This window comes from Klebsiella ornithinolytica NBRC 105727 = ATCC 31898, assembly GCF_001598295.1.
Taxonomy (GTDB): domain Bacteria; phylum Pseudomonadota; class Gammaproteobacteria; order Enterobacterales; family Enterobacteriaceae; genus Klebsiella; species Klebsiella ornithinolytica.
This window is the reverse complement of sequence record NZ_BCYR01000012.1, coordinates 57,672-114,735: the sequence shown is the minus strand read 5'-3', so window position 1 is coordinate 114,735 and position 57,064 is coordinate 57,672. Positions and strand designations below refer to the sequence as shown.

55 protein-coding genes, 1 pseudogene and 1 other annotated feature (2 of these 57 only partly in view) are annotated in these 57,064 nt (G+C 54.9%); of the genes and pseudogenes, 23 read left to right on the top strand and 33 right to left on the bottom strand.

Translation table 11 applies throughout. The features are described from left to right. A protein-coding gene (locus tag ROR01S_RS21020) for an EamA family transporter (protein ID WP_015585496.1) crosses the window boundary here: on the top strand, positions 1-284 show its 3' portion. Its footprint begins 619 nt before the window's first position; the window shows 284 of its 903 coding nt (coding positions 620-903); the start codon falls outside the window, past its left edge; its stop codon occupies positions 282-284. A 93-nt stretch (positions 285-377) separates the two neighbouring features. Continuing rightward, positions 378-668 carry a YicS family protein gene (locus tag ROR01S_RS21015; protein ID WP_032718427.1) on the top strand — a complete coding sequence of 97 codons (291 nt, stop codon included), beginning with the start codon at positions 378-380 and terminating at the stop codon, positions 666-668. Positions 669-762: 94 nt separating this feature from the next. On the opposite strand, the gene ROR01S_RS21010 is transcribed toward ROR01S_RS21015, so the two are convergent. Next, entirely contained in the window at positions 763-1,704 is a 942-nt protein-coding gene (locus ROR01S_RS21010) for a LacI family DNA-binding transcriptional regulator (protein ID WP_015585487.1), read from the bottom strand. Between the two features lie 294 nt (positions 1,705-1,998). Between ROR01S_RS21010 and ROR01S_RS21005 the strand changes: the two genes are divergently transcribed. The 4 genes from ROR01S_RS21005 (at position 1,999) to ROR01S_RS20990 (ending at position 5,700) form a co-directional block, all read left to right on the top strand. Continuing rightward, positions 1,999-2,313, top strand: a complete 315-nt coding sequence (locus ROR01S_RS21005) for a PTS sugar transporter subunit IIB (protein WP_004869063.1) — start codon at positions 1,999-2,001, stop codon at positions 2,311-2,313. An 11-nt stretch (positions 2,314-2,324) separates the two neighbouring features. After that, positions 2,325-3,650, top strand: coding sequence for a PTS cellobiose transporter subunit IIC (locus tag ROR01S_RS21000; protein WP_004869064.1), 1,326 nt, complete (start codon positions 2,325-2,327; stop codon positions 3,648-3,650). A 134-nt stretch (positions 3,651-3,784) separates the two neighbouring features. Continuing rightward, the gene (locus tag ROR01S_RS20995) at positions 3,785-4,087 is read left to right on the top strand and encodes a PTS lactose/cellobiose transporter subunit IIA (protein WP_004869065.1); all 303 of its coding nucleotides are present in this window, start codon (positions 3,785-3,787) and stop codon (positions 4,085-4,087) included. Between the two features lie 227 nt (positions 4,088-4,314). After that, a complete protein-coding gene (locus tag ROR01S_RS20990; protein WP_004869066.1) occupies positions 4,315-5,700 on the top strand; it encodes a carbohydrate porin in 1,386 nt (461 codons plus the stop codon). A gap of 89 nt (positions 5,701-5,789) precedes the next feature. Here the strand turns inward: ROR01S_RS20990 and phnV are convergent, their stop codons facing one another. The 5 genes from phnV to phnR form a co-directional block, all read right to left on the bottom strand. Next, positions 5,790-6,587: a 2-aminoethylphosphonate ABC transport system, membrane component PhnV gene (phnV, locus tag ROR01S_RS20985; protein WP_032718430.1), complete on the bottom strand. Its 798-nt coding sequence runs from the start codon at positions 6,585-6,587 to the stop codon at positions 5,790-5,792. Positions 6,588-6,589: 2 nt separating this feature from the next. Next, positions 6,590-7,450, bottom strand: coding sequence for a 2-aminoethylphosphonate ABC transporter permease subunit (gene phnU / locus ROR01S_RS20980; protein ID WP_015585483.1), 861 nt, complete (start codon positions 7,448-7,450; stop codon positions 6,590-6,592). Positions 7,451-7,452: 2 nt separating this feature from the next. Further along, positions 7,453-8,562, bottom strand: coding sequence for a 2-aminoethylphosphonate ABC transport system ATP-binding subunit PhnT (gene phnT / locus ROR01S_RS20975; RefSeq protein ID WP_004869069.1), 1,110 nt, complete (start codon positions 8,560-8,562; stop codon positions 7,453-7,455). 5 nt (positions 8,563-8,567) lie between these two features. Beyond that, positions 8,568-9,581, bottom strand: coding sequence for a 2-aminoethylphosphonate ABC transporter substrate-binding protein (gene phnS / locus ROR01S_RS20970; RefSeq protein ID WP_015585482.1), 1,014 nt, complete (start codon positions 9,579-9,581; stop codon positions 8,568-8,570). A gap of 258 nt (positions 9,582-9,839) precedes the next feature. Continuing rightward, positions 9,840-10,559 carry a phosphonate utilization transcriptional regulator PhnR gene (gene phnR, locus ROR01S_RS20965; protein ID WP_015585481.1) on the bottom strand — a complete coding sequence of 240 codons (720 nt, stop codon included), beginning with the start codon at positions 10,557-10,559 and terminating at the stop codon, positions 9,840-9,842. Between the two features lie 139 nt (positions 10,560-10,698). On the opposite strand from phnR, the gene phnW reads away from it, so the two are divergent. Both phnW and phnX read left to right on the top strand, forming a co-directional pair. Continuing rightward, positions 10,699-11,802, top strand: a complete 1,104-nt coding sequence (phnW, locus tag ROR01S_RS20960) for a 2-aminoethylphosphonate--pyruvate transaminase (protein ID WP_032718431.1) — start codon at positions 10,699-10,701, stop codon at positions 11,800-11,802. A 9-nt stretch (positions 11,803-11,811) separates the two neighbouring features. Beyond that, positions 11,812-12,621: a phosphonoacetaldehyde hydrolase gene (gene phnX / locus ROR01S_RS20955; RefSeq protein ID WP_015585479.1), complete on the top strand. Its 810-nt coding sequence runs from the start codon at positions 11,812-11,814 to the stop codon at positions 12,619-12,621. A 74-nt stretch (positions 12,622-12,695) separates the two neighbouring features. Here phnX and nepI read toward each other — a convergent pair whose 3' ends face one another. The 3 genes from nepI to ROR01S_RS20940 all read right to left on the bottom strand — a co-directional run bounded on the left by nepI (position 12,696) and on the right by ROR01S_RS20940 (position 15,119). Continuing rightward, on the bottom strand, positions 12,696-13,877 hold the full coding sequence (nepI, locus tag ROR01S_RS20950) for a purine ribonucleoside efflux pump NepI (protein ID WP_015585478.1): 1,182 nt from the start codon (positions 13,875-13,877) through the stop codon (positions 12,696-12,698). Positions 13,878-14,030: 153 nt separating this feature from the next. Next, positions 14,031-14,552, bottom strand: coding sequence for an SRPBCC family protein (locus tag ROR01S_RS20945; RefSeq protein ID WP_064359849.1), 522 nt, complete (start codon positions 14,550-14,552; stop codon positions 14,031-14,033). A 114-nt stretch (positions 14,553-14,666) separates the two neighbouring features. Next, positions 14,667-15,119, bottom strand: a complete 453-nt coding sequence (locus tag ROR01S_RS20940; protein ID WP_004869077.1) for a DUF1198 family protein — start codon at positions 15,117-15,119, stop codon at positions 14,667-14,669. Between the two features lie 105 nt (positions 15,120-15,224). On the opposite strand from ROR01S_RS20940, the gene ROR01S_RS20935 reads away from it, so the two are divergent. From ROR01S_RS20935 to ROR01S_RS20910, 6 genes are all read left to right on the top strand, one after another. Then, a complete protein-coding gene (locus ROR01S_RS20935) occupies positions 15,225-16,127 on the top strand; it encodes a LysR family transcriptional regulator (RefSeq protein WP_004869080.1) in 903 nt (300 codons plus the stop codon). Between the two features lie 334 nt (positions 16,128-16,461). Beyond that, the gene (hdcC, locus tag ROR01S_RS20930; protein ID WP_004869082.1) at positions 16,462-17,808 is read left to right on the top strand and encodes a histidine-histamine antiporter; all 1,347 of its coding nucleotides are present in this window, start codon (positions 16,462-16,464) and stop codon (positions 17,806-17,808) included. 37 nt (positions 17,809-17,845) lie between these two features. Beyond that, positions 17,846-18,982 (top strand): histidine decarboxylase, encoded by a 1,137-nt coding sequence (locus tag ROR01S_RS20925; RefSeq protein WP_004869084.1) that lies wholly within the window; start codon positions 17,846-17,848, stop codon positions 18,980-18,982. Positions 18,983-19,236: 254 nt separating this feature from the next. Further along, positions 19,237-20,589, top strand: a complete 1,353-nt coding sequence (locus tag ROR01S_RS20920; RefSeq protein WP_015585474.1) for an amino acid permease — start codon at positions 19,237-19,239, stop codon at positions 20,587-20,589. Further along, positions 20,586-21,854: a histidine--tRNA ligase gene (gene hisS / locus ROR01S_RS20915; RefSeq protein ID WP_064359848.1), complete on the top strand. Its 1,269-nt coding sequence runs from the start codon at positions 20,586-20,588 to the stop codon at positions 21,852-21,854. The genes ROR01S_RS20920 and hisS overlap by 4 nt, the downstream gene beginning before the upstream one ends. A 157-nt stretch (positions 21,855-22,011) precedes the next feature. Next, positions 22,012-23,850, top strand: coding sequence for an ATP phosphoribosyltransferase regulatory subunit (locus ROR01S_RS20910; protein WP_004869092.1), 1,839 nt, complete (start codon positions 22,012-22,014; stop codon positions 23,848-23,850). Positions 23,851-23,898: 48 nt separating this feature from the next. Here ROR01S_RS20910 and uhpT read toward each other — a convergent pair whose 3' ends face one another. The 7 genes from uhpT to rbsK all read right to left on the bottom strand — a co-directional run bounded on the left by uhpT (position 23,899) and on the right by rbsK (position 32,234). Next, the gene (gene uhpT / locus ROR01S_RS20905) at positions 23,899-25,290 is read right to left on the bottom strand and encodes a hexose-6-phosphate:phosphate antiporter UhpT (protein ID WP_004869094.1); all 1,392 of its coding nucleotides are present in this window, start codon (positions 25,288-25,290) and stop codon (positions 23,899-23,901) included. A gap of 141 nt (positions 25,291-25,431) precedes the next feature. Beyond that, on the bottom strand, positions 25,432-26,760 hold the full coding sequence (locus ROR01S_RS20900) for an MFS transporter (RefSeq protein ID WP_004869097.1): 1,329 nt from the start codon (positions 26,758-26,760) through the stop codon (positions 25,432-25,434). A gap of 9 nt (positions 26,761-26,769) precedes the next feature. After that, positions 26,770-28,251 carry a signal transduction histidine-protein kinase/phosphatase UhpB gene (gene uhpB / locus ROR01S_RS20895; protein WP_162098188.1) on the bottom strand — a complete coding sequence of 494 codons (1,482 nt, stop codon included), beginning with the start codon at positions 28,249-28,251 and terminating at the stop codon, positions 26,770-26,772. 17 nt (positions 28,252-28,268) lie between these two features. Next, positions 28,269-28,862: a response regulator transcription factor UhpA gene (gene uhpA, locus ROR01S_RS20890; RefSeq protein ID WP_004869100.1), complete on the bottom strand. Its 594-nt coding sequence runs from the start codon at positions 28,860-28,862 to the stop codon at positions 28,269-28,271. An 82-nt stretch (positions 28,863-28,944) separates the two neighbouring features. Continuing rightward, positions 28,945-29,958, bottom strand: coding sequence for an aldose 1-epimerase family protein (locus ROR01S_RS20885; RefSeq protein WP_004869102.1), 1,014 nt, complete (start codon positions 29,956-29,958; stop codon positions 28,945-28,947). Positions 29,959-29,969: 11 nt separating this feature from the next. After that, a complete protein-coding gene (gene fucP / locus ROR01S_RS20880; RefSeq protein WP_064359847.1) occupies positions 29,970-31,286 on the bottom strand; it encodes an L-fucose:H+ symporter permease in 1,317 nt (438 codons plus the stop codon). A 27-nt stretch (positions 31,287-31,313) separates the two neighbouring features. Further along, positions 31,314-32,234, bottom strand: a complete 921-nt coding sequence (gene rbsK / locus ROR01S_RS20875) for a ribokinase (protein WP_004869105.1) — start codon at positions 32,232-32,234, stop codon at positions 31,314-31,316. Between the two features lie 336 nt (positions 32,235-32,570). Here rbsK and ROR01S_RS20870 point away from each other — a divergent pair, with 336 nt between their 5' ends. Further along, entirely contained in the window at positions 32,571-33,362 is a 792-nt protein-coding gene (locus ROR01S_RS20870) for a DeoR family transcriptional regulator (protein ID WP_004869108.1), read from the top strand. Positions 33,363-33,510: 148 nt separating this feature from the next. On the opposite strand, the gene ilvN is transcribed toward ROR01S_RS20870, so the two are convergent. The 3 genes from ilvN to ivbL form a co-directional block, all read right to left on the bottom strand. Next, positions 33,511-33,801, bottom strand: coding sequence for an acetolactate synthase small subunit (gene ilvN, locus ROR01S_RS20865; protein ID WP_004869110.1), 291 nt, complete (start codon positions 33,799-33,801; stop codon positions 33,511-33,513). 3 nt (positions 33,802-33,804) lie between these two features. Then, positions 33,805-35,493 (bottom strand): acetolactate synthase large subunit, encoded by a 1,689-nt coding sequence (ilvB, locus tag ROR01S_RS20860; RefSeq protein ID WP_044023576.1) that lies wholly within the window; start codon positions 35,491-35,493, stop codon positions 33,805-33,807. 101 nt (positions 35,494-35,594) lie between these two features. After that, positions 35,595-35,690 carry an ilvB operon leader peptide IvbL gene (gene ivbL, locus ROR01S_RS26490; RefSeq protein WP_004869113.1) on the bottom strand — a complete coding sequence of 32 codons (96 nt, stop codon included), beginning with the start codon at positions 35,688-35,690 and terminating at the stop codon, positions 35,595-35,597. A 549-nt stretch (positions 35,691-36,239) separates the two neighbouring features. On the opposite strand from ivbL, the pseudogene tisB reads away from it, so the two are divergent. The 4 genes and pseudogenes from tisB to emrD all read left to right on the top strand — a co-directional run. Continuing rightward, positions 36,240-36,354: pseudogene (tisB, locus tag ROR01S_RS20855) on the top strand (type I toxin-antitoxin system toxin TisB); the annotation flags it as partial. Between the two features lie 90 nt (positions 36,355-36,444). Next, positions 36,445-36,891 carry a GNAT family N-acetyltransferase gene (locus tag ROR01S_RS20850; protein WP_004869119.1) on the top strand — a complete coding sequence of 149 codons (447 nt, stop codon included), beginning with the start codon at positions 36,445-36,447 and terminating at the stop codon, positions 36,889-36,891. A 69-nt stretch (positions 36,892-36,960) separates the two neighbouring features. After that, positions 36,961-37,794 carry an EamA family transporter gene (locus ROR01S_RS20845; RefSeq protein ID WP_004869121.1) on the top strand — a complete coding sequence of 278 codons (834 nt, stop codon included), beginning with the start codon at positions 36,961-36,963 and terminating at the stop codon, positions 37,792-37,794. A 175-nt stretch (positions 37,795-37,969) separates the two neighbouring features. Then, complete coding sequence (gene emrD, locus ROR01S_RS20840) at positions 37,970-39,154, top strand: multidrug efflux MFS transporter EmrD (RefSeq protein ID WP_004869124.1); 1,185 nt, start codon at positions 37,970-37,972, stop codon at positions 39,152-39,154. Between the two features lie 66 nt (positions 39,155-39,220). Here the strand turns inward: emrD and dsdC are convergent, their stop codons facing one another. Beyond that, positions 39,221-40,147, bottom strand: a complete 927-nt coding sequence (dsdC, locus tag ROR01S_RS20835; protein WP_015585471.1) for a DNA-binding transcriptional regulator DsdC — start codon at positions 40,145-40,147, stop codon at positions 39,221-39,223. A gap of 225 nt (positions 40,148-40,372) precedes the next feature. Between dsdC and dsdX the strand changes: the two genes are divergently transcribed. Together dsdX and dsdA are read left to right on the top strand one after the other, a co-directional pair. Beyond that, complete coding sequence (dsdX, locus tag ROR01S_RS20830; RefSeq protein WP_015585470.1) at positions 40,373-41,710, top strand: D-serine transporter DsdX; 1,338 nt, start codon at positions 40,373-40,375, stop codon at positions 41,708-41,710. Between the two features lie 17 nt (positions 41,711-41,727). Continuing rightward, positions 41,728-43,056 (top strand): D-serine ammonia-lyase, encoded by a 1,329-nt coding sequence (gene dsdA, locus ROR01S_RS20825; RefSeq protein ID WP_015585469.1) that lies wholly within the window; start codon positions 41,728-41,730, stop codon positions 43,054-43,056. A gap of 47 nt (positions 43,057-43,103) precedes the next feature. Here dsdA and ROR01S_RS20820 read toward each other — a convergent pair whose 3' ends face one another. The 4 genes from ROR01S_RS20820 to ROR01S_RS20805 all read right to left on the bottom strand — a co-directional run bounded on the left by ROR01S_RS20820 (position 43,104) and on the right by ROR01S_RS20805 (position 46,853). Then, positions 43,104-43,466 carry a DUF202 domain-containing protein gene (locus tag ROR01S_RS20820; RefSeq protein WP_004869136.1) on the bottom strand — a complete coding sequence of 121 codons (363 nt, stop codon included), beginning with the start codon at positions 43,464-43,466 and terminating at the stop codon, positions 43,104-43,106. Next, positions 43,456-43,803, bottom strand: coding sequence for a YidH family protein (locus tag ROR01S_RS20815; protein WP_004869139.1), 348 nt, complete (start codon positions 43,801-43,803; stop codon positions 43,456-43,458). Before ROR01S_RS20815 ends, ROR01S_RS20820 begins: the two co-directional genes overlap by 11 nt. A 108-nt stretch (positions 43,804-43,911) precedes the next feature. Further along, entirely contained in the window at positions 43,912-45,234 is a 1,323-nt protein-coding gene (locus ROR01S_RS20810; protein ID WP_004869142.1) for a 6-phospho-alpha-glucosidase, read from the bottom strand. After that, positions 45,231-46,853, bottom strand: coding sequence for an alpha-glucoside-specific PTS transporter subunit IIBC (locus ROR01S_RS20805; protein WP_004869143.1), 1,623 nt, complete (start codon positions 46,851-46,853; stop codon positions 45,231-45,233). The genes ROR01S_RS20810 and ROR01S_RS20805 overlap by 4 nt, the downstream gene beginning before the upstream one ends. Positions 46,854-47,151: 298 nt before the next feature. Between ROR01S_RS20805 and ROR01S_RS20800 the strand changes: the two genes are divergently transcribed. Continuing rightward, on the top strand, positions 47,152-47,898 hold the full coding sequence (locus tag ROR01S_RS20800; protein ID WP_004869145.1) for a GntR family transcriptional regulator: 747 nt from the start codon (positions 47,152-47,154) through the stop codon (positions 47,896-47,898). On the opposite strand, the gene ROR01S_RS20795 is transcribed toward ROR01S_RS20800, so the two are convergent. The 3 genes from ROR01S_RS20795 to ibpA form a co-directional block, all read right to left on the bottom strand. Next, positions 47,866-49,527 (bottom strand): putative transporter, encoded by a 1,662-nt coding sequence (locus ROR01S_RS20795; protein ID WP_004869146.1) that lies wholly within the window; start codon positions 49,525-49,527, stop codon positions 47,866-47,868. The two genes, ROR01S_RS20800 and ROR01S_RS20795, sit on opposite strands and share 33 nt — an antisense overlap. Before the next feature lie 177 nt (positions 49,528-49,704). Then, positions 49,705-50,133, bottom strand: a complete 429-nt coding sequence (gene ibpB / locus ROR01S_RS20790; protein ID WP_015585468.1) for a small heat shock chaperone IbpB — start codon at positions 50,131-50,133, stop codon at positions 49,705-49,707. Positions 50,134-50,248: 115 nt separating this feature from the next. After that, positions 50,249-50,662 (bottom strand): small heat shock chaperone IbpA, encoded by a 414-nt coding sequence (ibpA, locus tag ROR01S_RS20785; RefSeq protein WP_004869150.1) that lies wholly within the window; start codon positions 50,660-50,662, stop codon positions 50,249-50,251. Continuing rightward, positions 50,656-50,729: a sequence feature (ROSE (Repression Of Heat Shock gene Expression) occurs in the 5'-region of heat shock genes and acts as an RNA thermometer to modulate expression.), on the bottom strand. Its footprint overlaps the gene before it by 7 nt. Before the next feature lie 242 nt (positions 50,730-50,971). Between ibpA and ROR01S_RS20780 the strand changes: the two genes are divergently transcribed. Next, positions 50,972-51,304, top strand: a complete 333-nt coding sequence (locus ROR01S_RS20780) for a YceK/YidQ family lipoprotein (protein ID WP_015585467.1) — start codon at positions 50,972-50,974, stop codon at positions 51,302-51,304. Position 51,305: 1 nt separating this feature from the next. Here ROR01S_RS20780 and ROR01S_RS20775 read toward each other — a convergent pair whose 3' ends face one another. From ROR01S_RS20775 to dgoR, 6 genes are all read right to left on the bottom strand, one after another. Further along, a complete protein-coding gene (locus tag ROR01S_RS20775; protein WP_004869154.1) occupies positions 51,306-52,532 on the bottom strand; it encodes a YidR family protein in 1,227 nt (408 codons plus the stop codon). Between the two features lie 51 nt (positions 52,533-52,583). Further along, positions 52,584-53,921, bottom strand: coding sequence for an MFS transporter (locus tag ROR01S_RS20770; protein WP_071934242.1), 1,338 nt, complete (start codon positions 53,919-53,921; stop codon positions 52,584-52,586). Between the two features lie 175 nt (positions 53,922-54,096). Further along, positions 54,097-55,245: a galactonate dehydratase gene (gene dgoD, locus ROR01S_RS20765; RefSeq protein ID WP_004869158.1), complete on the bottom strand. Its 1,149-nt coding sequence runs from the start codon at positions 55,243-55,245 to the stop codon at positions 54,097-54,099. Then, a complete protein-coding gene (locus ROR01S_RS20760) occupies positions 55,242-55,859 on the bottom strand; it encodes a 2-dehydro-3-deoxy-6-phosphogalactonate aldolase (RefSeq protein WP_004869159.1) in 618 nt (205 codons plus the stop codon). The genes dgoD and ROR01S_RS20760 overlap by 4 nt, the downstream gene beginning before the upstream one ends. A gap of 141 nt (positions 55,860-56,000) precedes the next feature. Next, positions 56,001-56,915 (bottom strand): 2-dehydro-3-deoxygalactonokinase, encoded by a 915-nt coding sequence (locus tag ROR01S_RS20755; RefSeq protein WP_032718447.1) that lies wholly within the window; start codon positions 56,913-56,915, stop codon positions 56,001-56,003. Next, positions 56,912-57,064, bottom strand: partial view of a D-galactonate utilization transcriptional regulator DgoR gene (gene dgoR / locus ROR01S_RS20750; protein ID WP_004869163.1) — the 3' end only. It continues 537 nt past the right edge of the window; only the last 153 of its 690 coding nucleotides appear in the window; the start codon falls outside the window, past its right edge — the gene reads right to left on this strand; it ends in the stop codon at positions 56,912-56,914. The genes ROR01S_RS20755 and dgoR overlap by 4 nt, the downstream gene beginning before the upstream one ends.

The following is a 57,064-nucleotide window of genomic DNA, read 5'->3' as shown; positions in this document are numbered from 1 at the left end:
AGGGTACCCACTTTGTCGTCAATGGCCGTCTGCTGCTGGCTTTCTTCTATCTGGTGGTGATCGGCACTTCGCTGACCTTCAGCCTCTATTTAAACGGGGCACAGAAAATTGGCGGCGCAAAAGCGGGGATTCTCAGCTGCGCCGAACCGCTGAGCAGCGCGCTGCTGTCGCTCATGCTACTGGGCATCACCTTTACGCTACCGGACTGGCTCGGTACTCTGCTGATTCTTTCCTCCGTGGTGCTAATCGCCGTGGATTCCCGACGCCGGGTTCGGGTAGCATAGATCTGATTTTAAACAACTTAACTTCCTGATAATTTGCGTGTTTCGCATCCTGCGCATATAGTTGACTGAAGCTACTATTTGAGGAGAAGCACCATGAAAGCGTGTTGGATATTGTGCCTGGTTACTACCCTCAGCGCGACGGCGGCCTGGGCCGAATCACCGCTGAAGAGCCTGCAGTTCGAGCAACAAAAGCAGCTGGTGTTGAAAGCGGTGAAAGAGAAATGCGCACCAAAAACGGCCCTGAGCGATACCGATTTTGCCAATAAAATCCTCGCCTCTCAGGCAAATCAGGAATATGTCCGGGAAGCCACGCTGGCGAAAGAGCGAAATAACCAGAAGGGTTATCAGGCAGCCATCGATAAAATCAGCTGCCCGGAAACATAATCGCCTCAGCTTTGCCGCCAACGCTTTGCCGTCGAACGGTGCCAGCGCGGCGGCCCCCCTGAAAAGCGCACGCGGCAGGATTCAGGAAGGGCGCTCAGCGCTTCGGAATAATTAAATCACCGCGCAACATGCTGCCGCCGAGCATCTGGGTTTTTTCCGTCAGCCAGCTGACGATGCGCGCCGCCATGGCGTCCATCGAATACTCAATCGCCGGAATGGTCGGAATACCGGGCAGCTGTAACGATCCGGCCAGGCTGAATACCATGACTTTTTCCGGCACCGCCCGGTTGAACGCCAGCAGCTGCGGCACAATGTGCTGAGCCTGTTGCTCATCGGCAACCAGTAACGCATTGAAATTCAAGGTTGTCGCATTGTTCACCAGCTCCTGCACCGCCACCGACGGCGAGGTGCTGTCGAGGAATACCAGGTTGCGATTAAACGGCAGGAAATTTTTTTCCAGCGCATGTTTGTAGCCGAGCAAAACCTGGTCGGCAAAGCCGCTCCCTTCAGGATGAATTAACGCAATCTGTCGGCGCCCCTGGCTAATCAGGTAGTTACAGGCCGTTTCCGCCGCAAATGCGTGGTCAAACTGAATATTGTTCACCCCTTCGCTTTCCAGGCAGTCAATCAGCGCCACATCCGGCCGGTCAATATTTAATGGAAATCGCGCGCCGATAATCAACACATCATCACACAGGCCGCAGCTGAGCTCTTCGAGGGCGCTCATCACGCCGGCACGCGTGTTGGCAAAGCGGAGCAGCAGATGCTTCTGATGCAGGCTCAGCTGTTTTTCCAGGGCATACAGATAGCTGGTCGTTTGATTAATATTATCCTGAGCACAAATCACGCCGATACAGCCGGTGCTCTGGCTAAGCAGCGACTGGGCTATCATATTGGGCCGGTAATTGAGTTCTTCTGCCGCCTGCAGTACCGCCTGACGGCTGGCCTCTTTGACTCCGCGCGAACCGCTCAATACCCGAGAGACAGTGGCTTTGGACACCCCTGCTAAACGTGATACATCATTGATTGTAGACATCATTATCCCCTGACAGGGCCCGTCCGATCCCTGTACATCCCCGGCCCTGAATCGCTTCAATTATAACCATCGCCAGTATATCCGTTTCCATTTTCATTTGGAAACCGATTTTCCGTTTCATGGAAAAACAGCGCCAAACCGGCCGAAATCTGTGAGCAAAATCCAATTAATTAGCGCTATAAGGAGAAGATCTTGACAGTCATCACAGTTCTGTTTTTTATGAATGGAAACCGGTTTCCGTCTGATATCAAATCATCCACGCAATAACTTTTTACATTTTGAGGATGAGTGTCGATGTTCAAGATTATGCTGTGCTGCTCTGCCGGGATGTCCACAAGTTTACTGGTCAGGAAGATGGTCGACGTGGCGAAAGAACGTAACCTGCCGGTGCAGATTGACGCCTACGGCGTTTCCGAATTTGACATGCAGTTTCCGCAGTACCAGGTGGTGCTTCTCGGCCCGCAGGTGAAATACATGTTGAAAACGTTGTCAGAAAAAGCCGCCTCCCTGAATATTCCGGTCCAGCCCATTAATGCCATGGACTACGGGATGCAACGGGGAGATAACGTCCTGGATTATGCGCTGTCGCTGATTAATCCGGCGCAATAAGAGGTGTGCAAATGAGCTCTCTGTATCAGTCCATGATTGCCGTGATCGAGCAATCTATTACTCCGCTGGCAGGACGCCTTGGGCAGCAGAAGTACGTTATTGCTATTCGCGATGGCTTCACTGCCGCATTGCCGTTTATGATCATCGGCTCTTTCATGCTGGTATTTATCTTTCCCCCCTTTTCACCGGACACCGCCAACGGTTTTGCCCGCGGCTGGCTGGATTTCTCGCAGCAGTACCGCGAACAGCTGATGCTGCCGTTCAACCTGAGCATGGGGGTGATGACCTTCTTTATCTCCGTCGGTATTGGCGCCAGCCTGGGACGCCAGTTTCAACTCGACCCGGTGATGTCCGGCCTGCTGGCATTTATGGCCTTTTTACTGGTGGCGGCCCCTTATGCTGACGGTAAAATCTCGACGCAGTACCTGTCAGGTCAGGGAATTTTCACCGCGCTGATTACCGCCATTTACTCCACCCGCGTCTACGCGTGGCTGAAACAGAACAACATCACCATTCGCCTGCCGAAAGAGGTGCCAACCGGCGTCGCCCGTTCGTTTGAAATTCTCATCCCGGTACTGGTGGTGATTGGTACCCTGCATCCGCTGAATCTGTTTATTGAAGCCCAGACCGGAATGATTCTGCCGCAGGCGATTATGCACCTGCTGGCACCGCTGGTCTCCGCTTCCGACTCCCTGCCCGCGATTCTGCTTTCCGTGCTGATGTGCCAGATTTTCTGGTTTGCCGGGATCCACGGCTCGCTGATTGTCACCGGCATTATGAACCCGTTCTGGATGGCAAACCTGTCGGCAAACCAGGCGGCTCTGGCAGCCGGTGCCGCCCTGCCGCACGTTTATCTGCAAGGTTTCTGGGACCACTATCTCCTGATTGGCGGCGTCGGGTCGACCTTACCGCTGGCGTTTCTGCTGCTGCGTAGCCGCGTGGCGCACCTGCGGACCATCGGCAAAATGGGCATCGTGCCGAGCTTCTTCAATATTAATGAGCCGATCCTGTTTGGCGCGCCGATCATTATGAACCCGATGATGTTTATCCCGTTCGTTTTCGTCCCGATGATCAACGCTATCCTGGCCTATGGCGCCACCCGTCTCGGCTGGCTGACACAGGTTGTCTCGCTGACGCCATGGACCACGCCAGCTCCTGTCGGCGCCTCATGGGCGGCTAACTGGACATTAAGTCCGGTCATCATGTGCCTCATTTGCATGGTGATGTCAGCGGTTATCTACCTGCCGTTCCTGCGCGCCTATGAACGCTCTTTAATGAAAACTGAAGTAGAAAAAGCAAAAAATACCGTACCGGTTGCCGAAACCGTTAGCCAGTAATCAGGGGAAATACCGCTGGCGGCCTGTTTTCCGTAAAATTTAAATAATAAAACATCACCATTCCCGGAATAATGCGAAAAAGGAATTTTCGCTATATTCTTTTAATAATAAAGTTAATCACCTCAGGTAATATTATGATTGATCTAGAAGAAGCGGTAATGGAAATTATCGTGAATGCGGGACAGTCACGCTCATTATGTTTTGAAGCGTTACATGCCGCCCGTAGCGGAAATATTAATGAAGCCAAATTACTCCTGAATGAAGCCGACGGCTATGCTCGCCGCGCACACCTGATGCAGACCCGGCTCATCGAGCAGGACGCCGGTGAGGCGCACCAGCCAATGACGTTAATTATGGTGCACGCTCAGGATCATTTAATGAATTCACTGCTGGCGCGTGAATTTTCAGAAGAATTAATTCATTTATACCAGCGTTAATTTATATAAATACTTAACAACTGCGCCCGAAATAAATACACCAGCTAATCCTGGCGGGATGGCTATTATCTGAATATATCCGTCATATTTCAAGCTGCATGTGCGTTGGCTGCGCTCGCTTACCCGAATCACTGACCAAAGTAAGCTCATCGGGATTCACTCCCTTGCCGCCTTCCTGCAACTCGAACTATTTAGGATATATATGAATTATTAAAAGCGAGATAATTATGAAAACTGTAAAAATGCTGCCATTAGCAATGGCGGTCGTGGCCGCGCTGTGTCCAATTTCTGTACTTGCACAAGATTTTACTCAGGAACAAATTGACGCCATTGTGGCGAAAGCCGTCGATAAGGCGCTGGCGGATCGTCAGACTAAAATTGATGCCGCCGCCAATAAGAAAGTGGACGTCATGACCAACCCGCAAACCACCGCCGCTTCGCCGGATATGGCGATTCCGTTCGGTCTGAAGTTTAGCGGCTACGCCCGCTACGGCGCCCAGTTCCAGAGCGGCGATCAGAAGTTCGTTGGCGTCGATGGCTCCTATAACGGCGCCTCGGCGATTGGTCGTCTGGGTAACGAAGGCAACGGCGGCGAGTTCCAGATTACCAAAGCCTTTAAGAGCAGCCAGGGCGCCATCTGGGATATCAACGTGATGTTCGACCACTGGAGCGACGAAGTTAACCTCAAGAAGGCCTATGTTGGCGTCACCAACGTGTTGGCATCCAATCCCGGCGCCTATATCTGGGCCGGTCGTGACTTCCACCAGCGTCCACAGCAGGGGATCAACGACTACTTCTGGATGAACCACGACGGCCAGGGCGCCGGGGTGAAAAACTTCGATATCGGCGGCGTTCAGTTCGATGTCGCCGCGGTTTCGCAGGTCGAGTCCTGTAGTCCGGAAGTCATGGCCGATGAGTCTAACCCGTCGCGCATCACCTGTACCGGCGGCTCCGGTACCGGCGACGACGGTCACTATGCGCTGACCACCAAAACCCACAACATTAAGGCCGGCCCCATCGATGTCGAGGTCTACGCCAACTACGGCTTTGACTCCAAAGCGGTGGACAACGATGCGCAGATTGATGCCTGGCAGGGCGGACTGCTGTTGAGCCACGCCAACAGCGACGACAGCGGCGTGAACAAAGTTATCCTGCGCTATTCCGATAACGCCGATAACAGCGTTTACAACAAAACGGACGGGTTGACCACCGTCTACGCCAGCTTCGAAGGTAACTATAAGTTCACCCGGCAGGCGCAGGTCGAATACTTGTTGGCCTTCCATGACTATGACAACAGCAAGGACAACACCGACAACCGCAAGAACTACGGCGCCATCGTCCGTCCGATGTACTTCTGGAACGATGTGCACTCCACCTGGCTGGAGGCGGGCTACCAGCGCGTTGACTACGATCAGGGCGGGGATAACCACGGCTGGAAGCTGACGCTGTCGCAGAACATCGCCATCGGGATGGGGCCGGAGTTCCGTCCGATGCTGCGCTTCTACGTCACCGGCGGTCAGGTCGATAATAACCATACCGCGAAGGTGAACGGCACCCGCGACGAGCAGCTGGACTCCCTGAACGTCGGCGGCATGTTTGAAGCGTGGTTCTGATGCCATAGCTTGCCCCGGAGGCGGCGTGTGACGCCAGTCCGCTTGACAAGGTACCTCCCCCCGGTAAGCGTCACGCTACCGGGGAAATCTTATCTCAGGCTCAATCGGCGAGCGATGCGCTCAAGCTTAATCATCAGCAGCAGCGTCACCCCCGCCAGCACGATGGTCAGCGCCGAGCCATCGGCAATATTCCCGCGATCGGTCAGACTGAAAATGGTGACCGGCAGCGTCGTCCAACCCGGCGGATAAATCATTACCGTTGCCCCCAGCTCCCCCATCGACAGCGACAGACTGAGCGCCAGCGCGGAGATCATCCACGGCGTCATCAGCGGTAACGTCACGTAGCGCAGGCGATACCACGGCGAGGCGCCCAGGCAAGAGGCGACATTTTCGATATCCGGCGAAATACGCGCCAGCCCGGTGGAGACGTTGCTAAAGGTAAATGCCGAAATCAGGACAAAGTGGGCCGCCAGTACAATCCAGAAAGTGCCATTCATCCTTAGCGGTCCCTGACTGAAAGCCACCAGAATCCCTAACCCCACCGACACGGAAGGAATCGCGCTGGGAAGATAAAACGCCAGACCAAGATATTTTTGCAGCCGGGCGCTGAACTGGCGCAGAGACAGCGCCGCCCACATGCCACACAGCAACGCGAACAAGCTGGCGCAAAACCCCACCACCAGGCTTGAGAACAGCGAATCCCAGGCCGCTCCGCGAAACGCATTCACAAAATGCCCGAAGGTAAATCCGGACGGCAGCAGGCCGTTCCACTGCTGACTCAGACTGGACATCAGGATCACCGACAGCGGCAGGAAGAAGAACCCGGCAAACAACACCACCGCCAGCGTTCCCGCCGCCGCGCGGCCTTTATGCGACCAAATTAACATCGTTAGCTCCTCACGCCGGTACGCGCAGCCGCCAGCCGGTAGAGCATAAACAGCCCCAGCGACAGCAGAATATTAATCAACGCAATCATGCAGGCCACGCTGTAATCAGACTCAAGAATCGCCTTGCTGTAGACCATCATCGGCAGGGTGTTCACCCCTTTTGCACCGATAAACAGTACGATGCCGAACTCGTTCGTCGTTAACAGCAGACACAGACTGCCCCCCGCCATCAGCGCCGGCAGCGCCGCCGGGAAAATCACCTCAGCAATGACCCGCCACGGGTGGGCGCCGAGAATACTCGCCGCCTCCAGCTGACTTTTATCAATTTGCCGCAGTCCGGCCATCAGCGGACGCATGACCAGCGGCGTAAATACGGTGATTTCCGCCAGAATCACGCCCTGAATCGAATAGAGAAAATCCACCGGCGGCAGCGCAAAATCGAACAGCGACATCAGCGTGCCGTTCAGCAGGCCAGCCGAGCCATAAATAAAGGTGAAGGCGAGGGTGATAAGAAAGGTCGGCAGGGCGATAAAAGTATCAATCACCCGGCTAATCAGCTGGCTACCCGGGAACGGGATAAACACCAGAATCACCGCCATCAGGCTGCCCAGCACCAGACAGCCAAGCGTGGCAAAAACCGCAATTTGCAAAGTATTTAGCAAGGCGCCGATAAAGCGGCGGGACTCCATTACCTGCCAGAACGTCCCGAGGCTCAAATGGCCGCGGGTATCGCGCAACGCCTGTTCGGCGATCAGCAGCAGCGGGTAGAAAAACAGCGTCGCCAGCACCAGCAGCGGCAACAGGAGCCACAGGAAGGGACGCAGGTTCGGCAGCGGGCGCGACAGCGTTAACGTCTGCGACATCATTACACCTCAATCAGGACCGCATCGTTGGGTTCAAAGTAGAGCGCCAGCTTATCGCCCGCGCGCGGCAGCGGATTAACATGCGTCATTACGATACGCACCGATTCGCCGGCCACGTCGCACAGCAGATGGGTCAAATCCCCCTGCCAGTGTACTGACGTCAGCGTGGCATAAAGCCGGTTGCTGGCCGCCGAGCGCGGCGCCAGGCTCATATGTTGCGGGCGAATGCACAGCAGCTTGTTATTACCATGCTGTCCGCCCTGGCTGAAAGCCTGAACCAACCCGCCGCCGCAGCTGGCGCTGACCAGCCCTGGGCCGGAGGTATCCGTCAGCGCCGTGGCCTGCAGAATATTGGCGCGGCCGAGGAATTCGGCACTGAAGCGGTTAGGCGGATAATGGTAAAGCCGATGCGTTTCTCCATGCGCAATCATTGACCCGTCTTTCATAATGCCAATCTTATCCGCCAGGGTCAGCGCTTCGGTCTGATCGTGGGTGACATAAAGAATGGTTAGCTCCGGTAGCTCGCGATGCAGACGGGCTATTTCTTCCACCATGTTGTGGCGAATTTGCGCATCCAGCGCCGAGAGCGGCTCATCGAGCAGCAGCACCCGCGGGCGAACGGCAATGGCTCGCGCAATGGCGACGCGCTGCTGCTGGCCGCCGGAGAGCTGGTGCGGGTAGCGCGTGGCGTACTCGGCCATGCCCACAATTTTCAACGCTTCGGTCACCCGTTCACCGATCGACGCTTTCGGCTGCTTTTGTGCCCGCAGACCGAAGGCGACGTTATCCTCGACCTTCATATGCGGAAACAGAGCGTAGTTTTGTACCACCATGGCAAGACCGCGCTTGTAAGGCGGCAGCCCGGTCACATCCGTATCACCAATCAAAATGCGTCCACCCGCCGGCTGTACAAACCCGGCAATGGCCCGCAGTACCGTGGTTTTTCCGGATCCAGAGGGGCCAATCAGCGCCAGCACTTCGCCCGGCTCAATGGTCAGCGACAGCGGTTTTAGTACCACGTTCCCGTGGTACGCAACGCGCAGAGAATCGAGGGTTATCCCCGAAGTCCCCGTCATTGACGGGGAGTGGGAGGCAGTCGTTTTCATCAACATCAGGCTTACTCGCTGTCGGTCACTTTATGCCAGCGGGCAATATCCGCCGATAGCGATACGGCAACATCGTCCCAGTTCGGTTCCCAGCTTGTCACGCCGTCGAGCGCCGCTTTTGCCGCCCGATAGTTACTGTCGGTTGGCGTCACATCGCTACGCACCGGCAGGCCCCAGGAGAGCGCGCTGACGCTGCTTTGCGCCTGCTTATCAAGCAGGAAGTTAATCAGCTTTTTACCGTTTTCACTCTGCGGCCCGTTCTGGACCAGACCAATGGTATACGGCAGGGCCAGCGCGCTGCGCTCGCCCTTATCGTCCGCCGGCCAGAAGATTTTCACATTCGGGTTTCGCGCAATTTGCGACAGGTTCATCTGCAGGTCGCCGTTCGCCACAAACAGTTCACCTTTATTCACTAACGCGGTCAGCTTGCCGGTAGAGGCGGACGGGCCGACGTTATTGGCCTGCAGTTTCCCGAGATAGGCAAACCCGGCCTCTTTGCCGCCGAGGCTGTGAAAGGCCTGCAGCATTACCGCAGTACCGTCACCGGCCTGGCCCGGCGTCGAGTACTGCAATTTGTTTTTGTAGCGACTGTCCAGCAGTTCCTGCCAGCTGGCCGGGGCGGTTTTCAGCAGTTGGCTGTTGTAGATAAAAGTCAGGTAGTTATTCACCAGCGGCGAGTAACGGGCATTGGCGCCGGGAATGTGTTCGCTGCCCTGCGGCGTAAACTCAGCCAACAGATTTTCTTTGCTGGCACGCTGGATAAACGGCGGAACGGTTACCAGCACGTCGGCCTGCGGGTTGGTACGCTCCTTCGCCAGCCGCTCAACGATTGCGCCAGAGCCGCCTTCCACATACTGCACTTTGATGCCCGTCGCTTTGGTAAAGGCGTCGAACTGGTTCTGATACCAGCTGTTATCGCCGTCATGCAGGCCATCAGCGGAATAAACGGTGACCACCCCATCGGCCCAAACCGGGGAACTGGTCAGCGCGAAAACGGACAGCAGAGCAAGTCGGGAAAGTTTCATCGTGTAAGCCTCATCGGATGGTGATTTTAAATGGTCTATACCAGATTGATTGTCACGCTACCGGGGATTTATGACAAAACGATGAATGCGCGGTGTCAAAAAGATGAAAGGCGGAAGGAGAGCGACGGGGTAAAACCGATGCAGGCATTTCCCCTGGAGGCGGCTCCAGCCGCGCCTTGTCAGGCCGGCCTGACGGTGGTGAACCGGAGCCCCGGTCAGCGTAATGCCGCCGGGGAGCGCCTCACAGGAACAACAAAATTAGTGGGTATCGACTTCGATGCGCAGGCTATCGTGACGCCAGTACTCGATATCGTAATCCAGGATACGCCCGTGCTGATCGTAATTCAGACGGCGCAGCAGCAGTGCCGGACGCCCTTCCATCACCCCCAGCGCCTCCGCCGCCTGCGGTGGCATGGAGGTTGGATAGAATGACAAATGCATACTGGTATATATCAGGTCGTAATGAGCCTGATAAATCTCGGTCAGGCTGCCGTTCAGATCGTGACGCAGCAGCTCCGGCACTCGCGCCGGCAGGCAGTGGTTTTCGCTGTAGCAAATCGCCCGTCCGTCGGCATACCGCAGGCGCGTCAGCAGATAAACCTGATCGAACGGCTGCAGCGCCAGCGGCGCCATCACATCAAGCGGCACCGCGGCCAACCGACCGTTTAGCAAAACCGTTTTCGGCTCTCGCCCCTGCTCCAGGCATAGCTTATGGAAGTTGGTGTTTTGCGTCGGATCCAGCCACAGGCGCTCGGGGGTCACAAACCAACCGCGGCGATCTGCACGATAAATCACGCCGCTGGCTTCCAGCTGCGCCAGGCTCTCGCGCACCGTAATCCGCGTGGTATTGAAAATAGCGCACAGCTCGCGTTCTGAGGGCAGTTTATCGCCGCTTTTTAACGCCCCGTTTTCGATACGAGCCTGTAATTGCGCCTTAATCAGCAGGTATTGCGGCGTTTCGCCAGAGGGTGATTTCATGTTGACTCGCAAACAGATTTGATAGCGCCATTATACCCATGGAGATGAATTTTTTGTTGCAGCACGATCTTTTCTTTGACCTTTGGCATCTCTTATCAGCATCATAATATCAATCTGGTATAGACCAATGGTGAGATAAATGACTTCACGCAATTACCTGCTACTGACCCCCGGCCCGCTGACCACCTCCCGTACGGTAAAAGAGGCCATGCTGTTCGATAGCTGTACCTGGGATGATGATTACAATCTCGGCGTAGTACAAACCATTCGCCAGCAGTTGGTACGGCTGGCTACCCCGGCCGAAGGCTACACCTCGGTTCTGCTGCAGGGCAGCGGCAGTTACGCGGTCGAAGCGGTACTCGGGAGCGCAATCGGCCCGCAGGGCAAAGTGCTGATCATCAGCAACGGGGCCTACGGAGCGCGGATGATTGAAATGGCGGAAATGATGGGCGTTGCCTGTCACCCGTATGACTGCGGCGAAGTCGCCCGTCCAGACGTCGCAGCGATCGAACGGATCCTCCAGACGGACCCGGCGATCACCCATATTGCTATGGTTCATAGCGAAACCACGACCGGGATGCTTAACCCCATCGAAGAGGTGGCGGTTCTGGCGCAGCGCTATGGTAAACGCTACATCGTGGATGCCATGAGTAGCTTCGGCGGTATTCCGCTGGATATCGCCGCGCTGAACATCGATTACCTGATTAGCTCTGCCAACAAATGCATTCAGGGTGTGCCGGGATTCGCTTTCGTCATTGCCCGCGTGAGCGAACTGGAGACCTGTAAAGGCCGCTCGCGCTCGCTGTCTCTGGATCTGTATGCCCAGTGGCGATGCATGGAAGATAACCATGGAAAATGGCGCTTTACCTCCCCCACCCACACCGTGCTGGCTTTTGCCCAGGCGCTGAAAGAGCTGGCCGAAGAGGGCGGCGTGGTCGCACGCCACCAGCGCTATAGCGCCAACCAGCGCCGTCTGGTCGCCGGGATGCGTGCGCTGGGCTTCCAGCCTCTGCTGGACGACAGCCTGCATTCACCGATCATTACCGCGTTTTACTCTCCGGACGCGCCGCAGTACCGCTTCAACGCGTTCTATCAGAAGCTGAAAGAGCAGGGCTTCGTTATCTATCCGGGTAAAGTCTCGCAGAGCGACTGTTTCCGTATTGGCAATATTGGCGAGGTGTATGCCGCCGACATTACCGCCCTGCTGACCGCTATCGACAACGCCATGTACTGGACTCACTAAGGAACCGCCATGAACCGTATTACCGCACTGATCCTTGACTGGGCTGGCACCACCGTGGATTTCGGCTCATTTGCGCCGACGCAAATTTTCGTCGAGGCCTTTCATCAGGCATTTGATGTTGATATCACCCTGGCAGAAGCCCGCGTACCGATGGGGCTCGGCAAGTGGCAACATATTGAAGCGCTGGGTAAATTACCTTCCGTGGATGCCCGCTGGCAGGCGAAATTTGGCCGGGCGATGACCGCGGCTGATATTGATGCGATTTACGCCGCGTTTATGCCGCTGCAAATCGCCAAAGTTGTCGACTTTTCTGCACCGATTGCCGGGGTTGTTGAGACGATTTCCGCACTGCGTGCTGAAGGGCTGAAAGTGGGTTCCTGTTCAGGCTACCCGCGCCCGGTGATGGAGAAGCTGGTGCCCGCCGCCGCCGCCCAGGGCTATGCGCCGGACTACTGGGTCGCCACCGACGACCTCGCGGCCGGCGGCCGTCCAGGCCCGTGGATGGCGTTGCAAAACGTCATTGCTCTGGGTATTGATGCCGTCGCTCACTGTGTGAAGGTGGACGATGCTGCTCCAGGGATTACCGAAGGGCTGAACGCCGGCATGTGGAGCGTCGGCCTGGCGGTGTCCGGCAACGAGTTTGGCGCCACCTGGGAAGAATATCAGGCAATGACGACGGCAGAGATCGCCACCCGCCGCGAGAGTGCAGCAAGCAAGCTGTATGCCGCGGGGGCGCATTATGTGGTTGATACGCTGGCCGACCTGCCGGAAGTGATTGCCGATATTAACGCCCGTCTGGCAAAAGGCGAACGCCCATAGATTTCACTGCCTGTTCCCGGGCGGCGTCATACGCATCCTGCCCGGGTTGCCTCGTCCGTGAAACGCAGTCCCGACTACACCCGGACTTTGACAGCCACCAGCAGGCCGGTCAACAGCATCAACGCGCCGGAAATCACCAGCGGCGATAGCAGGCCAAGATGATCCAGCGCCACGCCACCTATCGCCGCACCGCAGGTATTGGCCAGCTGAATGACCGCCACCTGGATCGATCCGGCCTTCTCCGCCTGGTCGGAGAGCGAGCGGGTGATCCACGTTGACCACCCAACCGGAATCAATGCAAAAGCAAAGCCCCAGATTATCGCCACCGCCGATGCCACCACCTGACTTTCCCCCCACAGCACCAGCACCGTCGCACTTGTCGCCAGTACCAGCGGAGCAGCCGTTAAGGCCGCCTTCACCGAGCGCCTGAGGATGACCGACGACAGCGAGGTACCGATAAAGCTGGCAATACCGAAGCTCAGCAAGACTAACGTCAGGCCATCAACATCAAAACCGGCGAGGGTCATATAGACCGGACGAATATAGGTAAAGAAGGCAAACTGCCCGGCAAAGGCCATAAAGATGGCGCACATCCCGGCCATCACGCCGGGGCGTTTCAGCAGGCCGAACATATTTTGCTGTTGATGCGGCGCTTCGCCGGGTAAAGAGGGCAGCACCTTCAGTACCCAAAGCGTACAGAGTACGCCCATCACCGCCGCCGCATTAAAGACGTTACGCCAGCCGATAACGCCGCCCAGAAAGCTACCCAGCGGCGCGGCAATCACCAGCGCAATCGACACCGCGCCAAAGATAACCGATAGCGCTTTTGGCACCACTCGCATCGGGACAAGGCGCATCGTCAGCGAGGCGGACATCGCCCAGAAGCCGCCCAGCGCCAGCCCGAGACAGGCTCGGCCCACCAGCAGCAGCGCAAAGCTATTGGCGAAAGAGACCAGCAGACAGGATACCGTCAGCAGAACCGAGAAGAGAATCACCACATAGCGGCGATCGGTACTGCGAATCATGGAGGTGATAAACAGGCTGGCGAACATCGCCACAAACGCCGTGGTGGTGACCGACTGGCCGGCCAGCCCTTCAGAGATCCCCAGATCCTGGGCCATCGGCGTCAGCAAACTCACCGGTAAAAACTCAACGGTAATCAGGCAGGCCACGCAGAAGGCCACCGCGAAGACCGCCGACCAGTTTGGCCGCGCGTGTTCGCTGGCATGTTGTTTGGCTTCATTCAGAGGAGTCATCAGTTACCTGCAAGGTTGAATAGCGGAAAAGCTGCGCAGTGTAACATTTTGTGTGTGACTAATTTAACGTTTTGACAACTTCAAACTTGATTATTGTGGCTGATGAGGTGGCGAGCCGGTCAGACGAGGCTCGCCAACGCTCAGACAGCAGCATCAAGCGCGCAGCGCTTTTCTCGCCGCCGTGGCCAGGCCGCAAATCCACTCCTGGTGACCATTGATCATCGGGTTCGGTAGCGTCTGCGCCAGGGTCCGTGCCGGTACGCCTTTTTGCGACTCCTGAGTCAGAATGCGCACGCGATTGCCGGGTAAGCCTTCGAACAGCCAGGCATGAATCACGTCCAGACGCGTGGTTTCATCGCCTTCTGCCCAGCCGTGCCAGGCGATGCGCGCCGCCTGCCCGGCCACCGGCGGAACATATTCGGTGACCTGCGCTTCAATCGGGAAGCCAAAAGTGGCGAACCGGAAGCGGGCGTTGGCGCTCAGCATCGGTCCGCTACCATCATGAAAACGGATATCGGCCACGTTACTGTAATAGGTTGGCCACAGCGTGGTGTCGTTGAGCTGCGCCCAGATATCTGCCGCCGTCAGGCCGCTGACGATGATTTCGTTGGAGGCGAAGTTATCGGTGGTACCGGGCAGGTATGCTTCCGGCCAGACGATGGCGCTTTGTTGCATTGACTGTGTCATAAAAGACCTCGTAACTATGTGATTTCACGAGATCTATCATCTGTCCGGAAGTGATATAAATCTAATCACCATCGTTGATGGTGATTATCACGTACCGTGATATCAATGCAGCCAGTGCACGCCGTCTTCGGGTAAAAACAGCGCGTTATAGCGCTGCTGGAGGGCGACAATCTCGCTCAGATCCGGGTCCAGCTCGCGCAGAAATCCTTGTGCCAGACGGATCTGCGCATCGGTAATTGGCGCGGCCAGGCGGGCCTTTTGCATCAGACGATACCAGTAGTGCAGGTTCTGTTCACCGCTATCCACGATTCCCACCTGCCAGATCAACAGGACCTGGGCGGCGTTTTGCAGATGCGCCTCATTGGGGCGCTCAAGGTAATGAAGGTACTCATTTCCGGCGGTTTTTCCCAGCTGATCGATCATTGACTCCAGCGGCACCGGGGTAATGGCTAACCGTTCGCTCAGGCGGCGAATAGCACGGCGTGAATCAGAGGTAAGCACCCGAAAACCGACAACAAATACAACCACCAGCGTGGCTAATCCTAACCAGATCATGCTTCCTCTCAATCTACCGCAGCCCCACTATCATAATGGGAATTTGCGCGCTGTCGACTCCCCGGCATACCATAATGTGACTTATCGCCGCTGCGGACCTTCATCATGAAATCTGATATCAGAAACCTCGATCTGAATCTGCTGAAAGCGCTGGATGCCCTGCTCGATGAACGCAGCGTTACCCGGGCTGCGACGCGGCTTTCCCTGACGCAGCCGGCGGTCAGCGGCATGCTTACCCGGCTGCGGGAAGCCTTTAACGACCCGCTGTTTATCCGCGCCCCACACGGTATGGTGCCGACTCTGCGCGCGCAGGCGCTGGCTTCGCCGGTTAAGCAGCTGCTGGCGGATGCCGAAGCGCTGCTCTATCCGGCCACCTTCGACCCTCTACAGGCGGATTTTACCTGGACAATGGCGGCGACCGACTACGCGCTCAAAGCGGCGATCGTGCCGTTTATCGCCGCGCTGAAAACACGGGCGCCGGGCATTCGCGTTCGCGTTATTCCGGACTCTCCGCAGATGCTCTTTGCCCAGACCGAGCGGGGTGATGTCGATATTGCACTGCTGACGCCTCATTCCACGCCGCCCGATCTCCACAGCCGGACGCTGTATCAGGAAGAGTACGTGTGCCTGATGCGGGCAGACCATCCGCTGGCCGCCGCGCCGTTAACCCTCGATCTTTTCTGCTCGCTGGAACATGTGCTGGTCTCCTGGCAAGGAGATAGCTTTCGTGGCGTAACCGATGAGGCGCTGGCGGCGCTGGGACGTTCGCGGCGAGTGGGGCTGTCGGTGAGTAGTTTTCTGGTGCTGCCCGAGATTCTGGCGATCAGCGACATGATAGCCGTGGTGCCGCGCCGGCTGGCGAAGATGGCCGACGGGATGCGCATCGCCCCGCCGCCGCTGACAATACCCGGATTTAGCAAAAGCATGGCCTGGCATGAACGTAGCCATCGCGACCCGGCGCAACAGTGGCTGAGGGAGCTGTTGTTCAGGACTAACCAGCAAAAGTAAATAAACAGATTAAAAAGAAACAAAATAAACTACAAACAGGCACATGAACGCATATTATTTAACACAACCGTTGCTTCAGCACTTTTATCTGTTCATGTCGCAGCGGCGCCTTAGCATTATAAAACCGCGGCACAAATAGTTTAAATAAAAGGGGACAGAGTCAATTGCGCCACAATTGAACAAATAACCACCAGATCTTCAGCGTTTAATAATCTACTTAATACTCATTTTTGACCCCCATCACAAAAACAGCACCTTCTCGTTGATAAAAATACCCCCGACTTCAGTACGAACTTTCACTTATCGTAAAATTCAAAATTAATAGGAAACCATTATGGGAACAGTTAGCTCAGGCTCTGCTCATAAAATGGGAGTCATTGCCCTGACATTAGTGACCGCATCGAATATGATGGGGTCAGGTGTATTTATGTTACCAACTAATTTAGCAGGCATTGGTTCTATCTCAATATGGGGATGGGTATTTACCATTATCGGTGTTATTGCCCTCGCATTAGTGTTTGCTAAAACCAGTCTCATTACACCACGAACCGGAGGGATCGTTGCTTATGCCAGCGATGCTTTTGGGCCATTTATCGGATTTCAAACTACCATCTGTTACTGGATAAGCGCCTGGGTTGGTAATGTTGCCTTACTGGTTGCTGGCGTTGGATATCTAAGTTTCTTTTTCCCTGAATTAAAAAACCCGGTCTATGGCTGTATCGCTGCCATTATTATTTTGTGGGCATTTGTATTCCTTGCGAGTTTCGGTGCCAGGGTCGCCGGTCGGGCACAGTCCTTCACCGCAACCTGTGGCCTTGTCGTTATTTTAGGCGTGGGCCTGGTGGGTTGGTTCTGGTTTAACCCAGAAATGTATTCCGAAGTTTATAATGCGACCGGGCGCAGTAATTCCTCCGCAATTATTTCTGCATCCTCGATTGCTCTCTGGGGATTCTTAGGAATTGAATCTGCTGTCGTCTCAACAGGGCAAGTTGAAAATCCTGAGCGTACCGTACCTCGTGCGACGGTAATGGGACTGCTTATCGCCTCTGTATGTTATGTCGGGAGTTGCACCGTCATCATGGGCCTGGTTCCGCATCATGTTCTGATCACCTCGGCTGCGCCATTCGCAGACGCCGCGCGCTACATGTTCGGTAATATGGCGGGTAACATTGCCTCCGCCTTGAGTATTATTGCCTGCTTCGGCTCAATCTCGGGTTGGCTCATTTTGCAGTCAGAAGGGCCACGTGCAGGTGCTCAGCAAGGCCTGTTCCCGAAATTTTTCTCTGACACCAATAAACAGGATGTCCCGATGAAAAGTCTTATTTTCACCGGTATTCTGATGAGCATTGTATTACTGCTTACCGCCTCACCAAACCTCGCCAAGCAGTTTGAAGTCATTATCTTAATGTCAGTATTCGCTTCTTTGCTCCCGTATATGTATGCATTGATCTCCTTACCGATCATTCTCGTATCAAAGAAAATGAACCGCGGCAGCACCTTTATGTTTTACTGCACGCTTGTCGTCATTGGCATGATCTACTGTATTTTCGCCTTACTGGGGTCAGGTAGCGATTCCATGTTCTGGGGAATACTTATGATGATGGTGACTATTCCTTTATTTTCTTTCGTGGCTGCAGGAAAAAGCAAAAAAGGCCAAACCACTCTCTATTTAGACAAGTAAATCCAGATATATAAATAAGAACACCAAGGAGTTTAAAATGACATTATCCATTAGCGATCAAAATAAACTTGATTCTTTCTGGTCATATTGTGTAAAAAACCAATATTTTAATATCGGATATCCTGAATCGGCAGATTTTGATTACACCATCCTTGAACGTTTCATGCGCTTCTCAATCAACAACTGTGGTGACTGGGGGGAATACTGCAACTACTTATTAAACTCCTTTGATTTTGAAAAAGAGGTCATGGAGTATTTCGCCCAGCTATTTAAAATCCCATTTGAAGAAAGCTGGGGGTATGTGACCAATGGCGGTACCGAAGGCAATATGTTTGGCTGCTATCTGGGTCGGGAGATTTTCCCCAACGGTACACTATACTACTCGAAAGATACCCATTACTCCGTGGCAAAAATCGTCAAGCTGTTGCGCATAAAATCGACGCTTGTTGAATCGCAGCCCAATGGTGAGATGGATTATGCCGATTTAATCAAAAAAATAAAACGCGACAATGAAAAGCACCCCATTATTTTTGCAAATATCGGGACTACCGTTCGCGGAGCTATTGATAATATTGCCATCATTCAGCAATCAATTAGCGAACTGGGCATTGAGCGCAAAGATTATTATCTTCACGCTGACGCGGCGCTGAGTGGAATGATCTTACCTTTTGTGGATAATCCACAGCCGTTTAACTTCGCAGATGGCATTGATTCCATTGGTGTTTCCGGACACAAAATGATTGGCTCACCGATTCCTTGCGGCATTGTTGTTGCTAAAAAGAAAAATGTCGATCGGATCTCTGTAGAGATTGATTATATTTCTGCTCACGATAAAACCATTTCAGGTTCGCGTAACGGTCATACCCCACTCATGATGTGGGAGGCAATTCGTAGCCATTCATGGGAGGAGTGGCGGCGTCGCATCGAACGCAGCCTGAATATGGCGCAATATGCCGTTGACCGTTTTCAGTCCGCGGGAATTGATGCCTGGCGCAACAAAAACTCCATCACCGTCGTCTTCCCTTGCCCATCAGAGGCCGTCTGGAAGAAACACTGTCTTGCTACATCTGGCGATATTGCCCACCTCATCGCCACCGCGCACCACCTTGATTCCAGCAAAATTGATGCACTGATTGATGACGTGATCGCCGACCTGAAAAAACAGGCCGCATAGTAAAAGGGCAGTGATAATCACTCACTGCCCTCCAGGACAGACGTCACCGATGCCGAGACCAATCAATATCGGTGCGTCCTTCAGGCTCTGTTTCTACGGAGCCTTAATTCAGATTACCGCTTTGTCGATATGTTGTAACGACAAAATTGTGCCTGAGACATTCGCCGGGGAGACATCAGACTCCGCTGCGACTGTTTTTCATCATCCACCTAATGGGGACTGGCATGAGTAAATGCTGCGCGAGAACCAATCAGATGGGCCTGCTTGCCCTGACCGTGATGACAGCATCAAATATGATGGGAAGCGGGGTCTTTATGCTGCCCGCCACACTCGCACGTATCGGTGCGATTTCCGTGTGGGGATGGGGGGTCGCTTTTTTAGCCATTACTGCACTGGCACTCATCTTTTGCAAAATGAGTGAGTTATTTCCACGAAATGGGGGAATTATTGCCAGTATAACGGCGAGTTTTGGCCCTTTCGTTGGCCTGCAAATGACCCTGTTTTACTGGCTTTCAACGTGGATTGGCAATTGCGCCTTGCTACTTGCCGGCGTGGGCTATCTCTCCTATTTCTTCCCCGCACTGCATAACCCCCTCTACGGCACCAGCGCTTGTATTATCTTGTTATGGCTCTCTGTCCTGTGGGGATTAAGAGGTGCAAAGCTGGTGGGATACGCTCAGCTGTTTACCGGTGGGTGCATGGTGGTGGTCATCCTGAGCATCGGTATGCTGGGCTGGTGGCATTTTGATGCCGGGCGTTATCAGATGAGCTGGAATGTCAGTAACCATAGCGACCTGCAGGCCATTATCAACGCCGCCACGATATCGTTATGGGGATTCCTCGGTATTGAATCGGCATCAGTCTCTTTTGGGCAGGTAAAAAATCCCCGTCGCACCGTCCCTCTGGCGACCTTACTGGGCTTAGCCATTGCGGGGTTATGCTATGCCACATCCACCAATGTCATGATGGGCATACTGCCACATGATGTTCTGGTGAATTCATCCTCCCCCTTTGCCGACAGCGCTGCCGCGATGTGGGGGAAAGTCGCCGGCTCTCTGATTTCCGCTATGGTGGTTATCGCCTGTCTTGGCGCAATGCCTGGCTGGCAAATTCTCCAGACAGAAGTCCCCAGAGCCGCCGCAGAGGATGGACTTTTACCGGATTTTTTTGCCCGAATAAACCGTCATGGTGTTCCGTGGGCAGGGCTCGTTTTCACTGCATCTTTGATGACCCTGCTCCTGCTGCTAACGCTGTCACCCGATTTACAAAGCCAGTTCAAAACCATTATTACCCTGGCCATCTCCGCCAGCCTTCTACCCTACGCTTTCGCTGCCATTTCACTCCCGGTAATGATGGTCATCAATCGCCAGAAGAAACATACAAACTTCTATTGCTACTGCTGCCTCAGCTTCGTTGCGCTTTGTTTCATCACATTAGCCCTTATGACAGAAAGTTCGGCAACGGTGGTGTGGGGAATCGTTTTACAGCTGGCCACTCTCCCTCTTTATCTTTTCTACATTGCCAGGCGTCATCGTCAAAAAAATGACGTCTCAGAAACACGCCCAACAAAACCCTCTTTTTCTAATTTAAGTAAGGAGTTGTCATGAACAAGATCCAGGCTATACGAGGTATGAGAGACGTTCTTCCCGATGAAACCCCCATGTGGCAGTGGCTGGAAAGAAAGCTCCACCATATGGCATTTCGTTACGGATATCAGGAGATGCGGTTGCCACTGCTCGAACCCGTGACGCTGTTCGAACGAGCGGTGGGTGAGGCGACCGATATCGTTTCAAAAGAAATGTATGATTTCACAGATAAAAGTGGTGAACATATCACTCTTAGACCTGAAGGAACCAGCGGCTGTATGCGTGCCGTGCTGGAAAACAATATGTGTTACAACAAGTCACAGCGCTTGTGGTATCAAGGACCGATGTTTCGCTATGAGCGTCCGCAAAAAGGCCGCTTGCGCCAGTTTACACAATTTGGCATCGAAGCATTCGGCATGTCCGGCGCCGACGTGGATGCCGAACTCATTTTTATGGTTCGGGATCTCTTTGAAGATTTAAATATTACTCAGAACGTCCGCCTTGAAATAAACTCCCTCGGCACCTCCGCAGAACGGCAGGCGCACCGCGAAGAGCTGGTCAAATGGTTCACTCAGCATGCCGCTATGCTCGACGAAGATAGCGTGAAACGTCTTGCCATTAACCCCTTACGTATTCTCGACAGTAAAAATCCTGACCTTCAGAACGTTATTGAACATGCTCCACGTCTGCTTGATTTTTTAGGTGAAGAGTCTCGCCAGCATTTTGATACCCTACGGACGATTTTGGATAATGCAAGAATTACCTATCAAATTAACCCCCGCCTGGTACGCGGCTTAGATTATTACTCTCGGACCGTCTTCGAATGGGTTACTGATGATTTAGGGTCTCAGGGTACCGTTTGTGGTGGTGGCCGCTACGATGGCCTCGCAGAACTGTTTAGCGGCAAGAAACTTCCCGCATGTGGTTTTGCCATCGGTATCGAACGCTTACTCTTGCTGCTACAAACCGTTTGTGACGGCCAGAACCCACAATGGCAATCGGCACCTGATATTGCTATTACCAGCGAGCTAAATGATGGTGGTATCCGCGCACAGATGCTGGCTTGTCAGTTACGCAGAGACCTGCCTGGTTTAAACGTATTGACTGATTGCAGCGGCGCGAAATTAAAGCGGCAACATCAAAATGCGCTTAAAAGTGGTTGCCAATACATTCTTACAATTAATTATGACGAGAATCTTCGGCTGTGGAATTTACAAAATAATCAGCAAGAATCCATGAGTATAGAGCAGGTAAAATTACAGATTTCAGAAATTAGTCACAAATAAAAAAGTGAGCTATCAAACTACCCTTGTCGTTTTTTGGTAGCTCCTGTAAGATCTTCAAATATGGGAGTAAGAATGATTAACATTAAGACAATCATAATAAAACAAACATCCTGCCTCCCTCCTTATATTATCAATCACTAAATTAAGTAATTTAACTATGCCGCGAAAAAACAGATTATTCATTGATGGCATCCCTCATCTTGTAAAACTGTCAGGGCATAATGATGAGGTTATATTTAAAGATGACGAAGACATTAGCAATCTTTATCATTGCGTTGATAATGCATTAGCTATTTACAGCATAAAACTACATGCATATTCATTGTCGTTGCAAAAAATAACATTGCTCCTTTCTGCCCCGGACAAAGAAAGCCTGGGACGTTTCATGCAGCACCTTGGGAAAGGTTACGCGCATGATTTCAACCACCGACATCAGCGGCATGGCACGCTGTGGGATAGCCGTTACGATTGCAGCCCGGTCGAACCCAATGCGTATTTTTTACTCGTTAAAAAATATATTGAATGTCACTGCACTGATGAGTTTTCCCATCACAGCTCTGCCGATGCGCCGCAGCAACGAATTACACCTCATGACGAGTATTTACGTCTGGGTGAAAATGCATTACAACGTCGCAATATTTACCAACAGTTTTGCCTCGGCAGCATGAGTCCAGCAATAATAACGCGGATTGAATCTGCATTAACCCAAAATTGCCTGCTGGCTACCACCGCATACTCTAAATCACTTGAGGAAAAACTCCAACGGAATTTACGTCCGCGGAAAATAGGCCGCCCCAGGAAACATGACCACAATCCCGCGGCAACCTGGGAGTGGCTAGAAAAAAAAGCAGAATACCTGTTGCGCCAGTATTGTTATCACGAAATACGAACCCCGTTGCTGGAAAAACTTGAGGAAGATTTAACTCAGTCTTTTTGTTCTGACTCCGGCGAGCTTTTATTAAATCATCAGGCATTACTTCGCGGTGATGGCACCATGGGGTGCTTACGGCTACTGTCACAGCATCGAAATTTGCAAACTGAAACAAGAGTCTGGTATCAGGGGACCATGTTTCGTCGTCAGCATCAGCAAAATATTAGCCAGTTTCACCAGCTGGGTGTTGAGACCTTCGGCTATTCCGATATTGGCATTGAAATCGAACTTATTTCCCTGCAGTACGATTTTTTTAAATCTCTTCAGTTATTACCGTTCATCGACCTCAAAGTTAACACTACCGGAAATCAGGAAGAGTTTGCGCATTTTCGTCATGCCCTACAACAATACTACCGTCCTTTCGCCGCCCTGTTGAACGCCCAACAACTTAACTGGCTCAACACCCGTCCGGAACGTTTATTAACGGATAAAGACAGTTTAATGCAGCGTCTTGCGGAACCGGCTCCTCAATTAGAGTCATGGATATCAGCCCGCTCACGTCAGCGATTCACCCGGCTCTGTGACACCCTGACGGCCTTGCATATCCCGTTTACTCACGACCGCAAACTTTTCCCCGTGAATAACTACAATGATCTTATTTTTGAGTGGCACTCTGACGCCCCGTATCGCCATCAATTGTTATGCCGGGGAGGACGCTATGATCATACTGCCAGCCAGCTGATTGGCCACCCTGTGTCCGCCTGTGGGTTTGCTTTTATGCTGGAACCCATCATGCATCTGCTCAGCAGTACCAAAAAAGTTAACTTACCCGGCAAGCATATTGATCTGGTGATTATTCCATGTCAGGAAAGAGCGCGCAGCGTGGCATTGACCCTGAGCCGGCGCTTACGCCGCAGTTTTCCACATTTAAGCATTCTGAATGATTGTTCTTCTTTACGGCTCGCAACCAGACAAAAAAATGCCCAGCGTCAGGGCGCGCGCTTTATTTTACTTATTGATGGCAATGAGACCGAAGTGACATTTTACGACGAAGAAAATCATGATTGGGTACAAATTTCACTCAACGATGTCGTCGCCCATTTGAGTCATTCACTGATGATGTAATAAAAAAGCCCGGCATAAATGCCGGGCAACGTTACCCATACGTATCACTCAGGCATTCTGCAAAACGGGTTTCTTTTTCTCGCGACGAATTTTACGTTCTTCAAAGACCGCGACGATAGCCATCAGGCAGATACAGCCGATAGCTGCCGCATCCAGCGCCGCAAAGGTACCCGCCCAGCCGGTCAGGCCAAAGACCGGCGTGCCGTCGGCAATCATTCCCAGCCCCAGTTTGGCAAAGCTGTCGCCGATCAGGTAAGCAAAGGTGCCTTTGATACCGTCCGCCGCACCGATAGCTTTTTTCGGGACGAACCCTACCGCCGCAACGCCGATCAGCAGCTGCGGGCCAAAGACCAGGAAGCCTAAGGCAAACAGCGACATCAAATAGACATACTGGTTGCTGGCATGCTGGTAAACGCCAAGGGTTGCGATAATTAACGCCAGCGCGATACAGGCCACCAGCGCACGACGGCCGTTCGCCAGATCCGACAGCCAGCCCCACAGCAGCGTTCCGACCAGCGCGCCCACTTCAAACAGGGTAAATCCCTGAATCGCCACCTCTTTGGAGAGCTTCAGCTCCTGGAAGGCATAGACCGTCGACCACTGATCGATACCGATGCGCACCACATAGAGGAAGATGTTGGAGAAGCACAGCAGCCAGATGACTTTGTTTTTCAGGACATACTCGACGAAAATCTGCCATTTGGTCATGGCGTTCTCTTCCGTCTCTTTGTCCTCTTCACTGATCTCTTCGCCGAACAGCTCTTCGGCATTGCCGAGGCCGTAGGATTCCGGAGAGTCGCTACCAAAACGCAGACCGATAAAACCGACAATCAGCGCAATAATCGACGGGAAGATGAACATGCCGATAACGTGGCCGTCGAACAAATAGTTCGCGCCGAACAGCGCCACGCCCGCAGCGCCCGCGCCGCCAAGGTTGTGAGAGATATTCCAGAAGCCGAGGAAGGTGCCGCGCTTACGACGTGGCGTCCATTTGGTAATGGTTGAATAGCTACACGAACCGCCGGTGCTCTGGAAGAAACCGCTCAGCGCATAGAAGGCGATCATGAGGAACAGACTGGTTGAACCGGCCCCCATACTGGCGCTAAAGCCGAGCATACAGATGGCGGAGAGGATCAGCATAAACGGCAGGAACTGCTTGGTATTTTTCCCGTCCGCGTAGTAGGACACCAGCGTTTTACCCACGCCGTAGGTGATCGAGAAGCCCAGGCCAATCATCCCCAGCTGGGTCATGCTCAACCCGTAGGTGGAGATCATGTCGTTCTGGGCGATGTTAAAGTTTTTGCGGATCAGATACATCGTCAGGTAGCCGATAAAGACCACCAGATAGGACTGCATGAACGGTTTGAACCACATTTTACGCCGCACATCGAGCGGCAGATCCAGGGTCGGCTTGCGCACCTGGTTTAGAAAGGCCAGCATAGGACACTCCGGGCTAATTTTTATACCTGCGAATGGCAGGCATTGTAAAAAGCCGCGCGGAGACTGGCCTGAGACAGTGTCCCGGCGGAACCGGGAAAATTTCTTAGTTTTGCCCCACTCGGGGTAAAAAGGAGAGGCAGGTCACGCTTCGCTGGCGGTTCTTGGCGCCTGAGCGTTTAAAAACGGCAGCAGCAGCAGCGCAGAAATGCCGGCAGCAATAGCAATCGCCACGAAAAAGCCGCTCCAGTGCCAGATTTCCATTACCTGCGCCAGCGGCCAGCCGGAAAGCGATGCCCCGAGATAGGCAAACAGTCCGACAAACCCGGTTGCCGCGCCCGCCGCTTCTTTGTGGGAACACTCCGCCGCCGCCATGCCAATCAGCATCTGAGGGCCAAACACAAAGAAACCGGTGGTAAAGAAGCAGGCCGCCTGCATCACATAGCTGGCAAAAGGCATCAGCCACAAACCGCCGACCGAGAGCAAAATGCCGGCGGCGAAAATCAGGTTCATCGGTCCACGGTTGCCGTTAAACAGCTTATCCGATCCCCAGCCTGCGACCAGCGCGCCAATAAAACCGCCCAGCTCGAACATCGTCACCGCCGAATTAGCGGTTACCAGGTCGACGCCCAGCGTCTCCGACATATACAGGTTGCCCCAGTCGTTAATCGCCGCCCGCACCACGTATACCAGTACGTAGCACAGCGACAGCAGCCAGATATAGGGATTCAGCAGCACGTATTTGGTGAGGATCTCTTTGCGCGTCAGCCCCGCCCCTTCCTGCTGCTGGGCAATCTCCAGCTCGTCATGCCGCCAGTCCCCCACCGCCGGCAGCCCCACGACCTGCGGCCGGTCGCGCAGTCGCCAGCAGAGGAACAGCCCGGCGAGAATCGCCAGCATCCCGGCAATCATCATCCCGGTACGCCAGCCGTAGTGTAGCGCCGCCGCGCCGACCACCATCGGAATCAGCGCCCCGCCGACGTTATGCGCGGTATTCCACAATGCCCACCAGCCGCCGCGCTCGGTTCGCGAATACCAGGCCGTCAGCAGACGGGCGCACACCGGCGACCCCCAGCCCTGGAAAAAGGCGTTCAGCGCCCACAGCAGAGCGAACGCCCATAGCGAGGTGGAGAAACCAAACAGAATATTGACCACGCCGGTGGCGATAAGGCCCAGCCCCATAAAATAACGGGCGTTGGAACGGTCGCTGACGATACCGGAGAAAAACTTCGACAGCCCGTAGGTGATGTAAAACAGCGTCGCCAGCAGGCCAATATCGCTGCGGGTCAGGACGTTGCTGGCGAGAATTTCCGGTACCGCGGCGTTAAAGCTTTTGCGCGTGAAATAAAACAGGGCATAGCCCAGCCAGATGGTCATCAGAATATGACGCCGCCAGTAGCGGTAGCGTTCATCCAGCGCCTGTTTATCGGCAACCGGCGCCGCATCGGGCGGGGATTTCAGAAAGCTCAGCATCATAACTCCTCAGACATAACGGCGCGGCAGGCTGACGCAGACCCGGGTGCCGTGCGTGCAGGAGATAGTGAGCGTGCCGCCCAGCGCCGTCACACGTTCGCGCATGCCGGTCAGGCCAAAGCCCTGCTGCCCGGTACCCGGCGGCAGCCCGCAGCCATCATCTTCAAGTACCAGCATCAACCGCTGACCCTGCTGCCAGCCCTGCAGCGTCACCGCGCTGGCGCTGGCATGCTTAACGATGTTATTCAGCCCTTCCTGGCAGACGCGAAACAGCGTCACGCGCTGGTTTTCGCTTAAGGCGGCCTCATCAATGCGCCAGTCGAGATGGCTGACTATCCCGCGATCTTCCAGCTCCATTTCGCGCATCAGCGAACGTACCGCCTGTTCAAGGGTCAGATCGTCGAGCTGACGCGGGCGCAGACGACCCAGCAGCCGACGAACCGAGTCGTAAACCCCCAGCGAGAGCTGCTCAATAAGCTGGCCGCTCTGTTTCACGCCGCCGTTTTCCGGCGCCAGACGCTGCACAATCCCGGCCTGGGTGCGAATCGCGGTGATCGTCTGGCCGATGTCATCATGCAGTTCGCGCGCGACGTCCCGGCGCACGCTCTCTTCCGTTTCCAGCAGCCGCTCCGCCAACCGCCGGTTGCGCGCCAGTTCGCTTTGCAGCGACTGGTTCAGCTCGCGCAGACGCTGAATACCGGCGCCCAACAGCAGCCCGGTCAGGCTCTGCGCCAGCAGTGAGAGCAGCAAATCCACCGGGTGATCGTGCCAGGTCTGGCTGGCGATTAACGCGATAGCGTTCATTAGCGCGGCGATCAGCGCCCCCTGCCAGCCGTAATGCCAGGCTAAAGCGATAATCGGCAGCGCCAGGCAGAAAGGGGTGAAACGCGAGAGTTCGGCGGGCAGTCCCAGCTGTAGCCAGAGGCTGACGGTAAACAGCAGCAGATACCAGATAAGATGCCGCCCTCGCCAGTTGATCGGCTGTGAAACCAGCGATGGCCCCAGCGGTCGCCAGACGGTGCTGGTGAGATAGTGCCAGATAACCAGGCAGGTCGGGGCCAGCGTCAGGCCGCCGGTTAACGTCAGCAGCAGCGCGTTCAGTCCGTCGCTCCCTTCGCTCATCCACGGCAGCGATTGCAGCAGCGCGGCGGCAATCAGCGCCCCGCCCTGACGCAGCAATGTGAGCCAGTCGCGCTGGTGACGATAGCGTGAAATGAGCGCCACCGGCAGCAGCGCCAGCACACTACCGATCATCAATATTATCGGATGCGCCAGCGCCACTTCCTGCGCCAGCCAGAAGATCAGCAGCCATTCAGCGCCCAGTAACACCGGCCAGTAGCCGCGCGGACACTGAAGCATCAAACCCAGCCGCAGGCCAAAAGGGAACAGCAGGACGGCAAGATCCGGTCGTTCGACCAGGTGCAGGCTGATGCTCCACAGGCAGAACCACGCGGCGGAGAAAATACAGAAGCAGCCGGCCACCGAAAGCAGCCGGGAGAGGAACGGTCTCATTGCCAGCTATCGAACATACGCCGCGCCAGCTCAACATCGTTGCTGACGCCCAGCTTTTCCAGCAGATTCGCGCGATGCACATGTACGGTTTTTGGCGATAATGCCAGCTCGGCGGCGATCTCTTTTACCGCCATCCCCTGCGCCAGCTTTTCCGCCACCTGCCGTTCGCGGCGGGTGAGCGGATCCTGGCGGCCTGCCGCCAGCTTCATGGCGATATCCGGCGTCAGGTAACAGCCGCCGGCCGCCACCGTTCTGACCGCGGCGATCAGCTCATCCGGGCTACAGCGTTTGGAGAGAAAACCGCGGGCGCCGGCATTCAACGCCTGTTCCACCAGCGCCGGGCTGTCGTGAACAGAGAGCATGATGGTCGCCATGCCTTTCGGCAGCTGACTGAGCAGCTCAAGTCCTGACATATCCGGCATCGAGATATCACAAATACAGACCTGTACGCCGCGCCCGGGCAGCCCCGTCAAGGCTTCGCGGGCGGAACCGAATTCGGCAACCACCTGGAAATCGGCTTCCAGCCCCAGCAGCTGCGCAAATCCGGAGCGGACGATAAGATGATCGTCGATAAGGGCAATGGTGGTCATGACGTGTCCTGGCGGGTTAAAAAACGCGCTTACCTTAACGATAAGCACGTTGTTGTTCAAGCCTTGCGCAGGATTATCCGCCTCAGGCGATACCGGTGGTCACCGTAAAGCTCCGGGTTTGCTGCGGCGCCAGCGAAATCAGACTGCCATTACGCTGAGCCGCGAGGAATCCCTCGGGCCGACAGGTGGCGGGCAGCGCGAAGGCGGCAACCTGCTGATCGCCGTTATAGAGGATCCAGCGGGTAACATAATTGAACTCAGTGCTGGAGAACCGCGTGACAAACGTGGTGCCATCCGGCGCTATCATGCGAAATTCCGGGCTGTCGGTGTAGCGATCCAGCTTATCGGCAAAAAAGACGATTTCCGGATCATAATATTGCGGCTCACATAACGTGGTCAGCGAGGCCTCGCCTTGCAGGAGACGCTGATTGAACGCCAGCCACGATTCCGTCGGCTGTACATGGGCCGGTACCGACTCGCGCAGCGAGAGCGCTTCATCCGGGATATTCTGGCTGAAGGTCGCCTGGGCTACGTAGGCATAGTTCATATGGCACATGTACTGCAGCGGCATGGCGACAGAGGCAAGATTGGTCACCGTCATCTGGATATCAAACAGCGCGCTGGCTCGCCGTAAGGCCACCGTCGGCCGCGCCTCATAGTGATGACCAAAGCCCATCACGTATTCGTAGCGCCCCGCCACGCGCAGGCAGTCGGCCTCCAGTTCAAGCCAGGCTTCATCCATGGCCGCGCAGGCCATTTCACCATGCAGCGGGTGGGTATCCTGCGGCGACGGACAGCCGTTCGCCAACAGTCCTGAGTGGAAAGCAAAACAACCATAGGTGGCCACCACCTCCGCTGCCGGCTTCGGTTCGCTGAACATATTACGCATGGTCAGATCGTGGCCGTCAAACTCGGCATCCCAGATCATTTGCCCAAGCCAGGGCAAAATCACCAGATAGCCGCGCGCATTTTCCACCCGCAGCCCCTCTACGCCGCTGGCATAGCGAAAAGCCGTTACCGTGAAGTCATCATTCGCCAGCAGCGTGCGCGGTTGCTCGCTAAAGAGCTGGCGCCATAAAGGTAAGCGTGTCGTCATGATCGTTCTCCTCAGGATGCCGTCGCTTCAGTCAGCGCACGGCGGACTTTGCATTCACGCCAGAAATAGACGCCGACGTAGATGAAGCACAGCATCGGTACCAGGAAAGAGACCTGCAGCGAGTGGAACATATCCGCCACGAAGCCCTGAATCGCTGGGACGACGGCGGCACCAATAATCGCCATCACAATCACCGCACCGGCCATTTCAGTATGTTCGTTATCCACCGTATCAAGCGTACCGGCATAGATGGTTGCCCAGCACGGCCCGAACAGCACGCTCACCAGCACCGCCACGTAGACCGCGCTAAAGCTCGGCGCCAGCGCCACGTACGCAAGGAACAGTGCGCCGATAACCGAGTAGAGAATCAGCACTTTTTCCGGCGTGAAGCGGGTCATTAAAATGTTGGCGATAAACTTGCCAATAAAGAAGCAGGCAAAGCTATAGACCATAAACGTTGAGGCATCGCGCTCGTTGATATCACCCAGTTCCAGCGCAAGGCGAATGGTGAACGACCAGACGGTGACCTGCATACCGACATACAGGAACTGGGCGGCAATTCCGCGACGAAAACGTGCGTTGGTGGCCAGGTAGCGCAGCGTGTCGGCTGCCGACGGGCGTTTATAGTTCGCCGTCTGCGCAACTTTACAGGTCGGGAAGCGCGTCAGCAGGAACAGCACCATAACCACCACCAGTACCATGATCATGTACTTGTAAGGCTCAAGGGTGTTTTCCAGCATCAGAACTTTAAAATTATGAATCTGCTCGGCATTCATCCCGGCCATCTGTTTTTCCAGACTTTCGCCATCGGAAAAGACCAGATATTTACCCAGCAAAATACCGGCTGCCGCGCCAATCGGATAAAAGGTCTGGCTGATGTTCAGGCGCAGCGTGGCATGGCTTTTCGGGCCGATCATCGAACTGTAGGTGTTCGCTGCCGTCTCGAGAAAGCTCAGGCCGATGGCGATCGCGAAAATCGCGGCCAGGAACATGGTGTAGGTTGCCATGTGCGAAGCCGGGAAAAAGAGCGTACAGCCGACGATATAAAGCGTCAGCCCCGTGAGAATAGCGACCTTATAGCTGGTGTTTTTAATCACTAACGACGCCGGAATCGCAATTAAAAAATAACCGCCATAAAATGCGCTCTGGACCAACGCGGAGGCAAAGTTACTTAATGCAAATACGCTTTTAAACTGCGTAATTAAAATATCATTTAAGGCCGCAGCACATCCCCATAACGGGAATAAGCAGGATAACAAAATAAACTGGAACAGAGGCGTTTTGTTCAGATAGCCGTCAGGCATCTGAATGATGTTTTTATCGTTCATAGTGCTACCTTTTACAGTGCAGGGTGATTATTCGTTTAACGACAGATATTCATTAAACTGCTCGATACTGGGATAAGACGATTGCGTGCCTTTGCCGGTGACGCTGAAGGCGGCAAAGAGAGCGGCTTTTTTCATGGCGGATTCAACATCTCCGCTCTGGACGTAATAGTGAGCAAAGCAACCGATAAAGGCATCGCCTGCGCCGCTGGTATCTACCGCGCTGACTTTAAATGCCGGGACATGCACTTCCTGAGTGCGCGTCATCCACAGCGCGCCTTTCTCACCCATGGTCACAATAATATTATTGAGACCTTTTTCAACGAGGCTCCGGGCGGCGGCACGAATATTATCGTAAGTATCAACAGGCAGGCCGGTTAATATCTCCAGCTCGGTCTCATTGGGAACAAAGAAATCACATTTACAGGCATAAGACATATCTAATTCGCGCAGAGCCGGCGCTGGATTTAATAACACTTCAATGCCGTGCTTTTTACCAAATTCGATAGCGTGGTATACCGTTTCCAGCTGAACCTCAAGCTGTAAAACAATCAGCTGGCATTTTTTTAAATCCTCGGCGGCGCGATCGATATCTTCAGGAGAGAGGAACTTGTTGGCGCCTTTAATAATAAGAATGCTGTTGCTGGAGTTGGCATTCACAAAGATCGGCGCCACGCCGCTGCTGGTGCAGGGGACTTTCTCAACATAGGTGGTATTGATGCCCCAGGACTCAAGATTGCGAATCGTGTTATCCGCAAAGATGTCATCCCCTACCTTGGTCAACATCAGCACTTTCGAATTGAGCTTCGCGGCCGCAACGGCCTGGTTGGCCCCTTTTCCGCCGCAGCCAATTTTGAACGCCGGCGCCTCAAGGGTTTCCCCCTCTTTCGGCATCTGGTTGGTGTAGGTGATGAGATCCACCATGTTGGAGCCAATAACCGCGATATCCATTTTACTACCTCTCAGAAACAATCACACAACAATGATATTATCGTAACATTATCATGTTACTTTAGTACCATTTGTGACCATGATCGCGATTGCAGTATCATTCCGTGTTTATTTATCATCCAGAAAAATGTGGGCAATCGAGAGAGGAAGAAAAATAAAAATCAAAAAACACAATATAACAAACTGAAAATAAACAGATTATTTTGACAAAAACGAGATCGAACGGACTTTTAATTCGCAAGGGGCCGCAGTATAGTAATGTGAATGCATAATGTTTCAGCAGGGACAAAAATGTTACCAAAGGAACATTTGCCAAATGAATTGCGGAGAGTGTGAATGGAGACCAAGCAAAAAGAACGTATACGTCGTCTGATGGAACTGCTGAAGAAAACCGACCGAATCCATCTTAAAGACGCCGCGCGTATGCTGGAGGTCTCTGTGATGACGATTCGCCGGGATCTCAGCCAGGAAAACGACGAACCGCTGCCGCTCACGCTGCTAGGCGGCTACGTGGTGATGGTCAACAAACCCTCATCGCCTTCCGTTACGCCAGCGCTGGCGACAAAACCGGCCCATCATCGCGACGATCTGCCCATTGCCATCCTCGCCGCCGGCCTGGTCAGCGAAAACGACCTGGTCTTTTTTGATAACGGCAGCGAAATGCCGCTGGTCATCAATATGATCCCCGATGACATTACCTTTACCGGCATTTGCTATTCACATCGGGTGTTTATGGCCTTAAATGAAAAGCCCAACGCCACCGCCATCTTATGCGGCGGCACCTATCGGGCGAAGAGCGATGCCTTCTACGATACCGGCAACCCCTCGGCGCTGGATTCACTCAATCCGCGGAAAGTGTTTATCTCCGCCAGCGGCGTTCACGAACATTTTGGCGTCAGCTGGTTTAACCCCGACGACCTCGCCACGAAACGTAAAGCGATGGATCGCGGCCTGCGAAAAATCCTGCTCGCGCGCTACGCGCTGTTCGACGATGTTGCGCCTGCCAGTATTGCGCCGCTGCCGGCATTTGATGTGCTGATCAGCGATCGTCCGTTACCGGCAGACTATGCCACGCACTGCCGGAACGGGTCGGTAAAAGTCATCACGCCGGACTCCGAAAGCGAATAACTTAGCGCCATCCCACCAGACGTAGATTGTTGCAGCCAGTCTGGACACGGACAGCGCGGAAAAACCAGAGCGTACACGCAGTACGTGATGATTTGGCGCACTGCCCAGGGCCAGAGTGGCACATAAAATAGCCTACCGGGCCAGGCTCTTACTCAAAGAAGACGGCAATTTTATTAAACATGGAAGGATCGGACTGGTTACGCGCCACCTTCTCTACGTCCTCCAGTTTTTCAATCTGACTGATCATCTGCCCCAGCCGCTGATCATCATTCACCAGGAGCCAGATGCGGCTGTGGTTGCTGTTTTGAATCGGTAAACAGAGAATACCTTCCACGTTGAACGCGCGGCGGGCAAACAGGCCACAGACGTGGGTCATCACTCCCGGATGGTTGCGGACGGTGAGTTCCAGAATAACGTTGTCATGAGTCTGCTGTTGCATGGTTTATTCCCCCACCATTTCTGTATTTGCCGCTCCCGGCGGAACCATCGGATACACTTTTTCTTCCGCATCAATACGCACATGAATCAGCGCCGGACCGGGACGATCGATGATCGCCTGCAGCGCTGCCTGCGGGTCAGCTTCGTGATTTAAATCGCAGGTTTGCAGACCAAAGCCAGCGGCAATCTGCATAAAATTAATCATTCCGGGATAGGTCGCAGCAAATACCCCCTGCTGATAGAACAGGCTCTGTTGCTGATAGACCAGCCCCAGCGCTTCGTTATTCATCAGGATGATTTTCACATCCAGCTGGTTTTCAGCCGCGGTGGCCATCTCCTGAATGTTCATCATCAGGCTGCCGTCGCCGGAGAAGCAGATGACTTTGCGCTGTGGATTCGCCAGCGCCGCACCGACCGCTGCCGGCAGACCGAATCCCATGGTTCCCAGCCCACCGGAAGTCAGCCATTGGCGCGGGCGATTCAGCGGATAAGCCTGCGCAACCCACATCTGATGTTGACCAACGTCAGTGGTGACGATCGCTTCATCGTTAACGCAGGCGGCAACGGCGTTGATCAGGCCATAATGCGTGAGCGGGTCGCTCTCCTGCGGAATCGGGGAAGGAAACTCACGCTGCAGGTCCGCCACCAGCTGGCGCCACTCGTCGCGCGACTGGGCGGCGACCTGCGGCGTCAGCTGCGCCAGAACGTCAGCCACATCCCCTTGAATCGCCACGTGCGGCTGCTTGATTTTACCCAGTTCGGAACGGTCGATATCGACGTGAATAATTTTCGCGTTCGGGCAGAACTGCTCGGTTTTACCAATCGCCCGGTCATCAAAACGCGCACCTAAAACAATCAGTAAATCCGCTTCTTGCAGAATAAAGTTAGTGCTACGCGCGCCGTGCATGCCCAGCATGCCCAGCGACAGCGGATGCGCCTTCGGCAGCATCCCCAGCGCCATCAGGGTCATCGTGGTAGGCAAGTTCGCTTTTTCCGCCAGCGCACGCACCTGCTCAGGCGCGTTAATCACGCCGCCGCCCAGATAAAGTACCGGGCGCTTAGCCGCATTGATCATGGCTGCCGCGTCGTGGACGCTGGCGCTGTCAAATGTCGGCGGTGCGGTGCGCGCACCCGGCTCCGGTAACACCTCCAGCTCGATGGTCGCCGTCTGCACATCCTTAGGAATATCTATCCACACCGGACCCGGGCGGCCGGACTGGGCGATGCGAAAGGCGTCGCTCATCACCTGCGGCAGTTCAGCAATATCGCGGACCAGGTAGTTATGTTTGGTGATGGGGATAGAGATACCGTAGGTGTCGACTTCCTGGAACGCATCGGTCCCAATCATCGATGCCGGAACCTGGCCGGTAATGCACACCAACGGAATCGAGTCCAGACGCGCATCGGCGATGGCGGTGATCAGGTTGGTGGCGCCCGGGCCGCTACAGGCCATGCAGACCGCCGGTTTGCCCTCAGTACGCGCCATCCCCTGAGCGATAAAGCCCGCGCCCTGTTCGTGACGCGCCAGAACGTGGCGAATCTGCGTGCTTTGGCTTAATGCGTCATAGATGGGAAGGATAGAGCCGCCCGGGATGCCTGCAACGGTCGTAATCCCCTGGCGTTCCAGTAAATGAATAACTAACTGTGCGCCGGTAAAGCGCATTTTTTCTGATGTTGTGCCCGAACTTGCCATGCTCCAGTCCTTTTATTTTGAGCCGACTTACCGGGCGAGTGTCGAAAAAAAACCCCGCTCGGTTTGCGCCGGCGGGGTTTGGAATCGTGTTGTTCCGGACCCTACGGCGCATTGCCGACGACGACCACCACACGCACGACGACCACCGCGGCAGGCGCGGTTTTTAGTAGAGTCGAAGTCAGAATGGAAGCGTTCATTAGGGACCTGTTGTGTCGAAAATTTAACTGAATTTATACAAACACAGCCGCCGCCATTAAACAACGGATTTATTTTCATCCACGAGGATTTGTGTGAAGGATCACAATTTCTAACCGGTCGAAAAAAACAAAAAACCCCGCCGGAGCGAGGTTTTTCTCAGTATGTTTACGGCTGGTAACCGCAAGTACACTGTATTACGTCAACGCTGAAAGTATACGCGCGCGCAGACGTTCACGCAATTTTCACCCCGGTTTTTGCCAAAGTAGAGTATGGATGGCGAGCGCAATTTTGTCGAGAAAATACTGTTTATATATACAGTATTTGTTTATACTGAAAACGTTCACGTTGTGTCATTCGGGGCCGCATGTATCACCGGCGCAATAAAGTCCTGGCTGAAACGGGTGGTGCCGTCAGCGCCTTAACCCCGAGAGAGCACACTGTGTTACGTCAACAAATACGCTAATGTCTTCTGGTCACGGTAACGTGTCCCGGCAGACGGCGTATACCCTGGCTGGCAACAGGCGGCGGAAAGGTACGCCAGCCGGTCGTGCTCCTGTACCAGAGGAGACGCGTATGGGTGCCGTGGATATTGTTGTTCTTATCCTGAAACTCATGGTTGCCGTGTTGCAACTGCTTGATGCTGTCCTGAAACAGCTGCGCTGATTCAGGTTCAAGTCGCACCTGAGAGGGGCGGGAAACCGCCCCTCTACAGGCGGTTCCCATTAACCTTATGCTGACTTGCTGGAGAAAATCATGCCACCGCTGTTGATTGCCGCCACCACGCCCGACGACCCCGGGTTTCTTGCTTTGCGCAGTGAAAGCCTCGCCCAACATTTCAATATGCTGCGCCGCCTGGCGGAGAACTGGCAAAGCGGGAAAAACCGCTTCAGTGCGCCAGGTGAAAAACTGCTGGGCGCCTTTGTCGGCGGTCAGCTGGTGGGAGTTTGCGGGCTGAATGTTGACCCCTTCAGCCCGCAGCTGCGAACCGGACGCATCCGCCATTTATACATCAGCGACGCCTTTCGTCGGCGGAAAATTGGCCAGCAGCTGCTGGTGGCCGTCATCACCCACTCCGGCACCTGGTTTGATTTTCTCAACACTCATGCGCCGCCGTCGGCGTGGCCGTTTTATGAATCGCTTGGATTTCGCCCGGTTTATGATGAGCCGCGGGTCACTCATCGCCTGTTCTGTTCGCTTTAAGCGCGGCTGGCCGGGTGAAAACGCCCGTGTTACAGTTCCAGGACCCGGCCACTCACCCGCACCCCTGTCATGACGATAACCGTTTTCTGCGTTCTGCTGTTCGCCGCTCTGCTGCATGCCAGCTGGAATGCTATCGTCAAAGCAAGTGGAGATAAGCTGTACGCGGCAATTGGCGTGAGCGGCTCTGCCGCGCTTATCGCCCTCGCGGCCTTGCCTTTCGCGCCGCAGCCCTCCCTGGCCAGCGTGCCGTATCTGGTACTTTCCAGCGCATTGCAGGTGGTCTACACCGTTCTGGTCGCCAAAACCTACCAGGTCTCCGACATGAGCCAGACCTATCCACTGATGCGCGGCACCGCGCCGCTGCTGGTGGCGGTGATTAGCGTCGCGTTCCTCGGCGACGCGCTGTCGCCGCTGGCATGGACGGGAATTGGCGTAATCTGTCTGGCGATCCTCGCCATGGCCTGCAACGGCCGGGCCAGCTCCGGCTACGGCATCACCCTCGCACTGATCAACGCCTGTTTTATCGCCGGCTATACGTTGCTTGATGGTACCGGCGTGCGGTTATCGGATACGGCGCTGGGCTACACGCTATGGTCCTTTTTTATGAACGGCTGCTGTCTGCTGAGCTGGTCTATGGTCTATCGACGCCAGGAAGCCAGCCGCTATCTACGTCAGCACTGGAAAAAAGGCGCCATCGGCGGCCTGAGTACCATGGGATCGTACGGCCTGGCGCTGTGGGCGATGACCCAGGCACCGCTGGCCGTGGTGGCCGCGCTGCGAGAAACCTCGATTTTATTCGGCGCCGTCATCGCGTTTGCGCTGCTCAAAGAGAAGCTTATCGCCCTGCGAATCGTCGCCGCCTGCGGCATTGCGGCGGGCGCTATTCTGCTGCGTCTCTCCTAGTGCAGAATGGCAACATTTGTTGCCGATTATTGTTTACAAAACCTGCCTGAAATCCCTCCTCAATCATCGTCATATAGTTGTACTGTCATTTTTATGTGGTAGATTCCTCCAGAATTTAAGGGATGTGCCAGTCACATATTCTTCATTTACCTCTACTCACGAAGTATTCATCGACATGAAACGGCATAAGAACTTCACTTTGTTGTTGATGCTGGTACTGCTGGTGGCCGTTGGCCAGATGGCGCAGACCATTTATATCCCGGCGATCGCCGATATGGCTATCTCGCTGAACGCCCGCGAAGGGGCCGTGCAGAGCGTAATGGCGGCCTATTTGCTGACCTATGGCGTCTCTCAGCTCTTTTATGGCCCGCTGTCTGACCGCGTAGGAAGACGTCCGGTGATCCTCATCGGGATGTCTATCTTTATGCTGGCGACGCTGGTTGCTATCACCACTCACAGCCTGACGGTGCTGATTATCGCCAGCGCCATCCAGGGTATGGGAACCGGCGTCGGCGGTGTAATGGCGCGCACGCTGCCGCGCGATCTGTATGAAGGTGCCCAGCTCAGACATGCCAACAGCCTGTTAAATATGGGTATTTTGGTCAGCCCGCTGCTGGCACCGCTGATTGGCGGTATCCTCAATACGCTGTGGAGCTGGCGTGCCTGCTACGCTTTCCTGTTGATTTTGTGTGCGGGCGTGACCTTTAGCATGGCGCGCTGGATGCCTGAAACCCGTCCTGCTGGCGCACCGCGCTCCCGACTGGCGACCAGTTACAAAACGCTTTTCGGCAATACCGCGTTCAACTGCTATCTGCTGATGCTGATTGGCGGTCTCGCCGGAATCGCCGTGTTCGAAGCCTGTTCCGGCGTGCTGATGGGCGCCGTGCTGGGCTTAAGCAGCATGGCGGTGAGTATTCTGTTTATTCTGCCCATCCCGGCGGCTTTTTTCGGTGCCTGGTTTGCCGGACGCCCGCATAAACGTTTCCCGACCCTGATGTGGCAATCGGTGATTTGTTGTCTGCTGGCGGGCATTATGATGTGGATCCCTGGCCTGATGGGCATCATGACCGTCTGGACGCTGCTGGTGCCTGCGGCGCTGTTTTTCTTCGGCGCCGGCATGCTATTCCCGCTGGCGACCAGCGGCGCGATGGAACCCTTCCCGTTCCTCGCCGGGACGGCAGGCGCGCTGGTGGGCGGCCTGCAAAACATCGGCTCCGGCGTCCTGGCCTGGCTCTCGGCGATGATGCCGCAGACCGGTCAAAGCAGCCTGGGGCTATTGATGATGCTAATGGGACTGCTGATTCTACTGTGCTGGCTACCGCTGGCTTCACGTTTCAGCCGCCACCAGCAGCCGGTTTAAGCGCCGCAATTTCCCCGGATAGCGGCCTGCACCTGATTCAGGCGTCCGCTTCGCGTCCGGGGAAAATCATTGCGCCAGGCTTTGTAGCCAGTGAATAAACGCGTCTATTTTCGGCCACTGCCGCCCCGCTAACGTGGTCACATAATAGTGCTGGTGGCATTTCAGCGTCATCTCGCCAAAGGGCGCAATCAGCTCTCCGCTCGCCAGACGCTTTTGAACCAGCCGCTTACGCCCCATCGCCACGCCAACATGGTTCATGGCAGCAATCACCGCCAAATCTGAACGATCGAAGCCAATACCCGACGATTGCGGCAAGTTAACCCCAAAGTGCTGCGCCCAGCTAAACCATTCGTCGGTGCCAGAATCATTGCTCCAGGCCTGACGATCGTGCAGCAGGGTGCAATGTTGCAGATTGTCGGGATGTTGCTGGAGCTGATGCTGCCGGGCATAGTCCGCCGTGCAAACCGGTACGATTGCTTCATCCATCAGATAATGGTGGGTTAATTGCGATGAAGGCAGATCGTCGAAATAGAGCGCCAGATCGATACCCGCTCGCTGCATATTCACGTTATCGTTGCCGGTGAGGACAGTAAGCGATATCGACGGATAGCGGCGAGTAAAGTCCCCGAGCGCCGGTACCAGCCAGCACTGGGCGATCGACGGGCGTGAGTAGACGGTCAGCGTACCTGACAGCTCCTGGTTTTTGATATCCAGAATCTCCTGGTTCAGGCTGTCCAGCGAGGATTTCAGCGCCCAGAACACCCGCCGCCCCTCATGGGTTAACTCCACTTTCCGATGAGAGCGCACAAAAAGCTGAATACCCAGCTCTTCCTCCAGCTGATTCATCCGGTGGCTCACGGCGCTGGGGGTCAGCGACAGCTCTTCCGCCGCCAATGCGAAAGATTCATGCCGTGCGGCGACCTCAAAGGTATACAGCTTTGACAGCTGCCAGCCGTTGAGCAGCCGGTTACCTATCTCTTTAGCGACATCCATCGTCCGGTTCCCCTGATTTTTTACCGCTGATTGTAAGAAAAATGGTCGCTGTGCATGGGTTTAAAGATGAAAAAAAGTGACTCATAACGCAAATAAAAGCCATTTTTAGACTTTAATCACCATTTTGATTCAATCTAATTCACCTTAAGCGCCATTTATATCGTTTGTCAGCCGGTGTCGTTTTTCTGTTCAATAACCCCATCTTATTCACGGGCGAGGTGGGGTATGGAATCTCAGATTTGGGTTGTGAGCACGTTACTAATCAGCATTGTGTTGATTGTTTTGACTATCGTAAAACTGAAATTTCACCCCTTTCTGGCGCTGCTGTTAGCCAGTTTCTTCGTCGGCGCTATGATGGGGATGAGCCCGCTGGACATGGTCAACGCCATTGAAAATGGGATCGGTGGAACCCTCGGTTTCCTGGCGGCGGTGATCGGCCTCGGCACCATTCTTGGCAAAATGATGGAGATCTCAGGCGCCGCCGAACGTATCGGCCTGACGCTTCAGCGCTGCCGCTGGCTGTCGGTCGATGTGATCATGGTGCTGGTTGGCCTGATTTGCGGGATTACGCTGTTTGTCGAAGTTGGCGTGGTACTGCTGATTCCGCTGGCCTTTTCGATTGCCAAAAAGACCCACACCTCCCTGCTGAAGCTGGCGATTCCACTGTGTACCGCGTTAATGGCCGTACACTGCGTCGTACCGCCGCACCCGGCTGCGCTGTTCGTCGCCAATAAGCTGGGTGCCGATATCGGTACCGTGATTGTCTACGGTTTACTGGTTGGGTTGATGGCCTCGCTGGTTGGCGGCCCGCTGTTCCTGAAGCTGCTGGGCAACCGCCTGCCGTTCAAAGCGGTTCCTGCCGAGTTTGCCAATCTGGAAGTTCGTCAAGAAGAGACGCTGCCGTCGCTCGGCGCCACGCTGTTGACCATTTTGCTGCCGATCGCTCTGATGCTGGTGAAGACCATCGCCGAGCTGAATATGGCCAAAACCGGCACGCTGTATATGCTGCTGGAGTTTATCGGTAATCCGATTACCGCCATGTTTATCGCCGTCTTCGTGGCCTACTACGTCCTCGGCATCCGTCAGAATATGGGCATGGCCACGCTGCTGACCCATACCGAAAAGGGCTTTGGTTCTATTGCCAATATCCTGCTGATTATCGGCGCAGGCGGCGCGTTCAACGCGGTCCTGAAAACCAGCGGCCTGGCTGATTCGCTGGCGGTTATTCTCTCCGGTCTGCATATGCACCCGATTCTGCTGGCCTGGCTGGTGGCGCTGATTCTGCACGCGGCGGTGGGTTCTGCCACCGTTGCCATGATGGGAGCCACGGCCATCGTTGCGCCGATGCTGCCGCTCTACCCTGGCGTCAGTCCGGAGATCATCGCCATTGCCATTGGTTCCGGCGCAATTGGCTGCACGATCGTTACCGATTCCCTGTTCTGGCTGGTTAAACAATACTGCGGTGCGAGCCTGAGTGAGACGTTCAAATACTATACAACGGCAACATTTATCGCATCCTTACTTGCACTAGCCTGCACGTTCCTGCTTTCTTTCATCATCTGAGCGCAAAGAGACGTAATATGAAAAACGCTGACATGACCACTTTACTTGCCCGGTTCCCTCTGCTGAAGGATCTGGTTGACCTGAAAGAAACCACCTGGTTTAACCCGGCAACCACTTCGCTGGCGGAAGGTTTACCGTACGTTGGCCTGACGGCCGACGATGTCCAGGACGCCCGTGCCCGCCTTGAGCGCTTTGCGCCATATCTGGCGCAGGCATTCCCGGAAACCGCCGTCACCGGTGGGATTATCGAATCCGAACTGGTCGCTATCCCGGCAATGAAAGCACGGCTGGAGCAGGCGTTTGCCCGGCCCGTCAGCGGCGACCTGCTGCTGAAAAAAGACAGTCATCTGCCGATTTCCGGCTCCATCAAGGCCCGCGGCGGTATTTACGAGGTGCTGACCCACGCTGAAAAGCTGGCGCTGGAAGCGGGGTTACTTGCCACCGAAGATGACTATCGCAAGCTACTGACCCCGGAATTTAAGCAGTTCTTTAGCCAGTACAGCATCGCCGTCGGTTCCACCGGCAACCTGGGGATGTCGATTGGCATCATGAGCGCATGTATCGGTTTTAATGTCACTGTGCATATGTCTGCCGATGCCCGTGCATGGAAAAAAGCGAAGCTGCGCAGCCACGGCGTTACGGTGGTTGAATACGAACAGGATTACGGCGTCGCGGTCGAGCAGGGGCGTAAAGCCGCCGAAGCGGACCCCAACTGCTTCTTTATCGATGATGAGAACTCACGCACGCTGTTCCTCGGCTATGCCGTCGCAGGCGAGCGCCTGAAAGCGCAGTTTGCCCGCCAGGGACGCGTGGTCGATGCCGATCATCCGCTGTTTGTCTATCTACCGTGCGGCGTCGGCGGTGGCCCTGGCGGGGTTGCGTTTGGTCTGAAGCTGGCTTTCGGCGACCATGTACACTGTTTCTTCGCTGAACCCACGCACTCTCCTTGTATGTTGCTCGGCGTCCATACCGGCCTGCATGATGAGATTTCGGTCCAGGATCTGGGTATTGATAACCTGACTGCCGCCGACGGCCTGGCCGTTGGTCGGGCTTCCGGGTTTGTCGGCAGGGCCATGGAGCGTCTGCTGGATGGCTTCTATACCCTCAGCGACCAGACGATGTACGACATGCTGGGCTGGCTGGCGCAAGCTGAAAATATCCGCCTGGAGCCGTCAGCGCTGGCCGGCATGGCCGGACCGCAGCGCGTTTGCGCCAGCGAGACATATCAGCAGATGCACGGCTTCACGACCCGCCAGATGGACAACGCTACGCATCTGGTCTGGGCGACCGGCGGCGGCATGGTGCCGGAAGAAGAGATGGCGCAGTACCTGGCAAAAGGGCGTTAATACCACGGGTTCAGCGGCGGAGGATACGCCGTTGGGCCCACTTTCCGCTATGTCACACTCTGCAGAAATAACGCGATCTGCCGCAGATGCGTAGCCGCAAACATCAGCGACAGTGAAAGAACGGCGACGGCAATGAAAAACTTGTCACGTATCGCCTGCGGCTGAACAAAATCACTCTCGTCAACATCCATCAGATTACGGCGCCGCGTATAGCCCCACAGCACAACAGCCACTATCGCCAGGACGCCAATCGATAGCCAGAACAGCGCCCCCGCGCTATGCCAGTTATGTTTAATCGCCAGCGCCATCAGCGCCGCGTAGCCCAGCAACGTTCGAAACCAGGCCAGCGATGTCCGTTCCGGCTGCAGCCCCGGATCGCTTTCCCGCCGCGCCCGGCGCTTATCCGCCATACATAACCAGACCCATCACCACCACCACCACAATCACCAGCAAAAGACTGATCGCCAGCAGCGTTCTGGTGTAGGGCAGATCCTGCTTCAGGCGCATCGCTTTTTCGTTACTCAACCAGCGCAGGTAGCCATAAATCGCCAGGCCGCCGGCAAACAGACACAGCAATAGCGCCAGCACTTCGCGAATCAGCGGCGTGGCAAAATCCGGCGCCAGCTGATCTAAGCCAACCCCGGCGGCAAGAAAACCTAATGCCGTGCGGATCCACGCCAGAAAAGTACGTTCGTTGGCCAGCGAGAAGCGGTAATCCGGCGCTTCGCCGACGCGAGAAATTTTCATCAGGGTTCCTTGTTCGTAGCGCGAGCAGGCTTCAGCATAGCGTAATTTGTAACGAACAGGGGAGCAGCGCAAGAACCGGCACCCGATGGATGCCGGTTGGGGTGAGGATTAATGCAGTTCCGGCCAGTAGTCTTTGTTGGCCTCAATTAGGTCGTCGAGTATCGCTTTCGCGACGGATGCGCTGGGCACGGTTTTCGACAGCGTAATCGCCTGCCACAGCTTGTGATAAGAACGATGTTCCCAGGCATCCACCACCAGTTTCTCTACCGCCACCTGCTGGCTCATCATCCCTTTCTGGAAGTTTGGAATATCGCCGACCGTCAGCGGCTCTGGCCCGTTATGGCCGACCAGGCACGGAATTTCCACCATCGCATCGGCGTCAAAATTATGGATAGCGCCATTGTTCGGTACGATCAGCAGCATGCGCTCCTGGGTGTTGAAGGCGATGGCGGTCGCCAGATCCACGATGTATGAAGCGTGCTCGTCGATCTCCAGATCGCCGGCAGAAGATTTACCCGCGGCAATAATTGCCCGACAGGCGCTAAAGACATTTTTCTCGCGGTGATCCATGACCTCGTTAGCGCGGGTACGCGCCGGGTTGGAGTGCTCGACGACGTAATCCGGGAACAGGTAATACTTCAGGTAGGTGTTTGGCATGGTATCCGGATCCAGCGCCTGCACATCTTTCGCCTTAGCAAAGGTATCGTTCCAGCTGGCTTCGGTATGCGGATCGTTAGAAGGCGGCACATAACCATATTTCGCCACATGTTCGCGCAGTTTCGGCATCAGATCGTTACCCTGCAGATCCTCAATCGACGTCCACCAGCCGAAGTGGTTCAGCCCGTAGTAACGCACCCGCATCTGTTTACGATCTTTGAGGCCGACAATTTGCGCCATGCGCCCTTCAATGCCGATCGGCATATCGCAGATATTCAGGATTTTCGCATTCGGACGCAGGCGGCGCGTGGCTTCCGCGACAATTGCCGCCGGGTTGGAGTAGTTCAGCATCCAGGCGTTCGGCGAGTATTTTTCCATATAGTCCACCAGTTCCAGCACGCCACCGATAGAGCGCATGCCGTAGGCGATACCGCCAGGTCCGCAGGTTTCCTGACCCAGCACGCCGTGGCGCAGCGGGATTTTTTCATCTTTTTCACGCATCGGGTATTTGCCAACGCGAATATGCGCCATAACAAAATCCACGTCGGTAAAGGCCGCCTGCGGGTCGGTGGTATAGCTGAACTCAATTTCCGGCGCCTGCTCTTTAAGAATCACTTTACACGCTTCGGCGATGGTCTCCTGACGCGCGCCGTCGTTGTCATAAAATTTCAGTGCCCGCAGCGGGAAACGGTCCTGGTTTGCTAACAACATCAATACGATACCTGGTGTGAATGTACTGCCGCCGCCTGCGATAACAACTGAGAATTTTTTCATGATACTGCCTCCGTCATGGTGGTTTGTTCGGTCTGTAGAGAATTTTTCATCAGGGATTCCAGCTGGTCGCGAACCTGGGGAACATGCAGGCCCACGATGACCTGAATCCCGTTACCGCGACGCACCACCCCGTGAGCGCCCAGCGCTTTAAAGACGTCGTCGCTTTGTGTTTTCGCCATATCGACCAGCGTGATGCGAAGTCGGGTGGCGCAGTTGTTGACGCATTCGATATTGCTTGCGCCGCCCAGCGCCTGCAGAAAGCCTGCGGCCTGGCCTAATTTGGACTCTGTGGCACCCGCGGCGCTGGTTTTGCCGCGCGCCGCCTGATAATCCGCTTTGCTGTAGAGTTTGATTTCACTCTCTTCGCGGCCCGGAGTTTTCAGATTCAGACGCAGGATCAGGGCGCGGAAGATAACGAAGTAGATAGCGGTAAAGCACACCCCGATCCCTATCTGGATGAACATCATCGAGGCATGGTTGTGAAACATGGGGATCCAGTTTTGCGGCAGGAACTGGTCAAGCAGACCACCGCCGAAGTTGCCGACGACCCCGCACATATACATCACCGTCGCCATCGTGGCCGCCAGCACCGCGTGCACGGCAAACAGCAGCGGGGAGATAAACAGGAAGGTGAACTCCAGCGGTTCGGTAATCCCCACCAGCATGGCGGTCAGCGTCGCCGGAATCAGCAACCCGGCCACTTTGACGCGGTTTTCCGGCGCGGCGGTGAAATAGAGCGCCAGCGCAATCCCGACCGAACCAAAGACCTTGGAGTTGCCATGCAGGGCAAAACCGCCTTCCGGGAACAGGGCTTTCAGCGGTTCCGTACTCTGGCTGAACTCCTGCAGATGCTGGGCCCAGTAGACCTGGATACCGCCTTCCACCACCGCCGGGCCAAAAATAAACGGTCCGTAGACAAAGTGATGCAGGCCAGTGGGAATCAGAATGCGCTCAAGGAAAATATAGACCCAGACCCCTAGCGCCCCGGCAGAGCGTAAAAAAGCCTGCAGCGATTCAATGCCCATCTGCACCTTTGGCCACCCCAGTAACGTTAGCCAGGCGCAGGGGATCATCGCCAGGAAGGCAACGATAACGACAAATGAAGAGCCCTGGAAAATACCGAGAAACACCGGCAGCGGTTTATCAAAATAGCGGTTATGTAGCGCGGTGACGATCCCGGAAATCACAATCGCGCCGATGATACTGGTATCCAGCGTTTTAATGCCGGCAATCATCGTCAGGCCGCTACCGGCCGTGGGGTCGGCCGAAAAATCGACGCCGAAAAAGTGGCCCCAGGTCATGCCCATGGCGTTGATGAAGTAGTTCCACGTCAGGAAACTCACCAGCACGGCAAGGCAAGCTCGTCCCTGCGCCTGCTTCGCGAGGCCAATCGGTAAGCCGACGGCGAAAATCAGCGGCATGTTACGAAATACCGTCCAGCCGCCTTCTTCAATAATGTGAACAATCTGGGCAAATAAACTATCAGGTGCTGTAAGCGCTTCGCCGACAAACATCGGGTTGCGCAGCATAATGGCAATACCCACCACGATCCCGGCGAAAGGAAACAGTAAAACCGGGGTAAACATGGCACCGCCAAAACGTTGTATTTGACTGAGCATTTTAAAATCCTCATTTAACAACCAGTAGGGTAAGAGGCCTTATTTGTCTTGAGTATCGGCCTAAAGCGAGAATAGGAATTTACCCGTCCGACAACATGCGATGGCGTTGCGATTCGTGATCGCATTCATGGTTTTAATTTCCACAATGTTGTCTACTTTTTGAGTTAAAAATAGACATCATGAATTGCGCTGATTAAAACAGCAGAATGAACAAATAATATCTTTATGTATTTAAAGACATTATTAACAATACACATTGTTAACCTTCCCTTTTGAAAAGTGGAACAGAGGTCTACTGGTGATCTATAAATCCATCGCAGACAGATTGCGCCTTCGGTTAAATTCCTCCGATTTCAATATCGGCAGCCCGCTGCCGGGAGAGAAAAAACTGGCGGAAGAGTTCGGCGTGGCGCGGATGACAATCCGCAAAGCTATCGAACTGCTGATTAGCTGGGGACTGGTCGTTCGCCGCCACGGATCCGGTACCTTTGTCGCCCGCAAAGATGTGCATCACGAGACCACTAACCTCACCGGTCTGGCGGAAGTGTTACGCAAGCAGGGTAAAGAGGTGGTAAGCGAGGTGCTGATATTCGAAGTCATGCCGGCGCCGCCGGCAATTGCCAGCCAGCTACGAATACAAATCAATGAACGGATCTACTTCTCGCGCCGGGTACGTTACGTGGACGGCAAACCCCTGATGCTGGAAGACAGCTATATGCCGGTCAAACTGTTCCGTAACCTGTCGCTGGTGCATCTGGAAGGGTCAAAATTCGATTACATTGAGAAAGAGTGCGGGATAACCATTAGCGGCAACTATGAAAGCCTGACGCCGGTGCTGGCGGACAAGCAGCTGGCCCGGTCAATGAATGTCCCGGAACAGACGCCGCTGCTGCGGATTACCTCGCTTTCCTACAGCGACAGCGGTGAGTTTCTGAACTATTCGGTGATGTTCCGCAACGCCAGTGAATACCAGGTGGACTACCATCTGCGGCGCGTCCACCTGGAGACGCCGTTAACTCATCCCCCAGAACAACACGGCCAGTAGCTGCGGCGTAATGATGCGCAAAAACATCACCAGCGGATAGACCGTGGCATACGAGAGCGCCGCGGCTCCGCTGGTGGCATGCAGGTTGTTGGCGAACGCCAGCGCCGGTGGATCGGTCATCGACCCGGCCAGCATGCCGCACAGGGTCAGGTAGTTCATCTTCATCAGCAGCCGCGCCAGAATGCCAACCGTTAGCAGCGGAATTGCGGTAATAAAAATGCCGTAGGCTATCCAGCTCAGCCCGTCGCCTGCGGTCAGCGTGACGACAAAATCACCGCCGGACTTCAGCCCGACGACCGCCAGAAAGAGCACAATCCCCAGCTCACGGAGCGCGAGGTTGGCGCTCGGCGGCATAAACCAGTAGAGCTTCCCGATACTGCCGATTCGCCCGAGGATCAGCGCCATAATCAGGGGTCCACCGGCAAGCCCCAGCTTCAACGCCACCGGGAAGCCGGGAACAAACAGCGGAACAGACCCCAGTAAAACCCCGAGGCCAATGCCGATAAACACCGGCAGCATCTGAACCTGCTGCAATTTTTGCTGTGCGTTACCCAGCTCGGCGGCAACCGCATCAATGGCTTCCGGGCGGCCAACCAGGTTAAGAATATCACCGAACTGCAGGCTGGCATGGCTGCTGGCTACCAGCTCAACCCCAGCGCGATTAAGCCGCGAAATCACCACGTCATAGCGCTGTTTAAAATGCAGGTCGCGGATCCGCTTACCTAATACCTTCTCATTGGTGACCACCACCCGCTCAACTTTCAAATCCGTGCCGCGGGTTGAAAGCGAGGTGGAAACTTCCTTGCCGATAACCAGCTGCGCGTTATGCAAATCCTCCGGGCGCCCGACGAGGTGCAGGAGGTCGCCGGTTTGAATTAAGGTCCCCGGAGCCGGCACCATCAGCAGCTCGTCACGTTTAAGACGGGAGCAAATCAGCTTATCGCTGTTGAGCATCGGCACGTCCTGAATCGCCATGTTGTTCAGGTTCGGGTTTTCAACCCGGACGTTAATCGTTTGCAGAACCGCGTGTCCGTTTCCGCTGCTCTCATCAAACTGCTGAGCCTCTTTTTCGACGTTAACGCGAAAGAACAGACGCACCAGCCACATAGTCAGCAAAATGCCGCAAATACCAAACGGATAGGCCATGGCATAGCTCATCCCCATCTGATCAACAACGTCAAACGGTACGCCCAGATCGCGCAGAATTTGCTGCCCGGCCCCCAGCGCTGGCGTATTAGTGACTGCACCGGAGAAAATACCGAGCACCACCGGCAGCGGGATATCAAAGAGCTTATGCAGCACTGCGGTCACCAGCCCCCCAAGGATGACAATCAGGATGGCAAAGAGATTGAGCCGTAGCCCGGAGACGCGCAGAGAGGCGAAGAAACCCGGCCCCACCTGGATGCCGATGGTATACACGAAGAGAATCAGGCCAAATTCCTGAATGAAGTGCAGCATCGGGCTGCTAAGAGCGATACCCGCCTGGTCCACAAAGTGGCCAACGATAATGCCGCCAAACAGTACGCCGCCAATGCCAAACCCGACGCCGCGAATTTTGACATTACCGATCCACAATCCGACTACCGCCACCAGCGCCAGAACGCTGACGGTCAATGCTATATCACTCATCGTCTGTTCCCTGTGAATAACATTATCAATATCATGGATTATGGCTTAAGCCTCCGGGCCTGTATGCAGCCTGGCGCACAATAATCGGCGGGCCTGGATCGGCGAAAAACGGCGGGACGCCCTTTATAGCGGCCAAAAAAAAGCCCCGATGATCGGGGCTTTATCTGTCGTGTCGACTTAGCTGTCGAGCGCCGGACGCTCGCTAATCGCGATACGCTGCGGGATAACCACTTCCGGCTCGTTACGGGTTAAATCAATGTGCAGCAACCCGTTATTGAAGGTAGCGCCGGAGACTTCCATATTTTCAGCCAGGGTAAAGCTCAGGCTAAAGGCCTGACTGACTAACCCCTGGTGCAGCCATTTCGTCTCTTTGTCAGCCTGCTGCGGCGTACCTTTCACGCTCAGACGCGTCCCTTCCAGCTGAATATCCAGATCTTCCTGACGGAAACCGGCCAGCGCAAGGGTAATGCGATAGTGGTTATCGTCGCTTTTTTCAATGTTATACGGCGGGAAGCTCTGGCTTTCGCTGGTGGTTTGCAGTGCATTGGCCAGTTTGTCAAAACCGATCCATTGACGCAGCAGTGGGGATAAATCGTAGTTACGCATAATGTATTTCTCCTTCTATGAAGCGAGTTAATCTCTGCAAATCCTGTGGATTCGCATTTGCCCCCTGACGGCGAGCAAGTTTGCAGTATCGGGCCGCACGGCGGCCCGGATAAAATTAGTTAATTTCGATACGGCGCGGTTTGTCTGCTTCCGGAATCACGCGTTCCAGATCGATATACAGCAGGCCGTTCACCAGGTTTGCACCGCGGATATGGATATTTTCCGCCAACTGGAATTTGCGCTCAAAGTTGCGTTCCGCAATGCCCTGATAAAGATAGGTACGTTCTTTCTGCTCGGTTGCATGGGCGCCTTTGACGACCAGCAAATTATCCTGCGCGGTGATCTCCAGTTCGCTCTCGGCAAAACCGGCCACGGCAATAGCGATGCGATAATGGTTTTCATCTACCAGCTCAACGTTATACGGAGGGTAGCCGCCATTACTCTGGCTCTGATTGTTTTCTAACAGATTAAAAAGGCGGTCAAAACCAATAGCAGAACGATACAGCGGAGAAAGATCGAAATTACGCATAATAAAAAGCTCCTGAAATCAGCGAGAATTTATGACCTTCCATCATGGACAGGTCGTTATTACCCGGAATACCCCGCAGGCGTATCCTCATCGGGTCACATTGCTAAAATGTGGCTCATTCCGCCGTTTTCAAGCGCCAAAAACCATTTTTTTTTGCAGTTTCCTGTCGATTGCTTAGACTGGGTGGAAAGCACAAAAGGCAAAATGCGATGCCTGCCACAGTGCGGTGCAATAACGCTAGGCATTCATGGAATGGCTCGATATAACCGATATAACGGTTACCTCAATGCCCGAAACAACGATGGAAGAATGATGAAAAGCGGTCTGTTAAAGCTGATCCTGTTCAGCGGGATGGTTGGTCTGAGCGGTTGCTCCAGCGTGATGTCACATACCGGCGGAAAGGAAGGAAGCTATCCGGGAACTCGCGCCAGCGCGCAAATGCTGGGTAACAGTGATGCCAACTGGGGAACAAAATCCCTGGTCGCACTCGATATGCCCTTCACCGCGGTGATGGACACGCTGCTGCTGCCGTGGGATATGTTCCGTACCGACAGCTCGATAAAATCACGCGTCGAGAAAAGCGAGAAGGACTCGCTGGCGACCAACGCCGTGATTCCACCAGCGGCAATGCCAGCGCCTTGATTTAAAACTCGACGTCGGTTATCCACAGCTGTCGATAGCCATTCACATCTTGCATCCAGGCAAGGTGTTTCCCGTCCGGTGAAAACACCACAGCATCCGCTGAAGGTGGGTTTTCATGATCGGCAGTCAAAAATGTAATTTCACCGCTCCGGGCATGACAGATAGCCATGCGGTTATCCAGCACAAATCCCAGCCACTCCCCTGACGGGTGCCAGTTAAAAGCCGATTGAATATCATTAACATTGTGGGTTAGCTGCCGCAGATCGCGCCCCTGGGGTGAAATCAGCCATAGCTGCACCACTCCCGCCTCGTCGCGCATCAGGAAGGCAATCTGCGTTGCCTGCGGGTTGGCCCGCACCCAGTGCCGCGGCGTATTGACCAGCCCCGGATAGCGTCGATGGTGGGTAAAGGTTAAACGTCTCTGCATTACTCCGGCCGGCGGTGCAGGCATGGTGGTCTCCGTACCGGCCAGCGGTGCATCGCCCTGTTGCTTCCAGTCCTGCTCGCTCTCCGGTAGCGTCACAATAAACAGCTCAGGGATTCTGGCGCCATTGATCGACAGCGTATCGCCGATAAAGGCCAGCGCGTGGTTCCCCACCCAGCCTTCTTCGTATGCACGGTTAATCTCATCGCTGCCCGGCACCGGCGTCGGCGTTGTTCGGCTGACCAGAACGCTCCAGTGGCTGCCGCCATATTCACGCGGATGCTGCCCGCGCGGCGTGACCGGGCCATAAGGGGTCGCGACGCCGACGTTTCGCAGGTCAAGGGAGGCCGAGCGTTGATGCAGGACATGATCGTTATAGGTGAAGCTGACGAACTGCCCGTTTGGGCTATAGACATGGACATGAGTGCCGCCGCGCAGCGCACCCGGCGTATACGGTGCGGTGATATCCATCGCATCAAGGTTGTGCGTCGCGCCTTGATACGTCACCACGCCGCGACGATGGTGGAAATCATATTGCCAGTTTTCATCCGGATGTTCCGGACCGTGTATAAAGACATATTTATCCATCGCAGGATGAACGGTCACCACACCGACATGAGCCCCGTGTTGCGCACCATAGAGGATCTCTACGGCCCCGGTTTGCACATTGACCCGTTCAATCGTCTTCCCGGTAAAGGAGGCTCCCGACGGACGAACGTCAAAAACCAGCCACTGGCTGTCCGCAGTCCAGGTGCGCGTGTTGGTTAGCTGATGATGGCGGGGAGCAAAGGTGACTTGTTTCATAGAGATACCCTGATGCACAACGTTCACATCAGGGTATAGCATCGGACAGGATTAGCCTACACGTTTAACATCGCCCACCAGCAGGATATAGGACAGGGCGCCCATCAAGGCGACCGCAGCGATATAGACCAGGGCCGGGCCAAAGCCATAGTCCTGAGCCAGATAACCAATAACCAGCGGAACGGTAATCCCTCCCAGCCCTCCCACGAAATTAAACACCCCGCCCGTCAGGCCAATCAGACGCATCGGTGCCAGCGAAGAGACCAGCGACCAGGTAATAGAGGCAAAACCGTTACCGAAAAACGCCACCGCCATCAGTACCATGATCCACACCGGGTCATTGGTGTAGTTCGCACCCATGATGCAGGTTGAAATCAGCAAACCACAGATAATCGGCGTTTTACGGGCCACGCCAAGCGAGAGACCTTTTTTCACCAGTCGATCGGCCAGCCAGCCGGAGAGCAGAACCCCAAAGAATGCGGCGAGGAAAGGCACCGTGGTCATAAAGCCGGCCTTCAGAGCGGTAATACCTTTCTCTTGCGTCAGGTAGTTCGGGAACCAGGTCAGGAAGAACCAGAGCGTGGACGTCACGGCAAACTGCCCCAGATAAACGCCTATCAGCTTACGGTGAAAGACCAGCTTCCAGTCGGCTTTGGTCAGCGGCTGTCGCGCCTCTTTTTTCGCGGGCGCATCGCCATCCACCAGGCCACCGCCGTCGCGAATATAATCCAGCTCCGCTTTGCTGATGCTTTTCGTCTGACGCGGCGGCTGATAGACCTTGAACCAGATTAATGACCAGACAATACCGATGCCGCCGGTCACGATAAATACCCAGTGCCAGCTTAGCATTTCCTGAATCCAGATCAGCAGCGGCGTGAGGAAAGCCAGTCCGACAAACTGCCCGGAAGTATAAAACCCCACCGCGGAAGCACGTTCATGTTCCGGGAACCAGCTGGTCACCATCCGATTATTGGTCGGAAAGGCCGGCGCTTCAAATATTCCGGTAATCGCCCGCAGACCAATCAATGACATCAGTCCGGTGGCAAACCCCTGAAACAGGGTGGCCACCGACCAGCCGAAGATCGCAATAAAGTAGGTCAGACGCGAGCCAACCCGGTCCAGAAACCAGCCGCCAGGAATCTGACAAAGCGTATAAAGCCAGGCAAAAGCAGAAAAAACGTAGCCCATTTCCGCTTTAGTGATCCCAAACTCCTCCTGAATATGGGCGGATGCTACGGCGAGATTGGCGCGGTCAACATAGCAAATGACGACGGTAATAAAGATCATAACCAGCGTCAGATAACGACGACGCCCAGGTTTTGCAGCAGTTACTGAAATATCCATAGCAATCTGTCTCCAGATTTTGGGCATAGCGAAGCCGCTCACCATGCCCTGTAGTTTACAGAGGGTGTATTTAAAATTTATATTTTTGCTTACGAATGCTCTAAATAGTTCACGTTGCAGGAAGGCGGCAAGATTGCAAATCCCCGGGAGCTTACATTAGTAAGTGACCGGGGTGCGCAATCGCAGCCAACGCACCTGTGGCGTGAAATATGAAGAGCATTTACCATTCCGCGACGGAGCCATCCTCATGCCGCCACAACGGGTTACGCCAGTCCGGCGCATTTTGGCTGAGTTCGATTACCCGGGCCTCATCAATTTCTACACCCAGCCCCGGCTTCATTAACGGTTTAAAGAAACCGCCGGTCATATTGAAGTCCTCTTTATTCTTCACAAAATCAAGCAGCTCGGCACCCTTGTTGTAATGAATCCCCATGCTTTGCTCCTGGAATACCGCATTGCGCGAGACAAAATCGATATGCAGGCAGGCAGCCAACGCCACGGGTCCCAGCGGGCAATGCGGCGCCAGCGCCACATCGTACGCTTCCGCCATCCCGGCGATTTTATAGCATTCGGTAATACCGCCGGCATGTGACAGGTCCGGCTGCAGAATAGCCAGCCCCCCCGCCTCCAGCACACGTTTAAACTCAAAACGTGAGAACATCCGCTCACCGGCCGCAATAGGAATATGCGTTTGTGCCGCCAGCTTCGGATAATATTCCGCCTGCTCTGCCAGCACCGGCTCCTCAATAAACAGCGGGCGATATTGTTCCAGCTCTTTAATTAAAACTTTGGCCATCGGGGCGCTAACGCGACCATGAAAATCGAGACCAAATTCAATTTCGTTGCCGAACGCTTCACGAATTTGCGCCACGGTATTCACCGCCGCATCCACCGCGCGTGAATTATCAATCACGCCCATCTCTTCACAGCCATTTAATTTAAAGGTATCAAAACCAATTTCACGCAGCTTTTTAATACCATCAATGACTTCAGCAGGACGGTCGCCGCCCACCCAGCTGTAAGCTTTGATGCTGTCACGTACCAGTCCTCCCATTAGCTGCCAGACCGGCGCATTCAGCACCTTACCTTTGATATCCCACAGCGCCTGGTCAATACCGGCAATGGCGCTCATCAGAATGGGGCCACCGCGATAAAAACCGGCCCGGTACATCACCTGCCACAGATCGTTGATGCGTGCCGGATCCGCGCCAATCAGATATTCCCCTAGCTCGTGAACGGCCGCTTCCACGGTACGCGCACGTCCTTCAATCACCGGTTCACCCCAGCCAACAACGCCTTCATCCGTTTCAATTTTCAGAAACAGCCAACGCGGGGGTAAACGATAGGTGGTGAGTTTGGTTATTTTCATTGCACTGCCTCCCGATACGCTTTAACAAATGCGGTTGCCTGCTGGGCGGTACGCTCGACGGACTGTCCGGCGCGATAAAGATCGCTGCCCAGCCCGGCACCGGCACAACCGGCATCAATCCATTGCGACAAATTCTCCGGCGTTACACCGCCAACGGCGAACACAGGAATCTCCGGCGGTAATACGGCTTTCAGCGCCTTGATATAGTCCGGCCCAAACGCAGAGGATGGAAAGACCTTCAGCGCCTGCGCGCCTGCGTCAAGCGCGGTAAAGGCTTCGGTAGCCGTAGCGCATCCCGGACAGACGGTCATGCCGTAGCCCACCGCCCGGCGAATGACGTCTGCCTGAATGTTGGGCGTCACAATAAGCCGGCAGCCCATTTTCGCCAGTTCATCAACCTGCTCCGGTTGCAGCACGGTACCTGCGCCAATCAGCGCCTGTTCGCCAAACGCCTCAACAATCGCCGGAATGCTCTGCTGCCAACGGGGAGAGTTCAACGGGATTTCGACGGCGTCGAATCCGGCGTTAATCACTGCGCCAACGTGGGCCAGCGCCTCTTCCGGCGTCACGCCGCGCAGAATTGCGATGAGTGGAATCTTTGTTTGCCACTGCATTTGCGATGCTCCTTAGTTACACAAAGCCATTAAGAATGCGTCAAGACGCCCGCCTGAAAATCCTCAGACGTACACTCAATTCAGCGATCGGGTAGCCCCGTCGCTCAGGAACAGACTGGAACACTGCGCCCAGCGGGCGCGTCAGGGATAAGGAGCGGGACGAATCGCGCCCGGATGTAGCAAGGAGGCAGATTGAATAATGAAGCGTATACCCGCCTGAAATGCCGCATCGCCATCGACCGTCGCCACGTCGCGCCCAAGAGCATGAAATGCCTGAACGTAACGCGAGGCCAACGACGATCCTGAAACCAGCGTTATCGCCTGCGACCCGGCAAACTGTTCACTCATCGTGGCCACTTCAGCGCCAATCAGCAGGCCGGATAAAAACTCACTGACCTGCTCACGTGGAAGCGAACCCAGCACATGGGCCGCACGAACCTCGAAAAGCTGTGGCAATACGTCAGGAGACGTCAGCCCGCGATCGAGCCCGGCACGGAATGCGGCGGGTGCGAATATTTGCTCCGGTAACCCTGCGCCGACCAGAGAATGGCGCAGCAGCAGATGATGCAGTTCACCGGTCATGACGGTGCGAAAATCATGGATCTGCTGGCTGTCGGCCTGCACCCATTTACAATGGGTGCCGGGCATAACATAAACAGAAGTGGATGAAAGGGTCTGCGCCCCGAGCAGCTGCGTCTCTTCACCGCGCATCACGTTATGGTGATTATCACGAGAGACGCACAGGCCTGGGACAATCCAGATATTGTCGCCAACGGCCGTCAACTGCTGACCAATGTCCGAAAAACTGACGGGAACCGGCAGATAAGGGGCGGTTTTCCATCCCACGTTACTGCCCACCATTCCCGCCATCACTACCGGAGTCGCACCATCCCTCCAGTTTTCGGTTATATCGCTAAACACCGCCGCCGGGGACCTGCCGTTCAGGCGAGTGACGCCAGCTTCTGATTGCCTGCTCTCCAGGCATTCATCGCCCTGATAAAGCCAGGCGCGCAGATTGGTCGATCCCCAGTCAATTGCGATGTAGCGAGATGTCATGTGATTTCCTTCAGCCTTCGTGTTGAGCTGGCGATCATGGTGAGCGCCGCCTGCTCCGCCGCTTCGCTATCCTGATGCCGGATGGCATCAAACAGCGCCTTATGTTCCTGGAGGGTTTTCGGCATGTTGCCTTCATCCCCCATCCAGGT

Bases quoted from the DNA above. Each gene is read 5' to 3' on its own strand.
- ROR01S_RS20925 (WP_004869084.1), top strand. From the start codon at position 17,846: ATGACATTATCCATTAGCGATCAAAATAAACTTGATTCTTTCTGGTCA.
- ROR01S_RS20945 (WP_064359849.1), bottom strand. From the start codon at position 14,552: ATGCAACAAAGCGCCATCGTCTGGCCGGAAGCATACCTGCCCGGTACC.
- ROR01S_RS20775 (WP_004869154.1), bottom strand. From the start codon at position 52,532: ATGAAACAAGTCACCTTTGCTCCCCGCCATCATCAGCTAACCAACACG.
- hdcC (WP_004869082.1), top strand. From the start codon at position 16,462: ATGGGAACAGTTAGCTCAGGCTCTGCTCATAAAATGGGAGTCATTGCC.
- emrD (WP_004869124.1), top strand. From the start codon at position 37,970: ATGAAACGGCATAAGAACTTCACTTTGTTGTTGATGCTGGTACTGCTG.
- phnV (WP_032718430.1), bottom strand. From the start codon at position 6,587: ATGTTAATTTGGTCGCATAAAGGCCGCGCGGCGGCGGGAACGCTGGCG.
- ROR01S_RS20995 (WP_004869065.1), top strand. From the start codon at position 3,785: ATGATTGATCTAGAAGAAGCGGTAATGGAAATTATCGTGAATGCGGGA.
- hisS (WP_064359848.1), top strand. From the start codon at position 20,586: ATGAACAAGATCCAGGCTATACGAGGTATGAGAGACGTTCTTCCCGAT.
- ROR01S_RS20805 (WP_004869143.1), bottom strand. From the start codon at position 46,853: ATGCTCAGTCAAATACAACGTTTTGGCGGTGCCATGTTTACCCCGGTT.
- phnU (WP_015585483.1), bottom strand. From the start codon at position 7,450: ATGTCGCAGACGTTAACGCTGTCGCGCCCGCTGCCGAACCTGCGTCCC.
- ROR01S_RS20935 (WP_004869080.1), top strand. From the start codon at position 15,225: ATGAAATCTGATATCAGAAACCTCGATCTGAATCTGCTGAAAGCGCTG.
- ibpA (WP_004869150.1), bottom strand. From the start codon at position 50,662: ATGCGTAATTTCGATCTTTCTCCGCTGTATCGTTCTGCTATTGGTTTT.
- ivbL (WP_004869113.1), bottom strand. From the start codon at position 35,690: ATGAACGCTTCCATTCTGACTTCGACTCTACTAAAAACCGCGCCTGCC.
- dgoD (WP_004869158.1), bottom strand. From the start codon at position 55,245: ATGAAAATAACCAAACTCACCACCTATCGTTTACCCCCGCGTTGGCTG.
- ROR01S_RS20910 (WP_004869092.1), top strand. From the start codon at position 22,012: ATGCCGCGAAAAAACAGATTATTCATTGATGGCATCCCTCATCTTGTA.
- dsdC (WP_015585471.1), bottom strand. From the start codon at position 40,147: ATGGATGTCGCTAAAGAGATAGGTAACCGGCTGCTCAACGGCTGGCAG.
- uhpT (WP_004869094.1), bottom strand. From the start codon at position 25,290: ATGCTGGCCTTTCTAAACCAGGTGCGCAAGCCGACCCTGGATCTGCCG.
- ROR01S_RS20820 (WP_004869136.1), bottom strand. From the start codon at position 43,466: ATGGCGGATAAGCGCCGGGCGCGGCGGGAAAGCGATCCGGGGCTGCAG.
- ROR01S_RS20780 (WP_015585467.1), top strand. From the start codon at position 50,972: ATGATGAAAAGCGGTCTGTTAAAGCTGATCCTGTTCAGCGGGATGGTT.
- phnT (WP_004869069.1), bottom strand. From the start codon at position 8,562: ATGTTGATGAAAACGACTGCCTCCCACTCCCCGTCAATGACGGGGACT.
- ROR01S_RS21005 (WP_004869063.1), top strand. From the start codon at position 1,999: ATGTTCAAGATTATGCTGTGCTGCTCTGCCGGGATGTCCACAAGTTTA.
- phnR (WP_015585481.1), bottom strand. From the start codon at position 10,559: ATGAAATCACCCTCTGGCGAAACGCCGCAATACCTGCTGATTAAGGCG.
- ROR01S_RS20870 (WP_004869108.1), top strand. From the start codon at position 32,571: ATGGAGACCAAGCAAAAAGAACGTATACGTCGTCTGATGGAACTGCTG.
- ROR01S_RS20900 (WP_004869097.1), bottom strand. From the start codon at position 26,760: ATGCTGAGCTTTCTGAAATCCCCGCCCGATGCGGCGCCGGTTGCCGAT.
- ROR01S_RS20810 (WP_004869142.1), bottom strand. From the start codon at position 45,234: ATGAAAAAATTCTCAGTTGTTATCGCAGGCGGCGGCAGTACATTCACA.
- ROR01S_RS20990 (WP_004869066.1), top strand. From the start codon at position 4,315: ATGAAAACTGTAAAAATGCTGCCATTAGCAATGGCGGTCGTGGCCGCG.
- dsdA (WP_015585469.1), top strand. From the start codon at position 41,728: ATGAAAAACGCTGACATGACCACTTTACTTGCCCGGTTCCCTCTGCTG.
- ROR01S_RS20920 (WP_015585474.1), top strand. From the start codon at position 19,237: ATGGGCCTGCTTGCCCTGACCGTGATGACAGCATCAAATATGATGGGA.
- ROR01S_RS21010 (WP_015585487.1), bottom strand. From the start codon at position 1,704: ATGTCTACAATCAATGATGTATCACGTTTAGCAGGGGTGTCCAAAGCC.
- ROR01S_RS20885 (WP_004869102.1), bottom strand. From the start codon at position 29,958: ATGACGACACGCTTACCTTTATGGCGCCAGCTCTTTAGCGAGCAACCG.
- fucP (WP_064359847.1), bottom strand. From the start codon at position 31,286: ATGAACGATAAAAACATCATTCAGATGCCTGACGGCTATCTGAACAAA.
- ilvN (WP_004869110.1), bottom strand. From the start codon at position 33,801: ATGCAACAGCAGACTCATGACAACGTTATTCTGGAACTCACCGTCCGC.
- ROR01S_RS20770 (WP_071934242.1), bottom strand. From the start codon at position 53,921: ATGGTGAGCGGCTTCGCTATGCCCAAAATCTGGAGACAGATTGCTATG.
- phnW (WP_032718431.1), top strand. From the start codon at position 10,699: ATGACTTCACGCAATTACCTGCTACTGACCCCCGGCCCGCTGACCACC.
- ROR01S_RS20940 (WP_004869077.1), bottom strand. From the start codon at position 15,119: ATGATCTGGTTAGGATTAGCCACGCTGGTGGTTGTATTTGTTGTCGGT.
- phnX (WP_015585479.1), top strand. From the start codon at position 11,812: ATGAACCGTATTACCGCACTGATCCTTGACTGGGCTGGCACCACCGTG.
- nepI (WP_015585478.1), bottom strand. From the start codon at position 13,877: ATGACTCCTCTGAATGAAGCCAAACAACATGCCAGCGAACACGCGCGG.
- uhpA (WP_004869100.1), bottom strand. From the start codon at position 28,862: ATGACCACCATTGCCCTTATCGACGATCATCTTATCGTCCGCTCCGGA.
- ROR01S_RS20755 (WP_032718447.1), bottom strand. From the start codon at position 56,915: ATGACATCTCGCTACATCGCAATTGACTGGGGATCGACCAATCTGCGC.
- ROR01S_RS20795 (WP_004869146.1), bottom strand. From the start codon at position 49,527: ATGAGTGATATAGCATTGACCGTCAGCGTTCTGGCGCTGGTGGCGGTA.
- ROR01S_RS20850 (WP_004869119.1), top strand. From the start codon at position 36,445: ATGCCACCGCTGTTGATTGCCGCCACCACGCCCGACGACCCCGGGTTT.
- phnS (WP_015585482.1), bottom strand. From the start codon at position 9,581: ATGAAACTTTCCCGACTTGCTCTGCTGTCCGTTTTCGCGCTGACCAGT.
- dsdX (WP_015585470.1), top strand. From the start codon at position 40,373: ATGGAATCTCAGATTTGGGTTGTGAGCACGTTACTAATCAGCATTGTG.
- ROR01S_RS21015 (WP_032718427.1), top strand. From the start codon at position 378: ATGAAAGCGTGTTGGATATTGTGCCTGGTTACTACCCTCAGCGCGACG.
- rbsK (WP_004869105.1), bottom strand. From the start codon at position 32,234: ATGGATATCGCGGTTATTGGCTCCAACATGGTGGATCTCATCACCTAC.
- ilvB (WP_044023576.1), bottom strand. From the start codon at position 35,493: ATGGCAAGTTCGGGCACAACATCAGAAAAAATGCGCTTTACCGGCGCA.
- ROR01S_RS20845 (WP_004869121.1), top strand. From the start codon at position 36,961: ATGACGATAACCGTTTTCTGCGTTCTGCTGTTCGCCGCTCTGCTGCAT.
- ibpB (WP_015585468.1), bottom strand. From the start codon at position 50,133: ATGCGTAACTACGATTTATCCCCACTGCTGCGTCAATGGATCGGTTTT.
- ROR01S_RS20760 (WP_004869159.1), bottom strand. From the start codon at position 55,859: ATGCAGTGGCAAACAAAGATTCCACTCATCGCAATTCTGCGCGGCGTG.
- ROR01S_RS20815 (WP_004869139.1), bottom strand. From the start codon at position 43,803: ATGAAAATTTCTCGCGTCGGCGAAGCGCCGGATTACCGCTTCTCGCTG.
- ROR01S_RS21000 (WP_004869064.1), top strand. From the start codon at position 2,325: ATGAGCTCTCTGTATCAGTCCATGATTGCCGTGATCGAGCAATCTATT.